Here is a 57,671-nt window from a genome sequence, read left to right on the forward strand (position 1 = left end):
GTGGACAGCCATACTTCCGAATTATGGCAGCAAATATTATCGATTATTCAAACCAAATTAAGCAAACCGAGCTTCGATACATGGTTTAAGGCGACGAAGGCATTAACTCTGAGCCAGCACGCCATTATCATCTCGGCACCTACAACATTTGCCGTAGAATGGCTGGAAAGTCGTTACACCAAATTGGTAGGAGCTACGGTTTATGAAGTTACCGGACAACAGGTTGACGTCAAATTTGTGATTGAGGAGAACAAGCCCGTAGAGCCTGTAATCCAGCAGATGACGCCTTCTCCCGCAGTATCGCGTGAAGAAGCGCAGACTCATTTGCTTAATCCCAAATACACTTTCGATACGTTCGTTATCGGCTCCGGCAACCGGTTTGCGCATGCAGCCTCTCTCGCTGTAGCGGAAGCGCCTGCCAAAGCGTATAATCCCTTGTTTTTGTACGGCGGGGTGGGTCTCGGGAAGACTCATCTAATGCATGCCATCGGACACTACGTCCTGGAACATAACCCTAACAATAAGGTTATCTACATCTCGTCCGAGAAATTCACGAATGAATTCATCAACTCCATCCGTGACAACCGCGGTGAAAGCTTCCGTAACAAATACCGCAACGTTGACATTCTGCTGATTGACGATATTCAATTCCTGGCCGGCAAAGAGTCAACGCAGGAGGAATTTTTCCATACGTTTAACGCTCTTCATGAAGAACGCAAGCAAATTATTATCTCCAGCGACCGTCCCCCAAAGGAAATTCCCACTCTGGAAGAACGGCTTCGTTCCCGTTTTGAATGGGGACTCATTACCGATATTCAACCGCCTGATCTGGAGACGCGGATTGCCATTTTGCGCAAGAAAGCCAAGGCGGAGAACCTGGATATCCCCAATGAGGCCATGATGTACATCGCCAACCAGATCGATACGAACATTCGCGAGCTTGAGGGCGCATTGATCCGTGTTGTTGCCTATTCATCGCTTACCAACCAGGACGTAACCACTCATCTGGCAGCCGAAGCACTGAAGGATATCATCCCTTCCAGCCGGCCGAAGATGATCACCATGAATGATATTCAGCAAAAGGTCGGCGAATATTACAATTTGCGCATGGAAGATTTCAAGGCGCGCAAACGCACCAAAGCCGTAGCTTTTCCACGTCAAATCGCTATGTATCTCTCCCGTGAATTAACGGATTATTCGCTTCCCAAAATCGGAGAAGCTTTCGGGGGACGTGACCATACAACAGTTATACATGCCCATGAGAAGATTACGCAGCAACTAAAGGTAGACCAGGAGTTGTACAAAGTGGTAAATAATCTTGCGGAGAAAATTAAAAATCCTTCCTAAGAGGAACAAAGAGCCTATGCACAATCTATACACATGTGGATAGGCTTAATTTTATGCTGTTTTCGGGGTTATCCACATAAACGGCGCCCCTACTACTAATACTATTAAATAACTATAATAATTCATCTTCTAAGAGCAGGTTTCGAAGAGGACTTACGTACACCTATTTCCCAATTTTTCAGCTAGGAGTGAAATCATGAAAATCAGCATTCTTAAAAATGAACTCAACGAATCAATCGGGCACGTATCCAAGGCAATCTCCAGCAGAACCACGATCCCCATTCTGACCGGCATTAAGCTGGAGGTAAGCCATCAAGGTGTTACCCTGACTGCAAGTGATACGGACATTTCCATCCAGTCCTTCATACCTGCAGAGAACGATAGCCATACCATCGTAAAAGTGGAACAGCCAGGCAGCGTTGTGCTTCCAGCCAAGTTTTTCGTCGAGATCATCAAGAAGCTTCCCTCCAAAGAAATTCACATGGAAGTCAAAGAGGGCTTTCAAACCTATATCTCTTCCGGCTCCACGGAAATTCAGATCGTCGGTCTTGACCCCGAGGAATTCCCAGTGCTGCCAAGCATCGAGGAGAACGAAACGATCTCAATTCCAGGTGATTTGCTGAAAAATATGATTAAACAAACCGCCTTCTCTATCTCCACCCAAGAGACAACACCGATTCTGACAGGGATTCTGTGGAATCTGAGTGAGAATGAATTTAAATTTACAGCTACCGACCGCCACCGTCTGGCCACAAGAGCTGCGCATCTGGAAGGGACCGAGAATGTCCAATTCGCCAACATCGTCATTGCCGGGAAAACGCTGAATGAGCTAAGCAAAATCATACCGGACCAGAATATGCTGGTGGATATTGTCGTGGCCGATAATCAGGTGCTCTTCAAAATCGACAAAGTGCTGTTCTATTCACGGATTCTGGATGGAATTTATCCGGATACTTCTAGAATTATTCCGACCAACTACAAAACAGAACTAACTTTAGATACAAAAAAACTCAGCGAATCGATTGACCGCGCTTATTTGCTGTCCCGTGAAGAAAAAACAAACATTGTGCGTATGCAGACACTGGAGAACGGCGACGTTGAGATCTCTTCCAGCTCGTCAGAGCTGGGGAAGGTTCGTGAAGAACTGGAAGTCCTTGATTTCAAAGGCGAACCGCTCAAAATCTCCTTCAACTCCAAATATATGCTCGATGTCCTCAAAGTTGTTGAAAGCGAGCAGCTCGTCATCGCCTTCACCGGTATGATGAGTCCGATTATTCTTAGACCGCTGGATGACAGCCGCAGTCTGTATGTCATTCTGCCGTACCGCACAACAAATTAAACGCCGCTGTTCACGGACCTGTGGATAAGTGGTGGAAAGGATAAAAAACATGAAAAAAATACTTATCCACAGTGGATATATTAAGCTGGACCAGTTCTTGAAGCTTTCGGATTGCGTATCCACAGGCGGCATGGCGAAGGCGCTGCTGCAGGAAGGCTACGTGAAGGTTAACGGGGAAAAAGAAGAACGACGTGGCAGAAAGCTTTATCCGGGTGATACAATAGAGGTTCAGGACAACGGCGCATTCGAGATTGAAGGCGGCGGAATAAAAGAGTAGTTCACCCAAGGAGGCAGAGGTTCGTGTTTGTTAAAAATATCGGTCTGCAGCATTACCGTAACTACGGGCTGCTGCGTCTGGAGAGCCTGGGCGATGTGAACCTGATTCTCGGTCAGAATGCCCAGGGCAAAACAAACCTCATGGAGGCTCTGTTCGTCCTGGCGATGACCAAGAGCCACCGTACTTCGAAGGACCGGGAACTCATTTCTTTCGATGCTCCCGGAGGATCCGCGCAAATTGTTGCCGAGGTGGAACGTAAATATGGCGATTTGAAGCTGGAGCTGACCTTGTCCGCCCAAGGCAAAAAAGCCAGAATCAACGGACTGGAACAGCGCAGGCTCAGTGAATTCGTCGGCTCGCTCAACGTGGTGATGTTCGCTCCGGAAGATCTGGAGATCGTCAAAGGGACACCTGGAATACGGCGCCGGTTTCTTGATATGGAGATTGGCCAGGTGCAGCCAAGTTATCTTTTCCATCTGCAGCAATACCAGAAGGTGCTTCTGCAAAGAGGCAATCTGCTGAAGCAGCTATGGGGCAAGGAAGCCGCGGGCAAGGAGCTGTTAGAAATATGGGATGCCCAACTTATAGAGCATGGTGTTAAAATCGTCAAAAAAAGGAAACAATTCATAAAGAAGCTGCAAATCTGGGCAGAGAGCATTCACCGGGGCATTACGAACGGCGGGGAAGAGCTGAAATTACTGTACGTCCCCTCTTTCGGCGAGCGGGACGAGGAAGATGAAGCTGTCTTATTAGACAAATTTATGTTAAAGTTATCACAAACAAGAGATCAGGAAATCAGGCGCGGCATGACGCTGACGGGTCCCCATCGGGATGACCTGTCCTTTTTTATCAACGGAAGAGAAGCTCAGGTCTACGGTTCTCAGGGGCAGCAGCGCACGGCAGCTTTATCGCTCAAGCTGGCGGAAATCGAGCTGATCCATGAAGAAATCGGGGAGTATCCTGTGCTGCTTCTTGATGATGTTTTGTCCGAGCTTGATCCTTACCGCCAGACTCAGCTTATAGAAACCTTTCAAAGCAAGGTACAAACCTTCATCACTGCCACCGGTGTGGAAAGTTTAAGTGCCGATAAATTAAAAGGCGCAAGCCTATACCATGTTCATGATGGAAAAGTGGAGTTATAAAGAGCGGAGGAAGAGAATGTATATTCATTTGGGCGGAGAAAAGATTATTCGATCCTCAGAGCTGATTGCTATATTTGATATATCAATTGAGAAGTCCTCGAAGGTGTCGAAGCAGTTCATTATTCATTCCCAGCAGGATAAAAAACTGGAACGAATCGGTGAAGAGGAAGCGAAGTCCATTGTCGTGACCAAAAATACTGTGTACTACTCCCCTATTTCCTCCTCCACTCTCAAAAAAAGAGCCAAAATCTTGTTGGAAATATAAGCTTTTCAGGTTACAAGAGATAATCAGAAAGAAGTAGGTGAAGGCATGTCAATGAATCAACCGACATATGATGAGAGCCAGATTCAGGTACTGGAAGGGCTGGAAGCTGTTCGGAAACGTCCCGGCATGTACATTGGCTCCACTAGCGCTAAAGGTCTGCATCATTTGGTTTGGGAGGTCGTCGATAATAGTATCGATGAGGCGCTGGCAGGTTTTTGCGACCGGATTCAAGTGATTATTCATGAGGATAACAGTGTGACCGTTATTGATAACGGACGGGGTATCCCCGTCGGTGAGAACGTGAAGCTGAAGAAATCGACGCTTGAGGTTGTAATGACTGTCCTGCATGCAGGTGGTAAATTCGGCGGTGGCGGATATAAGGTTTCGGGCGGTCTTCACGGTGTAGGGATATCGGTTGTGAACGCATTATCCGAGAAGGTAGTTGTAACCGTCAAACGTGACGGCCACGTCTACCAGCAGGAATACAGACGCGGTGCACCGCAATATGATATCAAGATTATCGGAGATTCCGACGAGACGGGTACCACTACAACCTTTCATCCAGACTCGGAGATTTTCACCGAAACGATAGTCTTCGAATACAACACGCTCCTTACCCGTATCCGCGAGCTGGCGTTCCTTAACAAGGGAATTGAGCTTTCACTGCTGGATGAGCGGACTGGCGTTTCCAATACCTTCAAATACGATGGCGGTATTGTGGAATATGTGAAATATTTGAACGAGAAAAAAGAGGCACTTCATGAGGATCCGATCTACGTGGAAGGCTCACGGGATATGATTGCGGTTGAAGTAGCTCTGCAATATAACGATTCGTACACAGAGAACATTTACTCTTTTGCCAACAATATCAATACGCATGAAGGCGGAACGCATGAATCTGGCTTTAAGAGTGCATTGACACGGATCATCAATGATTATGCCCGCAAGACCGGCGTGATCAAGGACAGCAGCAACAATCTGACCGGAGATGACGTTCGTGAAGGGTTGACGGCGATTATTTCCGTCAAAATTCCTGAGCCGCAATTCGAAGGGCAAACGAAGACCAAGCTCGGCAACAGTGAAGTCCGCGGGATTGTAGAATCCTTGTTCGGTGAGAAGCTGCAGGAATTCCTTGAAGAGAACCCTGCGGTTTCCCGGCGGGTGCTGGAGAAGTCACTGCAGGCTTCACGTGCCCGTGAGGCTGCCCGCAAAGCCCGTGAACTGACCCGCCGCAAGAGCGCTCTTGAAGTCAGTGCCTTGCCGGGTAAGCTGGCAGACTGCTCATCCAAGGATGCTTCGATCAGTGAGCTGTATATCGTCGAAGGTGACTCTGCCGGTGGATCAGCCAAGCAGGGCCGGGACCGTCACTTCCAGGCGATCCTGCCGCTGCGCGGTAAAATCCTGAACGTGGAGAAAGCTCGGCTTGACCGTATCCTATCCAATGCCGAAATCCGGGCGATTATTACTGCTCTGGGAACCGGGATCAGCGATGACTTCGATCTGTCCAAGGCGCGTTATCACAAGATTGTTATTATGACTGATGCGGACGTTGACGGTGCCCATATCCGGACTCTGCTGTTGACCTTCTTCTACCGCTACATGCGGAAGATTATCGAGGCTGGCTATATTTATATTGCCCAGCCGCCGCTGTTCAAAATTGAGCGCAACAAAGTCATCCGCTATGCTCAAAGTGAGAGAGAACGTGATGAGATCATTGCTACCTTTGGCGAGAATGTTAAGGTTAATGTTCAGCGCTACAAAGGTCTGGGAGAAATGAACGCCACCCAGCTTTGGGATACCACCATGGATCCTGAGAGTCGCATGATGCTGCAGGTAACGATTGATGATGCAATATTAGCTGACAGTATCTTTGATACACTTATGGGAGATAATGTACAGCCAAGATATGAATTCATTCAAGAGCATGCAAAATCGGTTCGGAACCTTGATATTTAATCATATGCGCACACCGATCCTCATACAGACCTGAAGCATATGTTCCTAGCAAAGAACCTCCAGTTTTCTATTCCGTGGCGAATAGAAGCCGGAGGTTCTTTCGGTTAGGGTAGTCTTTTGCTCAGGAGAGGGGCTAGCGGCGGGATACGGTTGTTTTTCTTCTCTTTAACCGTCCATACGCCACAGCATAACGATGAATTTTACGATAAACAGATTTGTCGTGAATTAATTTAAAGGCAATGATGGAGGGAAGGGTGTTCACTTCAAGCAGCCATACATCATGATGCTGATCCAGGGCGATATCAAGCCCGATCTCTTTAAGCCCAGGGTAGGCTGTTTCAAGCTGCATGGCGATTTTTACACCCAGGGATTTTAACGACTGAAGCGTGGATGCCATCTCTGCCGGGCCCATATGTTCTTTAAACAACGCATTGACGGTAAAGACACTTCCCCCGTTATGATAATTGGTCACAATCTTTTGCGGAGCGGCGACTCTGCCCAGCATTCCGGTTGTTTCCCACCCTCCATCCGGTCTTTTTTGCGTCAGTACCCGCAAATCAAACGGGCGGTCAGCATGCCGGAGCAAATCAATTCCCTGTTGGATTAAGTAGGAGCGTCCTTTAATCTTCGGCTTCAAAGCATTATGCAGCTCCTCCGTTGTGGAGAATGCTTCTGCCTCCAAACCATGGCGCAAGATATACATTATTTTTTGTTCAACCGCGGCTTCACTGCTTCCAGTACCGTAATCTCCGTTGACCGGCTGCTGTCCGCTGGGACTTAAATTCACCGTACGCTGCTCGGCTCGCATCACACCATTCCCGTAAGTCCCGCGGTCAGGTTTTATATATACCGTCCCGTAGGTTCCGAGCAATTCGTTAAGAGCGGCCAAACTGTACTTTCGTGTTTCAGGGATGAAGATTGCCAGTAGGCGGTTTTGCAGGATAACTTTAGTTTTTGCCCATTTGCTGGAGACCCGTTGAATCCTCATTATCTTCCTCCTTAAAAGTTTTGTGAGCGTAACAGCATTGAATTCTCCTCGTACAAAACTTGCTTCGAAAGCATAAACTTAAAGTTTTGTGGGTTGATCTGAATGATGAATCTGGAAAGCTGAAATTTTAGGACAAGCTAACTAAACAATGTTATAATATAAGGATATGGGGTTATGTCATTTTGGACAAAACCAGGGCCATATAACCAATCTTCTTGTCTTTACAGTCTATGTAACGAAGACATTGGCGGAAAGGGCATTTACCCCTGACTGTGCCAAAAGAAATGAATATAGAAGATATAAATCTATAGTGTTTAATTGTGCTGCTTTTGTGAAAGTAATATAATAAAGGGTAGCGGTTTTTAACTGAAGGAGGTCCAGCAACTCATGGCTGAACAAAATAACCCGCAAATCAAAGATCGGGACATTGGTGAGGAAATGCGCGAATCCTTTATGGATTACGCAATGAGCATCATTGTAAGCCGGGCTTTGCCAGATGTGCGGGACGGACTCAAGCCTGTTCACCGACGCATTTTGTTTGCGATGTCGGAACTTGGAATGTCTCCGGATAAACCTCACAAGAAGTCAGCGAGAATCGTCGGTGAGGTTATCGGTAAGTATCATCCTCACGGGGACTCCGCTGTTTATGAGACGATGGTACGGATGGCGCAGGATTTCTCCATGCGCTACATGCTCGTAGACGGTCATGGGAACTTTGGTTCCATTGACGGAGATATGGCGGCAGCGATGCGGTATACCGAGGCACGCCTGTCCAAAATCGCCGGAGAAATGCTTCGCGATCTCAACAAGGAAACAGTTGATTTCGCACCTAACTATGACGGTGAAGAGAATGAACCTGTAGTTTTGCCTGCGCGTTATCCTAACCTGCTCGTTAACGGGGTATCCGGGATCGCTGTAGGGATGGCTACCAACATTCCTCCGCATAATCTGGGTGAAGTCATTGATGGCGTACAGGCGATGATCAAGAATCCAGAGATCACACCTATGGAGCTTATGGAATATATTCAAGGGCCGGATTTCCCTACAGCGGGCTATATTTTGGGCCGTGAAGGTATTCGCCAAGCTTACCGTACAGGACGCGGATCGGTTACGATGCGTGCTAAAGCAACCATTGAGGAGAACAATGGTAAAGCGCGGATCATTGTGCATGAACTGCCTTATCAGGTCAACAAAGCGAGATTGGTTGAAAAGATTGCAGAATTGGTACGCGAGAAACGGATCGAGGGAATAACCGATCTTCGTGATGAGTCCGACCGTAACGGTATGCGCGTTGTAATTGAGATGCGGCGTGATGTCAATCCAAGCGTCGTACTCAATAACTTGTACAAACATACTGCCATGCAATCTACATTCGGTATCAATATGTTGGCTATTGTAGGCAACGAGCCGAAGATCCTGAATCTTCGCGACGTGCTGTATCACTACTTACAGCATCAAATCGAAGTTATCCGCCGGCGGACGATCTTTGATCTGAAGAAGGCTGAGGCACGGGCGCATATTCTGGAAGGTTTGCGTGTTGCACTGGATCATCTGGATGAGGTTATTGCGCTGATCAGGGCTTCCCGTACGGCGGATATCGCCCGTGAAGGCTTGATGGAAACATTCAGCCTCAGTATTGAGCAGGCTCAAGCAATTCTCGATATGCGGATGCAGCGCCTGACCGGATTAGAACGGGAGAAAATTGAGAACGAGTATAATGAATTGCTAGTCAAAATTGCCGAGTATAAAGAAATTTTGGCCAATGAGCATCTCGTGCTGGATATCATCAGCAACGAGCTTCAGGAAATCCGTGATAAATATTCGGATAACCGCCGTACCGAAATCACTGTCGGCGAAGAAAGCATTCTTGACGAGGATCTGATCCCGCGTGAAGAGGTTGTCATTACGATTACGCATACCGGTTATATCAAACGTCTGCCGGTCAGCACGTATCGCAGCCAGAAGCGTGGAGGCCGCGGTGTGATCGGGATGGATACCAAGGATGAGGACTTCGTGGAGCATCTCTTCGTGAGTAATTCCCATAATTACCTCATGTTCTTTACCGATAAGGGCAAAGTGTACCGGATCAAGGCGTATGAGATTCCTGAGCTCGGACGTACTGCACGGGGGACGCCGATTATCAACCTGATTCAAATTGAACAGGGTGAGAAGATCAGTGCAGTCATCCAGGTAGAGGAAGCGGATAGCGACAAATACCTGTTCTTTGCTACCCGCGAAGGGATCGTGAAGAAAACGCCGCTTGAAGATTATAACAACATCCGCAAAGGCGGATTGATCGCCATTAATCTTCGTGAGGAAGACTCCTTGATCGAAGTTAAGCTGACAGACGGAGAGCAGAATCTGATTATCGGTACTGCCCGCGGCATGTCGATTACCTTCTCAGAGAACGATGTACGTTCTATGGGCCGCAGTGCAACAGGGGTCAAAGGGATTAACTTGGACGACAATGACCATGTGATCGGAATGGACTGCGTGGACAAGGAGCTTGAGGTGTTGATCGTAACGACTAAGGGTTACGGCAAACGTACACCTGCCAGCGACTATCGTTCACAAACCCGTGGCGGTAAGGGAATCAAGACCATTAATCTTACGGATAAGAATGGACCGGTTGTTGGCTTGAAGGTTGTTAAGAAAGACGAAGACCTGATGATCATTACAACGAGCGGGACCTTGATTCGTACGAGTATGGATGGGATTTCTACCATGGGCCGTTATGCGCAGGGCGTTAAGCTGATTAATATCCGTGAGGATGATGCAGTAGCCACCCTTTGCAGAGCCGATAAGAATGAGGAAGACGAATTGTCCGAGCTCGAGGACGGCCAAGAGGGCCAGGTTACAGCAATAGATGAAACAGCTGAAACTACTGAAGCCGCTGAGCCTGAAATGGACGCCGGCAATGACGAGGATATTCTCGAATAGCACCCTATAAAGAGAGCACAGGTTTCTTATAAGAAGCCCGTGCTCTCTTTTTGCTTTTTAATATAATTTTTATGGATTGCCGATACACTATCTAGCCGCTTGCAACTATCCATACTATAATTAGGGAATCAAATACTCCGGTGCTGCCTAGCGGCACACCAGTTAGCCGGTAATGTTCAGTCTCTATATAGAGCAGCATTCCTGAGCGCAAGTGTCATGAAGTAGAGGGGCTGAGTGGATGCCAAATATATCCGTAGCAGAAGTTAAACCAGGTTCAAAAATTATTAAAGATGTAGTTACCCCTTTAGGAGGAGTATTATTTCCCAAGGGAAAAATAATACTGCCACGCGACGTTGAGATTCTGCAGGCTTTTTTAATTCAACAGGTGGAAATTGAAGGCAACCAGGGAGAGGCTGTACCTGCTGAAAATGTTAAAGCAGCCGCGAAGACGTTGCCAGTCAAGGCAGGAACACTCATTAATGAGTCAGTGCTGGCCAAAAGCAATTCCTCTTTACATGATGAATATGAGAAGATGCTGATTTTGATTAAGCAGAGCTACCGTTCTGTTGCTGCTGCCTCGATACCCATTTTTGAATTACGCAGTCAGTTGGAAGCATTGATCGGCAATTTAAAAGATTATCATGTCTTGAAGTTTGCTCCACGGATTCTGCATGATGAAGATTATAACTATCACAATGCAGTGCTGTCGGCATTAACCTGTTATAAAATCGCCCAGTGGTGCGGATATCCGCAGAAAGATTGGATGCAGGCTGCATTTGCCGGTTTGCTGCATGATATCGGTAACGTTAAAGTAGATGGGGCACTGCTGCACAAGCCGACCCCGCTGAATGGAGCGGAATTAGAAGAAGTCCGCAGGCATACCACTTATGGATACCAGCTGCTGAGAAATGTTACAGCTATTAACGAAGGGGTTAGACTTGCGGCACTTCAGCATCACGAAAAAATAGACGGTACTGGTTATCCGCTCCATCTGGAGGGCAGCCAGATTCATGTCTACGCCAAGATCGTTGCTGTGGCTGATATCTTTCACGCCATGACCCTGGAGAAGGCTTACAGAAAGGCTCAGTCGCCTTATCTGGTATTGGAGCAGCTACAGACCGAAAGCTTCGGTAAGCTGGATCCGGTTATCGTTCAAACCTTTATTCAGAAAACAACAGATCTCTACAATGGCACAAGAATACGATTAAGCGACGGGCGTCATGGAGAGATTATCTTTACAGACCGCAGCAACCCTACCCGCCCTATGGTGCAGGTGGAGGGAAAGATCGTCAACCTGATGATGGAACGTGAGCTATACATTCAGGAGATCATTGCCTAACCCAAGGATGAGTCCAACGAAAGCTTTGTTATCGCCCTTTATGCTGGTGCCTTTGCAGTAGGGGGCGGTACAAGCTGTTACTCTAGAAAGAATTTTATAAATAATACTTGCAATGTAGAACCATACATGATATATTCTATTTCTGGCCGCGAAACAACAACGCCGGGCTCGAAAAAGAAGTTGAAAAAAAGAGCTTGCATTGATCGGCTGGATGTGATATATTATAAGAGTTGCTGGTGACGAGATAATCGACACTGACAACGAGCTTGATCTTTGAAAACTGAACAACGAGTGAGTATGGAAATCACGCAAGTGAGATCCAAAACGGATGAGTTTCACAGCGTATTTATACGCTTTAGAAATTTCATCGTGAGAATGTAAATTCTCGTCAGATGTTTCAAATTGAGCAATCGCTCTTTTCAATATCTTTTTCGGATGGTTATTTTCTCGGAGTAATTCGGGTGAAGTAACCGCTCGAAAAAACCAATTTGGAGAGTTTGATCCTGGCTCAGGACGAACGCTGGCGGCGTGCCTAATACATGCAAGTCGAGCGGAGTTATGAAGGAGCTTGCTCCGGATTAACTTAGCGGCGGACGGGTGAGTAACACGTAGGCAACCTACCTCTTTGACTGGGATAACTACCGGAAACGGTAGCTAATACCGGATAATTCCTTTGTTCACATGGACGAAGGATGAAAGGCGGAGCAATCTGCTACAAGGAGATGGGCCTGCGGCGCATTAGCTAGTTGGTGGGGTAACGGCTCACCAAGGCGACGATGCGTAGCCGACCTGAGAGGGTGAACGGCCACACTGGGACTGAGACACGGCCCAGACTCCTACGGGAGGCAGCAGTAGGGAATCTTCCGCAATGGGCGAAAGCCTGACGGAGCAACGCCGCGTGAGTGATGAAGGTTTTCGGATCGTAAAGCTCTGTTGCCAGGGAAGAACGTCCGGTAGAGTAACTGCTACCGGAGTGACGGTACCTGAGAAGAAAGCCCCGGCTAACTACGTGCCAGCAGCCGCGGTAATACGTAGGGGGCAAGCGTTGTCCGGAATTATTGGGCGTAAAGCGCGCGCAGGCGGCTATTTAAGTCTGGTGTTTAAACCTTGGGCTCAACCTGAGGTCGCACTGGAAACTGGGTGGCTTGAGTACAGAAGAGGAAAGTGGAATTCCACGTGTAGCGGTGAAATGCGTAGATATGTGGAGGAACACCAGTGGCGAAGGCGACTTTCTGGGCTGTAACTGACGCTGAGGCGCGAAAGCGTGGGGAGCAAACAGGATTAGATACCCTGGTAGTCCACGCCGTAAACGATGAGTGCTAGGTGTTAGGGGTTTCGATACCCTTGGTGCCGAAGTTAACACAGTAAGCACTCCGCCTGGGGAGTACGGTCGCAAGACTGAAACTCAAAGGAATTGACGGGGACCCGCACAAGCAGTGGAGTATGTGGTTTAATTCGAAGCAACGCGAAGAACCTTACCAGGTCTTGACATCCCTCTGAATCCACTAGAGATAGTGGCGGCCTTCGGGACAGAGGAGACAGGTGGTGCATGGTTGTCGTCAGCTCGTGTCGTGAGATGTTGGGTTAAGTCCCGCAACGAGCGCAACCCTTGACTTTAGTTGCCAGCAGGTAAGGCTGGGCACTCTAGAGTGACTGCCGGTGACAAACCGGAGGAAGGTGGGGATGACGTCAAATCATCATGCCCCTTATGACCTGGGCTACACACGTACTACAATGGCCGGTACAACGGGAAGCGAAGCCGCGAGGTGGAGCCAATCCCAGCAAAGCCGGTCTCAGTTCGGATTGCAGGCTGCAACTCGCCTGCATGAAGTCGGAATTGCTAGTAATCGCGGATCAGCATGCCGCGGTGAATACGTTCCCGGGTCTTGTACACACCGCCCGTCACACCACGAGAGTTTACAACACCCGAAGTCGGTGGGGTAACCCGCAAGGGAGCCAGCCGCCGAAGGTGGGGTAGATGATTGGGGTGAAGTCGTAACAAGGTAGCCGTATCGGAAGGTGCGGCTGGATCACCTCCTTTCTATGGAGAATCGTCACCTGCAACGGTGACATTCAAATCGGAAGCATGTCTTCCAAAACTCAGGTTTAGGCCTGTTACTCACTCGTTGGTCAGTTTTGAGAGTTTAAGCTCTCAAGTAGTACCTTGATCCTTGAAAACTGGATACCGAAACGAATTTGCGTTTTAGAACATCTTTTAGCTGAAACTTGTGTGAACAAGTTTTAATTAATAGCGATGCTAGCGATTTTCCTTCTGGAAAAACGCATTGGTTAAGCTAATAAGAGCACACGGAGGATGCCTAGGCGCCAGGAGCCGACGAAGGACGTGGCGAACAACGAAACTGCCTCGGGGAGCTGTAAGCAAGCTTTGATCCGGGGGTGTCCGAATGGGGAAACCCAGCTGTGGTAATTCGCAGTTACTTCTCTCTGAATACATAGGGGAGATAGAGGCAGACCAGGGGAACTGAAACATCTAAGTACCCTGAGGAAGAGAAAACAATAGTGATTCCGTCAGTAGCGGCGAGCGAACGCGGAACAGCCTAAACCAAGGGGCTTGCCCCTTGGGGTTGTGGGACGTCTCACATGGAGTTACAAAGGAATATGGTAGGCGAAGAGGTCTGGAAAGGCCCGCGATAGAGGTAAAAGCCCTGTAGCCTAAACTGTGTTCTCTCCGAGACGGATCCCGAGTAGTGCGGGGCACGTGAAACCCCGTATGAATCCAGCAGGACCATCTGCTAAGGCTAAATACTACCTGGCGACCGATAGTGAAACAGTACCGTGAGGGAAAGGTGAAAAGCACCCCGGAAGGGGAGTGAAATAGAACCTGAAACCGTGTGCTTACAAAAAGTCAGAGCCCGATCTATGGGTGATGGCGTGCCTTTTGTAGAATGAACCGGCGAGTTACGTTTAACATGCAAGGTTAAGGTGAGAAGCCGGAGCCGCAGCGAAAGCGAGTCTGAATAGGGCGATTTAGTATGTGGACGTAGACCCGAAACCGTGTGATCTACCCCTGTCCAGGGTGAAGGTGCGGTAACACGCACTGGAGGCCCGAACCCACGTATGTTGAAAAATGCGGGGATGAGGTGGGGGTAGCGGAGAAATTCCAATCGAACTCGGAGATAGCTGGTTCTCCCCGAAATAGCTTTAGGGCTAGCCTCGGTGAATGGAGTGGTGGAGGTAGAGCACTGATTGGGTGCGGGGCCCGCAAGGGTTACCAAGCTCAGTCAAACTCCGAATGCCATTAACTTCTTGCCGGGAGTCAGACAGTGAGTGCTAAGATCCATTGTCAAAAGGGAAACAGCCCAGACCATCAGCTAAGGTCCCCAAGTGTGTGTTAAGTGGGAAAGGATGTGGAGTTGCACAGACAACCAGGATGTTGGCTTAGAAGCAGCCACCATTGAAAGAGTGCGTAATAGCTCACTGGTCGAGTGACTCTGCGCCGAAAATGTAACGGGGCTAAACACACCACCGAAGCTATGGCTAGATGCACTAGCATCTGGGGTAGGGGAGCGTTGTATGCAGGTTGAAGGTGTACCGTAAGGAGCGCTGGACAGCATACAAGTGAGAATGCCGGTATGAGTAACGAAAAGATCAGTGAGAATCTGATCCGCCGAAAGCCCAAGGTTTCCTGAGGAAGGCTCGTCCGCTCAGGGTAAGTCGGGACCTAAGGCGAGGCCGAAAGGCGTAGTCGAAGGACAACAGTTTGAAATTACTGTACCACCGTAATCCGCTATGAGCGATGGGGTGACGCAGGAGGGTAGTGACGCGGACTGATGGATGTCCGTCTAAGCAGTGAGGCTGGTGTGTAGGCAAATCCGCACACCATTAAGGCTGGGCTGTGATGGGGAGCGAAAATTAGAGTAGCGAAGGTCATGATCTCACACTGCCAAGAAAAGCCTCTAGCCAGGAGAAGGTGCCCGTACCGCAAACCGACACAGGTAGGCGAGAAGAGAATTCTAAGGCGCGCGGAAGAACTCTCGTTAAGGAACTCGGCAAAATGACCCCGTAACTTCGGGAGAAGGGGTGCCTCGGTAGGGTGAATAGCCCGAGGGGGCCGCAGTGAAAAGGCCCAAGCGACTGTTTAGCAAAAACACAGGTCTGTGCGAAGCCGCAAGGCGAAGTATACGGGCTGACGCCTGCCCGGTGCTGGAAGGTTAAGGGGAGCGGTTAGGAGCAATCCGAAGCTGTGAACCGAAGCCCCAGTAAACGGCGGCCGTAACTATAACGGTCCTAAGGTAGCGAAATTCCTTGTCAGGTAAATTCTGACCCGCACGAATGGCGTAACGACTTGGGCGCTGTCTCAACGAGAGATCCGGTGAAATTTTAATACCTGTGAAGATGCAGGTTACCCGCGACAAGACGGAAAGACCCCATGGAGCTTTACTGCAGCTTGATATTGAATTTGGGTACGATCTGTACAGGATAGGTGGGAGCCGTAGAGGCAGGAGCGCAAGCTTCTGCGGAGGCGCCGTTGGGATACCACCCTGATCGTATCTAGGTTCTAACCTGGTACCCTAATCGGGTACGGGGACCGTGTCAGGCGGGCAGTTTGACTGGGGCGGTCGCCTCCTAAAGAGTAACGGAGGCGTTCAAAGGTTCCCTCAGAATGGTTGGAAATCATTCGAAGAGTGCAAAGGCATAAGGGAGCTTGACTGCGAGACCAACAAGTCGAGCAGGGACGAAAGTCGGACTTAGTGATCCGGTGGTACCGCATGGAAGGGCCATCGCTCAACGGATAAAAGCTACCCTGGGGATAACAGGCTTATCTCCCCCAAGAGTCCACATCGACGGGGAGGTTTGGCACCTCGATGTCGGCTCATCGCATCCTGGGGCTGAAGTAGGTCCCAAGGGTTGGGCTGTTCGCCCATTAAAGCGGTACGCGAGCTGGGTTCAGAACGTCGTGAGACAGTTCGGTCCCTATCTGTCGTGGGCGCAGGAAATTTGAGAGGAGCTGTCCTTAGTACGAGAGGACCGGGATGGACGTACCGCTGGTGCATCAGTTGTTCCGCCAGGAGCATGGCTGAGTAGCTACGTACGGACGGGATAAGCGCTGAAAGCATCTAAGCGTGAAGCCCCCCTCAAGATGAGATTTCCCAATTAGTAAGACCCCTTGAAGACGACGAGGTAGATAGGTTGGAGGTGGAAGTGCAGCAATGCATGGAGCTGACCAATACTAATCGGTCGAGGGCTTATCCAACAATTTAAGACGCAGATTTGTTTCGGATTCAGTTTTCAGGAATCAAGGTTCCTGAAGCATTTACGCTGTAAATGCCCGTTTGGTGGCGATAGCGGAGGGGTTCCACGCGTACCCATCCCGAACACGACCGTTAAGCCCTCCAGCGCCGATGGTACTTGGACCGAAGGGTCCTGGGAGAGTAGGACGCCGCCAAGCACACAAAGCCATTGTTGAGTTTCTCAACAGTGGCTTTTTTGTTATTTAGAGTGTAAGAGATAGGTATAGAGGAGTATATATTTATAAAACGCTTACAATGGAGTGACATTTTTGTTACCGACGCCACAGCAGATCAAAGTATAATAGAAAAGTGCAAATATTAAGAAGAACCTTAATACGAATGAACTACTGATAAATTCTAAATTTGAATTTTCTTGCGTCTTTAGATGCATGGTAGAGGTAAGGAGGATTTAAGGTATGAAGCGAACCCGCCCCTTGTGGATATTATTTATTGTTTCTATAGTTTGTGTAATGCTGGTTGGTTGCGGTACGAAAGAGCCTGCCTGGGATGCCTTTGAGGGTGCACTTAACGAAAAAAGCTTTCCGGTACCTAAGGATGCCAGCTCTCCTGATCGGACCACTACCAATGTCGCTATGGATTATGTTCGTTATTCATTGCCCGGACTTAAAGAAAAGGATGGCGTAGCAGAACCTTATTTGGAAGCCATCAAGGCTTGGGGATGGGAAGAACAACAGGATGATGACTCCGGAAGCTCGCGAGTTTTTGAGAAGGATGGACTCACAGTTCACCTAACGATCCATGATGACTATTTCATTGTGATGATTCCGAAGGAGAAGAAAACATAGTTAAAGAGCTGGAGAGTAAATAAATAACCGCCGTCTATTAGGACGGCGGTTATTTGTTGTAGTGTGAGCATTTCATAGCTGTATGTATGTGGCTTATTGATTACTGAGAGTAATAAGAAACATCAGTGGATGTGAATTTAAGCATACCATTTTTCTCTTCACGATTTAGTCTCAGCAGCGTATAAAGACGGGGGAAGAGCACCCATAGATGACAGATGATCAAGGATACTGTAAATGCCGGCGGAGACCATACAATAAACAGCGCGGCGATGCACAGGCCGATCCAGAAGTTATGCATCTGCACTTTACGGAAGATGCCATAGCTGATGTATTGATCAGGCATATAACCAAGCCATGGCAGGCGATAGGATAATCTCCACCGCTTGGCGATGGGATGCCCGGTAATGACCAGAACTGACCGCGAGATTACATATTGAATCCATATCACAACAGGTGCGGCAATAATCATGAACAGGATACTCCACCAGGAAAGGAACACTGTTTCCAGCACTACGAAAAGGAGGGGGAGCGCAATATATATCCGCAGCTTAACAGGCGTGAGATTAATCTTTTTGATAAGCTTGTATTGATAGAATGTGGCTGCGCCTTTGGTGTTAGGTTCCATAAAGAAAGGTTTGACCTCCTCGCTTAGTTCTCATGTTACTAATATCGGCGAATGACAGCAATTTATTAAACTTCGGCATCAGGTTCACCTTTAGACAAATGACGGAATATATATATTATAAGCCTTGAAGGTTAGGAAAAAACTATGAAAAGGTTTAAAATGATAGAAGGTGTAACATACTGTTCTTAAAAGAGTCAAGGTGGGATGGTAATGGAACAGCAACCCGGACAGCCCTGCATCATTTGCGGACAAGTGAAAGAGGAAGGTATTGTGATTGTCTCGCATTTCATCTGTGAGGATTGTGAGAGTGAAATGGTGCATACAGAGGCGGAAGATGCCAAATACCGTTTTTTTATTGGACGGATGAAGAAGATCGGATTGCAGAAGAACGCTTGAGCAAAACATAGGTATGGAATGAAGATGGGGTAAAAAGAGCAGGCGGTGGTTATGTGTCGCGTTGGCTGCATATGAAGGCTTCAATATAACGGCTTCCCCGTCTTAAAGGGCGGGAGGAGCCGTTTTGTTGTTGTGAAGAGGCTTTTGTGCAGAATAATAGGCGTTTGCACATATTTGCGTTAAAATAGAAGGTAACCCCCAGGGAAGGAATAGATCATGAACAATTTACAGCCTGGCAGGGCACCTGTATACGAAATGTTGGAACAATATAGAGTAAAGGGTAATATATCTTATCATGTGCCGGGCCATAAGAATGGTGAGGCTTATAGCGGATTCGGGGGCGCAGGATATCTAAATGAGGTCATGAAATACGATGTCACAGAGATTTCCGGAACAGATGACCTTCATCATCCTGAAGGGGTGATTAAGGAAGCACAGGAGCTGGCAGCGGATTGTTTTGGGGCGGAAGAGAGTTTTTTTCTCGTTGGCGGCAGCACTGCCGGTAATCTTGCCCTCATTCTGACGGTATGCCCCCAGCCGGGAATGATCATGATTCTGCAGCGCAATGTGCATAAATCGGTCATTCATGGACTAATGCTGGCGGGTGTCCAGGCAGTTTTTCTGGAGCCGCTGCTGGATACGGACAGCGGCCTTGCGGTCGCTCCTGCGGCTGAGACGGTGCAGGCTGCCTTGGCAGCCTACCCGGAAGCCGCAGCTGTGCTGGTCACCATGCCGAATTACTACGGCATGGGCAGCGACCTGGCGCCCCTCGCGCAGATCTGTCACGACAGCGGTGTTCCGCTGCTGGTTGACGAGGCGCATGGGGCGCATTACGGACAGCACCCCGCGCTGCCGGCCGGGGCGCTAATGTGCGGCGCGGACGGCGTAGTGCAGTCCACGCACAAGATGCTGCCGGCGCTCACCATGGGCGCCATGCTGCATGTGCAGGGCCCGCGGCTTGACCGCACCCTGCTTAGGCAGCGGCTCGCGATGGTGCAGAGCTCCAGCCCATCCTACCCCGTGATGGCTTCGCTCGATCTGGCCCGGCGGCTGGTGCACAGCCAGCGCGCCGCTGCCTTCACGGCGGGGCTCGCCGCCGTAGACGTCCTGCGGCGCGGCCTGGCGCAGCTGCCGCGTTATGGGCTGCTGCAGCCAGCGGTGCCGCTGCAGCCTTCCGGCGGGGCAGGTGCAGCCGCCGGCACGGGAACGCCGCCGCATAGCGGGGCGGCGTACAGCATGCAGGACCCTTTTAAGGCCGTCATTTATGACGCCGCCGGGGTCCTGGGGGGCTTCGAGCTGCAGCGCAGGCTCGAGGAGAAGGGCATCGTTCCGGAGATGAGCGATGCCCGGCACGTAGTGCTGGCCTTCAGCCTCGGCTCGAAGGCTGAAGATGCCGCAGCGCTGCTGAGCGCGCTGCAGGAGATTGATGTGGACAGGCCATGCCCGGTGCCGCAGGCATCTGGGGCGGATGCTGGTCCGGCATCCGCGGTGTCCAAGGCTGCTGCGGAGCAAGCACCCGCAGCAGCCTTGGCTGACAGCCAGGCAGAGGGAAGGAAATCTCCTCACAGCAATAATTCCACGTGGAACAATTTCACCACGTCTCTGATTTCAGATCCGGTTCCGTTCTCTTTACGGCCGGTGCTTGAAAGTGAAACAGAAAGTATCCGCTTGGAATATAGTATAGGAAGAGTGGCGGCAGAGATGGTTATTCCTTATCCGCCGGGCATTCCACTGCTCTATCCGGGCGAAGCAATAACCGAAGCCATATGCAACCGGCTGAGTGGTCTCAGTAAAGGCGGAGCCAAATTTCAGGCCTGCGCTGATCCGGTCTTACAGCATATCAAGGTATACAACATTCAGAAGGGCGGAGAAGTATAAGTGGCACGAGAAGGTTTCTTCATTACTTTGGAGGGAGGCGATGGCTCGGGAAAAACAACGGTACTGGGCCGGGTGGCGGCATATTTGCAGAATCACTCCATGCCCTACAGGATTACGCGTGAACCCGGGGGGATTGAAATCGCCGAGAAGATCCGATCCATTATTCTGGATCCCGCCCATACTGCTATGGATGCCCGGACGGAAGCGCTGCTGTATGCAGCGGCAAGAAGCCAGCATTTGGCTGAAGTAGTTGAGCCTGCACTCAAGGACGGGATTACCGTACTCTGTGACCGGTTTGTAGACAGCAGTCTCGTGTATCAGGGTTATGCGAGAGGACTTGGCATTGAAGAGGTCTGGAGCATTAACCGCTTTGCCATTGGCAGCCGGATGCCGGATCTAACCTTCTATCTGGATGTGGACCCGGAGGTGGGGCTGTCACGGATTGCTGCCAATCAGGAACGGGAAGTGAACCGCCTTGATTTGGAAAACCTGGCTTTTCACCAAAAGGTTCGTGAAGGGTATCAGCTCGTTATTGCATCAGATCCTCAGCGGATTGTTGTCCTTGATGCCAATCGTCCGATTCATATGGTTGAACAGGATATCGTTCGTACGCTGAAGGAGCGCATTTTAAAGGATTTTTAACGCGCTTTGTCTAATATTACTTAGGTGTGAACTTTTCACATCACCTTTGGAGAGGTAACACTCCAATGTATCGCCTACAAAACTTTTGATGGGAAAATAACGCGGACAGACGAAGTGACTTTTACGGGTTCTTGTCCAAACGAATCGCTCCCTTGCGAGGTGACCGCTAAAAAAGGCAATAGGATGCCCGGGAGGCTTAAAAAGCTCCTTTTAAAAAGGGCTATAGGGAGGGCCCCGGCTTCTGAACGGTGTACCCGAGTCGTTGCAGTTGGCGGATTAAACGATCTTCGGAAGAAATCGCATTTCGCCCAAGTAAATAGTCGGTACCAAGCTCCCGGTAAGGATCATTCGTTCTCAAGATGTGATAGGCGATGACGAGTAATTTATGAGCGAGGGCAACAATGGCTTTGGGTTTACCCCGCCTGCGGGCGAGGGCCCAGAACTTTGCCCCTAAAAACGTTCGGGTTTTACTGGCGGCCCAAGCGGCTTCGACGAGTGCGCTGCGAAGTGCGGAGTTGCCTTTGAGGGTAGCCGAACTTTTTTTTTACCGGCGCTTTCGTTACTGCCTGGACTGAGTCCGGCCCAGGAAGCAAGATGGGCAGCGGACGGGAACACAGACATATCGATCCCGAGTTCTGCGACGAGAATCTTGGCGGTATGGGGACCGAGACCGGGAACGCTCTGAAGGAGCTGAAGCTTCGGGAGATGAGGAGCAAAGGCGATGTCCATCTCAGCCTCCAGTTCAGCAATAGAGGATTCCAGAAAGGCCAGATGCTTCAAGGAATGGGAAATCATTTGGCGGTGGTGCTTGGTAACGCGCCCGTTCAAGGCGGCGGTCAACTCCGGAAGTTTGGCGCGAAGCTTGCCTTTAGCCAAGTCGGCGATCACGTCAGGTTCGAGGACCTCGCCATTGACAATGGCTTGAAGCATAAGGCGACCCGAAACACCAAAGAGGTCGGAGACAAAACTGGAGAGTTTGATATTAGCATCCTCAAGTACCTTGTGAATGCGATTGCGTTCGGAAGCCTCGTGGCCTTTGAGTTTTTTGCGGTAACGGGTCAAATCACGGAGGTTGCGGATCTCTTGAGGCGGCACAAAGCTGCTGCGAATGAGATCGCAGCGATGAAGCTGGGCCAGCCACTCCGCATCCTTGACGTCGGTCTTGCGTCCCTTGATATTCTTGACATGAGCCGCATTGGCGACGGTCAAGGAACAGGAATCTTGAAGGACATTGAAGACGGGTTTCCAAAAGACCCCGGTACTTTCCATCGCGACGTCGGTGCAGCCTTCGTGCTCCAGCCAATCGGCGAGGGAGAGAAGACCGGAGAGGACGGTAGGGAATTCGCGAATCTGTTTGGTGGGTTTGGTGTCTAAAGGTCCTTTGAGAAGACAGGCGACAATCGTGGCTTGATGAACATCCAGGCCGGCACAGCATTGACGAATAGCATCCAAAACAAAACATCCTTTCTTGGCAGGGCTACGGGCCGTCCGATCCAGTGAAATTTGATGGAGGTGCTCGGGGCAACAATACATTGTACTCGAAGACGGCCGTATTTCAATTTAGGAGTCGAGGTCGTACACACAATAAGTTTACCGACTTCACCTGTCCTGCTTAGTATCTGGTATGTACAGGATGCTTGTCGGTTAAACCTCAAGCCTATTTTCATAACACATTGTGCCCGCAAGGGCATTAAAATTTAGGAGGGAACGAAGATGAACTTAATCATCGCAATTATCCAGGATAAAGACAGTAACCGGTTGTCCAGTGAGCTGGTCAAGGCAAACTTCCGTGCAACCAAGCTGGCCAGTACAGGCGGATTTCTGCGCGCAGGGAATACCACATTTATGATTGGTGTAGACGATACTCAGGTAGATGCTGTACTTAGTGTTATCCGCAATAGCTGCAAAGTGCGTGAGCAGCTTGTTACTCCGGTAACTCCTATGAGCGGTACGACGGATTCATATTTACCACTTCCTGTAGAGGTACAGGTAGGCGGAGCAACCGTATTCGTGCTTCCTGTTGATCGTTTTGAGCATTATTGAGCATAATACCGGTGCAATCCCATGATAAGGACGGTAGATACCTTTGAAAATCAATCCGGGCTACAGGCCCCTAAAAAGCGAGCTGCCGACTAACGAAGAAGGTAGAAGGCCCATTCAGCAAAAATCATTCACTGATGTATTCCATCAGCAGGGTGAACAGAAAACGATAGATGAGCTTAACCGCCAGATTAAAGATATCCAGCAGCAGGGCGATCGGCTATCCAAATCCATGACGGTCCGCGAGCTGGCGATTTACCGCAATATGATCAAAAAGTTTCTGGAAGAGACTGCGCGCCGCGGAGTCATTCTGAAGGATACGAAGGGCTGGGACCGTCGCGGCAGAAGTAAAAGGTATAAACTGCTGGAGGAGATCGATGCCGCGCTGCTGAACTTGGCGGATGACTTGCTGGAAAGTGAGCATGGCCGTATTGATCTGCTGGGACGGGTTGGAGAGATCCGCGGAATGCTGATTAATCTTGCTTTTTAAAAGAGTTGGAGGAATTTATGCCTTTTCATGATATATTAGGCCAGGAGGATGCCAAACGCCTGCTGCAAAATGCATTGCGTAAAGAAGCGGTCAGTCATGCCTATCTGTTCACCGGACCTTCCGGGAGCGGACAAATGAAGACAGCGCTGATGTTCGCACAAGCCATATTTTGCACCGCGCTCAAGGACGATGCCTGTGGGGAATGCCTGGAATGCCGCAAGGTTGAGCATGGCAACCATCCGGATTTAACCCTGCTGAAGCCCGAAGGGGCGAGCCTGAAGATCGATCAGATCCGTGAGCTGCAGCGTGTTTTTTCTTACCGCTCGGAAGGAATTAACCCGAAGGTTTATATTATAGAAGGAGCGGATAAAATGACGGTGCAAGCCGCCAACAGTCTGCTCAAATTTTTGGAGGAGCCACCTGCTCCGGCAGTAGGCATTTTAATCTCCGACAATAGCAGTTCCCTGCTTCCAACGATCCAGTCAAGGACTCAGCGTATTCCGTTTAGTCCGCTGCATCCCGATATTATGCTCCAGGCGTTATCCGGCGAGGGGGTTCCCGTGCCGCTAGCCCGGTGTGCAGTGTCGCTGACTTCAGGCCTTGATGGCTGCAGGGAACTTTTGGCACAGAATTGGTTTGCAGAAATGAGAAATCTAGTGTTACAATTAGCTAAGGAGTCTTTGGGCAAAGGCAGCACTGCGGTAGCAACCGTAGGGCAGAAGCTGTTCAAGGCCGGGCTCGGTGAACATTTGGATATTCTTTTCAGCATGTTCCACCTTTGGTTTAAAGATATGCTTTACTTCCTGTACCGAAGACACGAAAGCATCGTTTTCATAGATCAGTTAGACTTTATTTCCAGACATGCCCGTCAGCGGAGTACGGAACAATGGGTGGCTTATATGGAATTCGCGGCGGAGAGCAAGCGGAGGCTCCGGTCCAATGCCAATGCCCAACTGTGTCTGGAGCAGTTCTTAATCCGACTGGAAAGTTAAAGGGTTAGTTATGATATATCCTCTATATGTCGCTTCAGCCTGGAAGTATGGGTTTAACGGATAAGGAAGGACAAGCATGGATCACCAGAGAGCGGACTTGCTTAAGGGTTCCTTTACCGGCAAACAAGGGGGTTAATTTTTGTACAGCGTAGTAGGTGTCCGCTTCAAAAAAGCGGGTAAAATATATTATTTTGATCCGCTTGATTTCCCGATTGAACGCGATCAATGCGTTATTGTTGAGACGGCAAGAGGGGTCGAATACGGTAGAGTTGTCGTTGGCAAAAAAGAGGTGCAGGAAGCGGATGTTGTATTGCCTCTCAAGAAGGTCATGCGTATTGCCGGAGAAACCGACGCACGTGTGGTTGAAGAGAACAAAGGTGCAGCCAAGGACGCTTTTACCACCTGTTTAAATAAAATCCGCGATCATGGCCTCAAAATGAAGCTTGTGGATGTGGAATTCACGTTTGACCGCAATAAGATTATTTTTTATTTCACTGCCGAGGGCCGCGTCGATTTCCGCGAATTGGTCAAGGACCTGGCAAGTATTTTCCGTACCCGGATCGAGCTGCGGCAGATTGGTGTGCGTGATGAGGCTAAGATGCTGGGTGGTTTGGGGCCTTGCGGACGAGTATTGTGCTGTTCCTCCTGGCTTGGAGATTTCGAGCCGGTATCGATCAAGATGGCTAAGGATCAGAACCTTTCGCTTAATCCGACAAAGATCTCGGGTTTGTGCGGACGGCTGATGTGTTGCCTGAAGTTTGAGCATGATAATTACGAAAGCACGAAGGAAGAAATGCCGGCGGTAGGCAAGATTGTCGTAACCTCACTCGGTGACGGCAAGGTGGTAGGAATTAATGCCGGAACCCGCACGGTTCATGTACAGCTGTTTGAAGTGGGCAAAGTTAAGGAACTTCCAATGGATGATGTTGTCGTCAAGTAAACCATATAAGGTTACTTTCGGGGTGGAAACTTGGAGAAGATAAATATATTTGCACACATGCAGGAGATGGAAGCGCAGATGGAAAGCATGCGCGCAAGTCTCGGAGATTGGAAACAGACGGTTAAGGAACTGATGGAAACCAATCAAAGGCTTAGTCTGGAGAATGAACAGCTCCGCAAAATATTGAAGAGGGACGCACCTTTGGACCCTGCCGTTGATACTGCGGAGGCGGAAGCTCTTTTGGCCGCCAGAGAGGGAACAGAAGAGGTAGTTGGGGAAGGTTATGACAATCTGGCCCGGCTGTATCATGAAGGCTTTCACATCTGCAATGTCTATTTCGGCCATTTGCGCACAGAAGGTGATTGTCTGTTCTGTCTTTCTTTTCTTAATAAATGAGGATATCCAGCCGTAGGAGATTTACGCCTACGGTTTTTTTTGAATTTAAGGGCGCAGACTGATGAAAGCGGGCATAGGTTCGGGCAAAACTAAGCATATGCTTCCGAAGCATGTTTTGTTTCGCAGGATTTCATTGAAGTGTATGCTCAACAAAACTTTTAGGAGATTACAATGACGAATTTTTCTAACGAAATACCTGTTCCTTTACTGCCAACGGAGCGGGTGGATGATTTATTGACTCATGATCTGCGGATTATTCAGAGTGATGAAGTGTTCAGCTTCTCGATGGATGCCGTACTGCTGGCCCGGTTTGCAGGTATACCGCCACGCGGCAGAGTACTTGATCTTTGTACTGGCAATGGAGTTATTCCGATACTGCTCACTACACGAACCAAAGCTTCTATAGAAGGTATTGAAATTCAGCCCCGTTTGGCGGATATGGCCCGCCGTAGTGTAGCCTTAAACGGCCTGCAGGAGCGGATTAAGATACATGAAGGGGATTTGCGTGAACTGCATAATGAGGCTGGATACGGTGTATACGATGCGATTACCGTTAATCCGCCGTACATGCCGCTTAACGGAAGCGATCTCAAGCTGAATACACATCAAGCGATGGCCCGCCATGAGCTTGGCTGCACGCTGGAAGAGGTGATTCAGGCATGTGTAAGACTGGTCCGCACCGGAGGCAAGGTAAGTATGGTACACAAGCCACAGCGTCTGGTGGATATTATCAGCCTGATGAGACAAAACAGACTGGAGCCGAAGCTGATTCGTTTCGTGCATCCAAGAGCGCATTTGGAAGCCAATATGGTATTGATTGAAGCTGCACGCGATGGAAAGCCTGAGGTGCGTTTACAACCGCCGCTGATCGTATATAATGAGGACAATCAATACTGTCCGGAAATTATGGATATTTATTATGGAAACAAAGAGGGTAAATGATGACTATAACATGCCAAAGCAGCTTTCAAAATAACAATGATGGAATTAAACCGCCAGGATGCGGTTGTCTTTATCTGGTCGCTACGCCAATCGGCAATCTGGAGGATATAACTTACCGTGCGGTCCGCACTTTAAAAGAATGTGATATTATTGCCGCCGAGGATACAAGACAGACGCGTAAGTTACTGAGCCATTTTGAAATTACGCCTTCCATGCTGTTCAGCTATCATGAGCATAATAAGGCTGCCAGTGGACCGGAACTGATCCGCTATATAATAGAAGGTAAAAATTTGGCGCTTGTCAGCGACGCCGGTCTGCCGGCAATTTCCGACCCTGGAGCAGATCTTGTAGCACTGGCCGTCAGCCACCATATTCCGGTCATTCCGATCCCCGGAGCTAACGCGGCTTTGTCAGCTTTGATCGCCTCCGGCTTGCCGACCACAAATTTTACCTTTGTCGGGTTCCTGCCCAGGGAGCGTAAAGATATCCGTAGTGTATTATCCGCTGTTCGTTCTGTGCAGGGGACTTTGCTGTTCTATGAATCGCCGCACCGGGTAGCCAAAACCTTGGTTCATCTGCAGGAGGCATTCGGCAACCGCCGGGTAGTACTGGCCCGTGAACTGACAAAACGTTATGAGGAGTTTCTGCGCGGAACGATTGAGGAATGTTCTGCTTGGCTGGCCGAACATCCGCCGCTTGGCGAATATGTCATCGTGGTTGAAGGGGAAAGCAAAGAAGAGGCTGAGATTGCTGAATCCTCCTGGTGGCGTGAGCTCAGCATTGAGCTGCATGTCGCTCACTATGAAAACGCAGGAATGGCACGGAAGGAAGCTATGAAAAAAGCCGCCGCAGACCGTGGCTTGGCCAAACGCGATATTTACAATGCATTGTTGGACAGGGAGTAAAGGGCGTTTGCCTTCGTAAAGCGATTCCCGCAGGGAGAGCGGGCAAAAGCAGAAAAAGCTACTCACCAGCCAGCAACCAGTAACCGCTAAAGTCACTGGCCCCCACTACTGTAAAGCGATTCCCGTAGGGAGAGCGGGCAAAAGCAGAAAAAGCTACTCACCAGCCAGCAGCCAGCAAGCGCTAAAGTCACTGGCCCGTGTCACCGTAAAGCGATTCCCGCAGGGAGAGCGGGCAAAAGCAGAAAAAGCAGCTCATCAGCCAGCAGCCAGCAAGCGCTAAAGTCACTGGCCTGTGCCACCGTAAAGCGATTCCCGTAGGGAGAGCGGGCAAAAGCAGAAAAAGCTACTCATCAGCCAGCAACCAGTAACCGCTAAAGTCACTGGCCCGTGTCACCGTAAAGCGATTCCCGCAGGGAGAGCGGGCAAAAGCAGAAAAAGCAGCTCACCAGCCAGCAACCAGCAAGCGCTAAAGTCACTGGCCCGTGCCACCGTAAAGCGATTCCCGTAGGGAGAGCGGCTTTATCGCCCAAACGTTGCATGGGAGCGCCTTCGCGCAGCCGCCATAGGCGCACGGCCTATGGCGAAATCCCTCGCATGGCAAGGCCCTGAGGGCGTGCCCGAAAGAGGGCCGGTCCACCGTCACAGTTACTCCTTTACGCGCGGCCACAAATTAGACAAACTTCCGGGTGTCCAGAGGGCCGGGGCCCTTGGGGCCCTCCCTGTAGGGAGGGTTTGGGAGGGTAAAAAAGCATAAAAAATACCTCCCGCATCAACGGGAGGCCAAGGAGATATAAAAAGGTTAGAATTAACAATTTGATTAGTTCCTATTATAACCTATTTGTTCTAGTTTGTCACAGGGGTAGGGATAGCAGAAATGCATTCATGACAAACAATTTTTCCTTTGAAATAGGTTACATTCTCAGCATTGCCGCAGAAAATGCAAGCTGGCTCGTATTTTTTAAGCATGATCCGCTCACCGTCCACGTAAATTTCGAGCGCATCTTTTTCTCCAATGCCCAGTGTACGGCGCAATTCGATCGGAATAACAACCCGTCCAAGCTCATCTACTTTTCTTACAATTCCTGTTGATTTCATCATTACAATCGTTGCTCCTCTCAATGTTCAAAAGCGTCATTATTCGACATTGTTCACCGTTTTATGATATTTATAATACCAACCATTCCCAAAACAGTCAACCTTTTTTGAGGCTAATTTTAAGGAATTTTTAAATAAAACTTTTATATCGCCTACATTACACATAAATTCATACAAATGCAGATAAAATTAAATTGTCGATTTGTAAAACGTTAAAATGACACAATTCGACAAAGTGCGACATAATTCATTATTATACTACCTATTACCTCTTATTTCTAATTATATTATTCGAAGGAGTTGAACACATGAAGCAACCGCTGACAGAAGAGAAGGTTTTCAAAGATCCGGTTCATAACTATATTCACGTGCAGGACACAATTATCTGGCGATTAATCAACACTAAGGAATTTCAGCGTCTGCGGCGTATCCGTCAGCTTGGCACCTCCTATCTAACCTTTCATGGTGCAGAGCATAGCCGATTTTCACATTCCCTTGGTGTCTACGAAATTACACGCCGTATCATTTCGCAGTTTGAGCGAAGCGGGTATAAGGATTGGATACCGGAGGAGAGCCTGCTCACTCTATGTGCAGCGCTGCTGCATGATTTGGGGCATGGCCCGTTCTCCCATTCTATAGAAGAAGCCTTTGAAATGAACCATGAAGACTGGACCTGCCGTATCATTCTGGAGGACACGGAGATCACCGCGATTCTGCGGGATGTGGCAGAGGATTTTCCCGGCAAGGTAGCTTCGGTAATCTCCAAAACTTATGAGCATGAAATTGTAGTCAACTTGGTTTCCGGCCCTCTGGATGCTGACCGCATGGATTATCTGCTCCGCGATGCATACTACACGGGAGTAAACTATGGGACGATCGATATTGACAGGATCCTAAGAATGCTGCGCCCATACCATGGAAGGGTAGTGGTTAAGGAGTCAGGGATGCACGCCATCGAGGATTACTTAATGTCGCGCTATCAAATGTACTGGCAGGTATATTTTCACCCGGTCACACGCAGTTCCGAAATCATTTTGCGGCAAATTTTCCGCAGAGCCAAAGAGCTGTACCAGAGCGGTTATGAATTCCGGTTCATGATTGATCCTTTAGGTGATTTGTTCCGCGGAGAGGTTACGGTGGAACAATATCTGCTGCTGGACGAAGCTATGATCCAGACCGCCTTTATGCAATGGACTTTGGAGAAGGATGAATTGTTAAGCGACTTGTGCAGCCGGTTTATTCATCGTAAACTGTATAAATATGTAGAGATGGAGAACCTTGATTCCGAGACGATTGACGAAATACGCCGCAGCTTTGCCGTGGCAGGGCTAGATGCCGATTATGATCTGGAAATTGATTTTCCGACAGATTTACCCTATGATGTGTTTCGTCCGGGACAAGGCTTTGACAGCAAGCAAATTCTGCTGCTTGACCGCCATGACAAACTGAGGGAGATCTCTGAAGTTTCAGATATCGTACGCTCCATCAGCGGAATTCACCGCGGCCGTTATCACCTGTATTTTCCACAGGATAAGCTGCAGAAAGCCCTTCCATTGCTGCCTTCTTCAATCGCAGAAATCTTTGCAAAGTAATCCAAAAATACTTGGAATTCATCATAGAAATTATGACAGAAAAGGGGATGTAACATGCAATTGTTCGACACGCACACCCATCTGGATGCTCCGCAATTCGACGAGGACCGCGAAAAGGTAATCGCCAATGCGCTCGAGGCAGGAGTTACCAAAATGATTAATATTGGCTTTAACAGGGAAACAATCCCAACAACCATGAAGCTTGCTGAAACCTATGATTATATCTATGCAGCCGTCGGATGGCATCCGCAGGATGCCATAGACATGAGGGACGGGGATCTCGAGTGGATTGCCTCACTGTGCAGTCATAAAAAAGTAGTCGCCATCGGAGAAATTGGGTTGGATTACTACTGGGATACCTCTCCCAAAGAGGTACAGCATGAAGTGTTCCGCAAACAAATCGGACTGGCCCGTGAACTGAAAATGCCGATTTGCATTCATAACCGTGATGCTCATGAAGATGTGGTGCGGATTCTCCGTGAAGAGAAGGCTGATGAAATAGGCGGAGTGATGCACTCCTTCTCCGGCAGCTGGGAAATAGCCAAAATGTGCCTGGATTTAGGCTTTCACCTGTCCTTCGGGGGCCCGATTACATTCAAGAACGCCAGAGTGCCAAAAGAGGTGCTGGCCCAGACTCCGCTGGACCGATTGCTGATCGAAACGGACTCGCCTTATTTGACACCGCACCCTTTCCGGGGCAAGCGAAATGAGAGCGCACATGTGAGATTAGTAGCAGAGGCTGCCGCGGAAATAAAAGGGATTGATTTACAGGAATTGGCGGAAATTACGTATGCGAACGCACTGGAACGATTTGGGATTGTCTGAAATCGGGAGTAAAAGCGGTGAAAAATGAAGTATAGCCGATATATTAAACTTTTTTAATTTAAAAACGGCTGAATATTACAATATTTTAATCATTTTTTTGCGTAAACGTGGTTGAATCGTCCTTTACAACATGCATCAAAACAGGATATCATCTTTTCAGTGCAGTGAGCTGTTGTTACTGTGACAGTCACTGAATCATGGATCGTCTCGCTGAGTCTCCGTATGGAGAACGGGGGAACCAATAATGCCTGCCGCATGTCCGTACATAGAGTACAACACAGAAATGCCGCAGAATTTATTTGATTTCTTCACGTGGTCTTTGGGGTGAATTTGAGGGCAACCGCCGTGAGCGGGTGACCTAAGATAGGGCGTCTCTCTTATGCCCGAACCCGACAGCTAACCCCGTAAGCGCAAGTAAGAGAGGAAACCTCGTGCATAAACATTCCCGCGTATTCTGACATCCGGAGAAGCCACGAAAGAGTCCTCTGTGAACTCTTTTTTGGGCTTTTTTTGTTTTGAATAATGCGAATGTTTCCAGCATACTGTTATATAACAGGTATCTGGAGTAATTATGCCGGGCAGGCGATCCATGAGCAGGAAACGCTGAAGCAATGCGGGCGTATCCTGTTGCAATCTCAAACCTAGTTTCGTCAGCAATCATACAGTCACCTTGATATACTACTTGACGACGGGGCTATGTAAGGAGGATGGAGAGAGTGGGCGTATTCCAACCAGAAGTATCCCATGATTCGCAATCATCCAGCAGGTCTTTCGCATTACGGTGGAAGCAAGTGAATCCTCGCTTACTTTCGCTTGCAGGTGCGGTATCAATCGTTATCGCGCTGCTCATTCTGCTGTACGTACACGGTCAGAGCAAGAAAGAGATATTTTTAGTAATAGACGGGAAAGCACAGACGCTGGAAACGCGCGAAGCGCTGCTCAGTGATGTGCTGGCTAAGGAACAAATTTCGCTGCAGCCGCATGATGAATTATCTATTGGCCTTAGTGATGAGATACAGGACGGCGACCGTGTCGTGATCAATCGTGCGCAGAAGTTTAGTCTCACTGCGGATGGAGCAACAAAAACGCTATACACCACCGAAGACACTATCGGTGACGCCATTAGCAAACTGGGTTTAAGCCTGGAGAGCAGTGACAAGATATACCCTTCGCTTGACACCACAGTATCGGCCGGCATGGAAATTAAAATTGTCCGCATCAACAAGCAGATTGTGGAGCGGAAGCAAAATTTGCCATTCCAGGTCATTAAGACCTCAGATCCTTCCCTGACCAAGGGGAACGTAAAAGTGGCACAGTTAGGCGCACCAGGCGTCATGGTCCAGCATATCGAGAAGGTCTACCAAGATGGAGAACTGGTTTCTATGCGCATGATTGGCAAGGAAGTACAGACGGTTACCAAGCATAAAATTGTTTATGTTGGTACGAAGCCCCTGCCAAAGCCCGTTGTAGCTGCTGTGACAACTTCCAAAAAAAGTACGGCATCCAAAACAACCAAAGTTTCCGCAAAAAGCAGTAACGTCGTGCACAAGGCAGGCGTAGATTTCCAATACAAAAAGATGATCAAAAATGTGTCGATGACAGCCTATTCTTCAGAAGAACCAGGCATTGGGACCCGCACGGCTTCTGGCACACGCGTAACAGAAGGCCGGACTATAGCTGTGGACCCGAATGTAATTCCTATCGGCTGGTGGGTGTACATTGAGGGATTAGGGTTTCGCCGAGCAGAGGATACCGGCGGTGCCATCAAAGGCAACAAGTTAGATGTTTATTACGATTCACTGAGCCATGCCCGTAATTTCGGCCGCAAGTCCCGGACTATTTATGTGATCGGTCCAGTGAAGCCAGAGCTGAATTAACGTGGTCCGCTTTTGCAAATTAACGGTTTATAAGCTATAGTGAGGGTAGCACTGACAGAACGGGCTGCCGCTCATCACTTATACATTCTTTAGCCAAAAAGAAGGGGAGCGAATCCTCTTCTTTTTGTGTTTTACAGGAAGGAGCAACGTGTATGATTAAGGAATTAATTGTGGTGGAAGGCAAGAGTGATACGGTTGCCGTCAAGCGGGCGGTGGAGGCCGATACGATAGAGACTGGCGGTTCAGCGGTAGACCGCAAGGTTATCGCCAAGATAGCGCTGGCAATGGAACGCAGAGGCGTGATCATCCTTACGGATCCCGATCATGCCGGCGAACGCATCCGCAAGATTGTTTCCTCCAAGGTGCCAGGCTGCAAGCATGCATTCATCCCGGAGAAGGATGCTACACGCAAAGGGGATATCGGTGTTGAGAATGCATCACCGGAAGCGATCCGTCATGCGCTGCAGCATGTACATACCTCCTTTGAAGGGGCCCCTGCCCTAATTGGGCTGGAGGATCTTATGGCGGCGGGCATGCTGGTGCATTCGCGAGCGGCTGAGCGCAGGATGGCGCTGGGCAACGTGCTTGGCATCGGGTATTGCAACGGCAAACAGCTATACAAGCGGCTGGCTATGTTTGGCATCACGCGGGAAGAATTCTCCGGAGCTCTCGCACAAATTGATCAGGGAGGCATTACTTCATGAGTGGCAATAACAAGATCTCATCGCCGGTACGGACCAAAGAAATTATTCAGCGCTACGGTTTTTCGTTCAAAAAAAGTCTGGGACAGAACTTTCTGATCGATCAGAATATCCTTGATAAAATAGTGGACGCAGCAGAATTAACCGACTCTGCGGGCGCCCTGGAGATTGGTCCGGGTATCGGAGCGCTTACTGAACGGCTGGCCATGGCTGCGGGTGCGGTGACTGCTGTAGAGATCGACCGCAGACTGATTCCGATTCTGAGGGATGTATTGTCTCCGTACCCGCATGTCAAAATCCGCAATGATGATGTGCTGAAGGTAAACCTGCAGGAATTGTTCACCGAGGATTTTGCAACCGTCGACAAAGTAAGTGTGGTTGCCAACCTGCCGTATTATGTGACAACCCCCATACTGATGAAACTGCTGGAGGAGAAACTTCCGCTGGATAATATCGTGGTAATGATCCAGAAGGAGGTTGCTGAGCGTATGGCGGCTTCTCCGGGCGGCAAAGAATATGGAAGCCTCAGCATAGCCGTGCAGTACTACAGTGAGCCTGAGCTGGTCTGTATTGTGCCGCGTACGGTCTTCATCCCGCAGCCGAATGTGGAATCTGCTGTAATCCGGCTGAAGGTCAGAGAACGTCCTCCGGTTGATGTGGCTGATGAGAAGCATTTCTTTGAAGTGGTTCAGGCTTCCTTCACCCAGCGGCGCAAGACAATAGCGAACAATCTCAAGGCCCGCTTCTTCCCGGGAGAAGGCCGTGAGCGCCTGGAGGCGCTGCTGGCTGAGGCTGGCATAGAGCCAACCCGCCGCGGGGAGACGCTGAGTATTGCGGAGTACGCCCGGCTTAGTGCTGTGCTGCTGGCGGCAGGAATCGCCTAGAGTATGCAGTGTGAAACATCGCGCTTTATCTTTTGAAAATGCGGCTGTTTAAGAACCAACCATGACCTTTGCCCATACGATGGGGGTAGAGGTGGTGTTGTCATGAATTTAGGAGACTTGGTCGTTCGCAAATCTTATGGTGGAGATGTAACTTTCCGGGTGGAGAACATCGTGCAGAGTGGAGCCGTAATCAAAGGCACAGAATTCCGCCTGTTGGCGGATGCTCCCCTGGACGACTTGGTTCAAGTGCCGCCTACCCGTATTACAGAACGGGGACAGCAGGCACAGATCAAAGCGAAGGAATCATTGACAAGGTTGCGTAAGGACCGTCAGGAACAGAGCCAGCGCAGCGGAGAGACTGTTGCCGGAAGCTGGCCGCAATCTCCCAAGGAGGCAGCTTATTTCGAGGTGCCGGGCAAAGTGCTGCATTTGGACGGTGATGCGCTTTATTTGAACAAAAGTCTTAGCTTGTATGAACAGCTGCGGATTCCCGCAGAAGGACATCATGTTCACGAGTCCAAAATGGCGGAGACGTTATACCGGCTTCTGCCCCGTGTGCGTCCGGATATCGTAGTTATTACTGGCCACGACGGGGTGCTGAAACAGCCGCATACTTATGATCTCTACAGTCTCAGCAGCTACAAAAATTCGCAGAACTTTGTGGCAGCTATTGGGGTTGCAAGGGAATATGAACGGAATTTTGATGCCCTGACCATTGTGGCGGGAGCCTGCCAGTCGCATTTTGAGGCACTGCTGGGGGCGGGGGCCAATTTTGCCAGTTCCCCGGGGAGAATCCTGATTCATGCGCTGGATCCCGTCTATATAGCGGCCAAAGCCTCTTTTACCTCGATCCGTGACACTGTGAGTCTAGGTGATGTACTGAATCATACCATCAGCGGCAACCAGGGAATGGGCGGGATTGAGACACGCGGCAGCTTCCGGATCGGAATGCCTCGCCTGCAGAATCTTTCCGCGCTGAAAGTTACCCCGTCGGCGATATAGTATCGTGGCCCTGGAAAGGCCATACGCAATAATTTCCAGAATGGCAGGAACAAAAAAAGGAAAGGATAAGCATAACGCTTTTCTTTTCCTTTTTTTGTTGTGAAAGCCGGACAAGCGGTGATAGCCTCCGGTATATTATTACCGATAACAAGGCGCCTCGGTCGGCACTCTTTCGTTCCGAAAAAATTCCGTTGACAACTATTTTGGCATCATCTATAATTATTTATTTGCTTTGACAATGTTTGTGAAAAGTTGTATAATGGACAAGGAAAGAGGTGGTCGTCAGGTAATGGCTAATAACGCGCTGTTAGAAATTAAACGCAGTCTCGAAGCTCACGTCGGTCATAAGATCACGTTGCGTGCAAACGGTGGACGTCGTAAGACCGTTGAACGCACCGGTGTCCTGGAAGAAACGTACCCTTCTGTATTTATTGTCAAACTGGATCAGGAGCAGCAAACCTTCAAGCGTGTCTCCTATAGCTATGCCGATATTCTTACGGAGTCTGTGGAGATCACAGTTTGCGAAGACGATGGGCAAATGCGGATTATGTATATTAAGGCTTAAGTGTTACGGACAGTCTCCTATGGGGGCTGTTTTTTGTTTTTTGAATATAACAACGGTGTGGACGGTTTCTTCGCGGGTTGAATGATCATTGCCCCGGTACAGCATACTAAAGGAGCAATAAGCTTATCATCTACTACCCTAAGGAGGAATTCCGCTAATGAGCCGCAGAAAACGAGGCATGATGTCGGAGGAACTGAAGACGGAATTGGCCAAGGAGCTTGGATTCTACGAGACGGTGGAGCGGGACGGCTGGGGTGGAATCCGGGCCCAGGATGCAGGGAATATGGTGAAGAGGGCCATTCAGCTTGCCGAGCAGGCTGCCCGGAAGTCTTAACCGCTTTTGTGCGGAAAAACGGTCATACAAAAGGGGAGCCGTCCTTGCGGCGGTCTCCTTTTCGGCCTGTCCAAACTTTTGATAATGGACTTCGTTACAAGTTTCTCATATAATATGTTAAGTTGTTTTTACGGGAAAAGCTGAAGGTGGGTGAACGCCTTGAAAATGTATGAGAAAGCGCCGGCCAAGATCAATTTGATGCTGGATGTGCTTCACAAGCGGCCTGACGGATTTCACGAAGTGGAAATGATTATGACCATGGTGGATCTGGCGGACCGTTTGGAGCTATCAGAGATGAAGAGAGACTCGATTATTATATCAAGCCAGGCGGGATATATTCCGCTCGACGAGAAGAACCTTGCCTTTCAGGCGGCGAGGCTTATTAAAGACCGTTATAACGTGAAGAGCGGTGTACATATCCATCTGGACAAAAGAATTCCGGTCGCTGCCGGCCTTGCCGGCGGCAGCAGCGATGCCGCAGCTACGCTGCGCGGCCTGAACAGGCTCTGGCGCCTTGGTATCCCGGCGCAGGAGCTGCAGGAACTGGGCGCCGAGCTGGGCTCGGACGTGCCGTTCTGCGTCACAGGAGGCACTGCCCTGGCTACGGGCAGAGGCGAGCGGCTGACTCCGATTGAGAATCCGCCGCAGTGCTGGGTCGTCCTGGCGAAGCCGCCGATTAATGTGTCGACGGCTGAGGTGTATGGACGCGTACGAGCGAATGACATTGCGGTGCATCCGTCGGCAACGCGGATGCAGGAGGCCATTGCAGCGGGCGACTTCCACGCAGTCTGTGCGGGGCTAGGCAACGTGCTGGAGGATGTGACGCTGAAGCTCCATCCTGAGGTACAGCAGCTGAAGGAAGCCATGATGAAGCTGGGTGCAGATGGAGTGCTGATGTCCGGCAGCGGACCGACCGTCTTCGGTCTGGTATCCAAGCAGTCGAAGGTAGCCAGAATTTACAATGGACTGCGCGGATTCTGTAAGGAAGTTTACGCGGTACGTTCGCTGAGCTGAAGAGCTTCCAGAGAAACGGCTAGCCCTGTCAAAGGCAGAACAGCCGTTTCTTCTTGTGTAAATCCGTACAAAAGTGATATTATTTTATAATAATATTCGGTTTTGGCGAGGAGCATTCCGTGAAAAAACTTAAAAGAAGCCAACGTTTGGTAGACATGACCCAATTTTTGCTTGAGAAACCGCATGACCTGCTGTCGCTGTCAACATTTGCAGACCGGTATGGCGCGGCAAAGTCATCCATCAGCGAAGATTTGGCTATTATAAAAGAAGTATTTGAAGGCGAAGGCATGGGTGAGCTGCAGACACTGGCCGGTGCGGCAGGCGGGGTGCGTTATATTCCTAGAATGCCAACAGAGATGGCGCTGGCCTTCGTTAACCGTTTGTGCGGACAGCTGGAGCAGAGCGACCGGATTCTGCCCGGCGGTTATTTATATATGTCTGACCTGCTGGGGCTGCCTTCTCTGATGGAACAGGCCGGAAAGATCATTGCAACGGCTTTCTACGGGGTAGAGATTGATGTAGTGATGACCGTGGAAACCAAAGGCATTCCGCTGGCTTATGCCACAGCTGCACAGCTTGGGCTGCCGGTGGTGCTGGTGCGCCGTGACCATCAGGTGACTGAGGGCTCTGCGGTTAGCATCAACTATGTATCGGGCTCGCACAAGAGCATACATACGATGTCGCTGTCGAGAAGGGCGCTGCGTGAGAAGTCGCGGGTGCTGATCGTGGATGATTTCATGAAGGCTGGCGGTACTGTACGCGGTATGGTCGATCTGCTTGGCGAGTTCAATGCCGAAGTGGCTGGTGTAGGTGTACTCGTGGAATCAGGTGCGGTGGAGACGGAAGAGCGTCTGCTGCATGACTATGTATCTCTGGTGAAGCTGAATGAGGTAGATTCCAAGGTGCGGCGGATTTCAGCGTATCCGGGTAATTATTTCTCCTCCTGAGCTGGACAGTCACTTTGCGCTAAAGAACAGTAAAATGTCGAAAGCGTAAGGGATTATTAGAAAACCCCGCGAATGGTGTCGAAATCAATGGTTGCGCAAAAATAATCTTCATTATCAGGCATTTTTTGGAATCAAAAAGAAGGAATTCGCTTTGCTGTGTGGAATTATACACCAAGTCTCTGATGGAAAAAGGTGGTGAACACACACATGCAAATTACGGATGTCAGACTCCGCCGCGTCAACTCTGAGGGGAGAATGAAAGCAATCGCATCCATTACAATCGACAACGAGTTTGTTGTTCATGACATTCGAGTCATCGACGGTAATAACGGGATGTTCGTTGCTATGCCCAGCAAGCGTACACCGGACGGCGAATTCCGCGATATCGCACACCCGATTTCTTCGGGAACACGCGAGAAGATTCAATCTGCGGTTCTGGCCGAGTACGATCGCGCCGCTACGGAAGAAGAAGAGGTCATCGAAGAGGGAGCTTAAGTCTTAAGCTGACTCTGATGTCCAGCTGCCCTCCCAGGGCGGCGTAAGGTCAAGCCGTTTTTTAATTGGGGTTCGAAGAAAAGGGAACCATGCTACATGGTTCTCTTTTCTTTTTTCCCGATATGAGATATATTCAGTAGTGAGCTCAAGAAGTGGGAGGTTGGCATTCTTGAAAAGAATGGCTGTTGTACTTGCCGCAGGTCAAGGCAAGCGCATGAAATCTAAATTATATAAAGTGCTGCACCCCGTCTGTGGCAAACCGATGGTAGGGCACGTACTTAATACAGTTAAAGCGACCGGAAGCCAGCGTACCGTCGTTATTGTCGGACATGGCGCAGAGCAAGTAAAAGCCCATATAGGCCAGGATGCGGAATATGTGCTGCAGGAAACCCAACTGGGTACCGGCCATGCCGTCAAACAGGCTAAGGATCTTATCGGCGGCGAGGAAGGCACAACCATCGTGATTTGCGGCGATACACCGCTGGTCATGGCGGAAACGCTGGAAGGGCTTATGGCACTGCACGAAGGGCAGCATGCGGCAGCAACTGTACTGACTGCTGTGATGGATCAGCCTGCAGGCTATGGACGGGTTATCCGCGGGGAAGACGGCGCTGTACTGAAGATTGTGGAGCAGAAGGATTGCACCGCTGAGGAAGCAGCTGTAGGCGAAATTAATACAGGTACCTACTGCTTTGATAATGCCAAGCTGTTCGCGGCGCTGGAGAAGGTCACCAACAGCAATAACCAGCAGGAATATTATTTAACCGATGTAATCGGCATACTCCGGGCACAGGGTGATATCGTTATGGGATATCAGGCTCATGACGCTGCGGAGTCTATCGGCGTTAACGACCGTTTGGCTTTATCCGAAGCGGAAGGTTATATGCGCCAGCGCATCAACCGCCAGCATATGCTGAACGGTGTAACCATCATTGATCCGGCTTCCACCTATATAGGAGCCGATGTCATCATTGGATCAGATACCGTGCTATATCCGGGTACCCAGCTGAAAGGCAAAACCGTCATTGGTGAAGATTGCGTGATCGGGCCTTCCAGTGAAATCGAAGACTGCGTGATTATGGACGGCGCTGAGGTGAAGCATTCCGTACTGAATCAGGCACAAGTCGGCGCACGGACTACCGTTGGGCCTTTTGCCTATTTGCGTCCGGGCACTGTACTCGGTGAGGAAGTCAAAATTGGCGATTTCGTGGAAATTAAGAATGCAGTGATCGGCGACGGCTCCAAAGTATCGCATTTGAGCTATGTCGGGGATGCCTCTGTAGGTAAGAATGTAAATGTTGGCTGTGGTGCAATTACTGCCAATTATGACGGATTTAATAAATCCAAGACGATAATTGAAGATGATGCCTTCATCGGCAGCAATGTGAATCTGATTGCACCAGTCACCGTAGGCAAAGGCGCTTTTGTTGTTGCAGGGTCGACAATCACAAGATCTGTTTCGGAGAATGATTTGGCCATTGCCAGAGTAAGACAGGAGAACAAGCCGGGGTATGCCGAGAAGATCCGCTCCCGGGCCAAAGCAAAGAAAGACCAGTCGAGTCAATCGTAAGGGCCACTGCCAAAGCGCCGGATAGAACTGAGATCTCTTTACCGGCGCTGCTTGGAAGCTAAATTCCGTCACGGAGGGTTTATATTTTATGACTTATTGCGATTCCAAATTAAAGATTTTCACCTGCAACTCCAATCCTAAGCTGGCTAGTCAAATTGCCGATTATATCGGAATTCCGATGGGTGAATCACATACCACAAGCTTCAGCGACGGGGAGATTCAGGTCAAGCTGTCTGAGAGTGTCCGGGGCTGCCATGTCTATATCGTACAGTCGACTTGTGGTCCGGTTAACGACAATTTGATGGAGCTTCTGGTTATGGTAGATGCGCTCAAACGCGCTTCCGCGAAAAGCATCAATGTGGTTATTCCTTATTACGGATACGCTCGTCAAGACCGCAAGGCGCGTTCCCGTGATCCAATTACGGCCAAGCTGGTAGCGAACCTGATCGAAAAAGCAGGAGCTCACCGTGTTATCACGATGGACCTTCATGCGATGCAAATTCAAGGCTTTTTTGATATTCCGGTCGATCATCTGCTGGGTGTTCCGATTCTTGCCCAGTATTTCCGTTCGAAGCAGATCCAGAACCCGGTTGTGGTCTCCCCGGACCATGGCGGTGTTGTGCGGGCTAGAAAGCTTGCCGATTTCCTTAACGCACCTCTGGCGATCATCGACAAACGCCGTCCGGAACCGAATGTCAGCGAAGTGATGAATATTATCGGTAACATCGAAGGTAAAACAGCGATCCTGATCGATGATATTATCGACACGGCCGGAACGATTGTACTGGGAGCCAATGCCTTGATGGAAGGCGGCGTGAAGGAAGTTTATGCTTGCTGTACCCACCCGGTATTGTCCGGACCTGCGCATGAACGTCTGGAAAATTCACCAATCAAAGAAATTATCGTGACGGATACCATTCCAATCCGCAGCAGCAATCCGACCTCGAAGCTCAAAGTGTTGTCCGTGGCTCCACTTATGGGTGAGGCGATTATTCGTGTTCATGAGGAGCTGTCCATCAGCAAATTGTTCGAAATCGAATAGTATTCGGGTAGTGCTCTTGTAGAGATATGACTGCCGTTCCCGCCTGTATTCAAAAAGGGTTACACCTCCGTAACGGAAGATGTAACCCTTGTCGGCGTGATGACCTCCAGCTTTGCTGCGGCATCAATACCCTGGCCGGGAGATAAAGGTGAACAGGCTGCGGTTGTAAAGAGTACCCTGCAGCTCAACAAAGCCTTCATCCGCTGCTGTAACTACACCGATGGCTACGTGTACCTTGTCTCTGTAAATTTCGACAGGCACAGCATATTGGATATGGTACTGGAAATGGCGCTGAAGCGTTAAGATGTCGCCCTGATGTGGCATTGTTCATCACCTGTCTTTGGAGTAAAGTGGCCGTCGGCTGCTCTAGAAGTAAGCCTAATAAAATTCATTGTACCAAAAACGGAACTCTTCTGCTTAAGAGAACCGGATGGAAAGGATAGGCCATCATGAAATGGATTGTTGGACTCGGTAATCCGGGACCGCAGTACGCCAAAACCAGGCATAACGTCGGTTTTATGGCGCTTGACGAGCTAGCGGCCAGAAACGGAATCACCTTTAACCAGAATAAGTGCAAGTCCGTAATCGGTGAGGGCGTCATCGGGGGAGTCAAGACAGTTCTGATCAAACCCATGACCTTTATGAACCTGTCCGGAGAAGCGGTTCGTGCATATATGGAATATTATAAAGTGAATTTAGAGGATATGATCGTTGTCTATGATGATCTTGATACGGAAATCGGCAAAATCCGGCTGCGTTATCAGGGAAGTGCCGGAGGCCATAACGGAATCAAGTCGATCATACAGCATACAGGCACGCAAAGCTTCAACCGTGTGCGGATGGGAATCTCCCGTCCTGAACCGGGCTTTGCTATTGTAGATTATGTGCTTTCTGCCTTTCCCAAGAAAGACGGAGACAGGCTGAAGACCATGATCCTAGATACCTGTGATGCCCTGGAGTTCAGCCTGCAGCATACCTTTGAACAGACTATGGCCAAATTCAATGGCTAACGTTCCGCTCCCGCCTGCATCTTAAGGCTAAATACGGCCGGAGCGGGGCATACTGAAGGGTATATACTACCTTCAGGAGGCATATAGATGGCAATACACTACGTATGCAGGCACTGCCGGACATTTCTGGGAAGCATCAATAGAAGTAATATCACAGAAGCGCAGCTTGGTCTGCATTCTTTGACCCCTGCGGAGCGCAGAGATATCATAGCGTATGATTCAGAAGGTGAGATCACGGTAAAGGTTACTTGCGATTACTGCAAGCAGGCCTTGGAGAACAACCCTGAGCTCAGCCTGCTGGCCAGTCCGCTTCAGTAAGGTGGAAGCGCCTGTCTCTATCGTCATCCGCAAGCCTTGGCCTTATCGCTGAGGCTTGTTTTCGATTCTAATCATAATAGGTGCGGCGGCCTTAGGCTGCCGTCAGCCTGTTCAGTAAGAGAGGTGTCCTTTGTTGTTACAAGGTCTTATAGAAGCTTTTTCCAAAGATCCTGATTTTCAGTCTGTCACCCGCGGTGTTGCCGCAGGGATGAAGGAGCAGCTAATATCAGGTTTGTCCGGTTCGGCCAGACAAATTATGCTGGCGGCGCTGCATGAAGAAACCGAACGGCCGCTGCTTATAGTCACCCATAATATGTTCTCGGCCCAGAAGATGGCTGAGGATTTGCAGGAAGCGCTTTCTCCGGATCGCGTGCTGCTTTACCCTGCCAATGAGCTGGTTGCCGCTGAAGCGGCTGTCTCCAGCCCTGAGACGCTTGCTCAGCGGATAGATGTCCTGACCAAATGTGCCCAGGGCTTCCGTGGCGTTGTGGTTGTGCCTTATTCTGGCGTCCGGCGTCTGCTTCCGTCGCCCCATGTGATGGCAGAGGCACAATTAACCGTTTCACAGGATGGAACCCTCTCTCTGGATGATTTTCTGATGTCTATGATTATGATGGGTTATGAACGGGTTGAACGGGTAGAGAACCGTGGTGAGCTTAGTGTGCGGGGGGGCATTGTCGATTTCTATCCAATGACCTCTTCGCTGGCTTACCGGGTAGAGCTGTTTGATGATGAGATTGATTCGATTCGAACCTTTGATCCTGCAGACCAGCGATCCATCGACAAGGTGCGCAGTGTGAAGATCACACCGGCTAAGGAGATCATCGCAGACCAGTCCCGCCAGGATTCGGCAGCCTCTGAAGCGGCTGCGATGCTGGAACGCCAGCTGGAGAAAATGACCGACCGGCAGGCAAAGCTGCGTTTGCGTGAGGAAATGGGCCGGGAGCTGGAGATGCTGCGGCAGGGAACCTATTTCCCTGAAGTCTATAAATATATCAGTCTCTTGTATCCTGAACGCTGCCATTTATATGATTATATGGCACAGGACACCCTCCTTATTATGGATGAGCCAGCCAGACTGCTGGAAACGGCGAAACAGCTGGAGCGGGACGAGTCGGAATGGAACCTGCATTTGCTGCAGAACGGCAAAAACCTGCCTGATCTTCATCTTTCCGTAGACAATGAAGCTATCATGTACCGCCGCCCATTCCAGAGCCTGTTCATGTCGATTTTCCTGCGCCAGGTTCCACATATCCAGCCGCAGAACATCCTTGGATTTATCAGCCGCGGCATGCAGGATTTCCACGGCCAGATGAATGTGCTGAAATCAGAGATGGAGCGCTGGCATAAGTCGGGTGTGCAGGTTGTGATGCTGGCGAGCAGCGAGGAGCGGATGGAGCGGGTCCGCCGGGTGCTGTACGATTATGGCATTGAAGAGCCTACTATTGTCCACGGGAATCTGGGCTCCGGCTTTGAGCTGCCTTCCATTCATCTTGCTGTGATCACTGAAGGAGAGATGTTCTCCCAGAAGCAGCGTAAGGCGCGTAAGGTTTCCAAAGGAATTGACAATGCAGAACGGATCAAGAGCTATACTGAGCTCAAAATCGGCGATTACGTGGTACACCAGAATCACGGTATCGGCAAATATATGGGGATTGGCACGCTTGAGGTCAGCGGAATTCACCGGGATTATATGCATATTCTATATGCCGGTGGCGATAAGCTGTCCGTACCGATTGAACAGATAGATCTGATTCAGAAATATGTCGGATCGGAAGATAAAGAACCGAAGGTATATAAGCTTGGCGGAAACGAGTGGACGCGGGTCACCAATAAAGTGCGTTCTTCTGTTCAGGATATCGCGGATGATCTGATTAAGCTGTACGCCGAGCGCCAAAGTGCTCTGGGTTATGGTTTTGAGAAGGATACGCAGGAGCAGCGCGAATTCGAGGAAATGTTCCCGTATGACGAAACCCGCGATCAGCTGCGCGCTATCGAAGAGATTAAGAAGGATATGGAGCAGAACCGTCCGATGGACCGGCTGCTATGCGGAGACGTAGGCTATGGCAAGACGGAAGTGGCGATCCGGGCAGCTTTCAAATCAGCGATCGAAGGCAAGCAGGTTGCCGTGCTGGTGCCGACCACAATCCTCGCACAGCAGCATTATGAAACCTTCCGTGAGCGGTTTGCCAATTATCCGCTGAACATTCAGGTACTGAGCCGCTTCCGCAGCCGTAAAGAGCAGAATGAGACCATTAAGGGTGTCCGGCAGGGAACGGTAGATGTAGTAATCGGCACACACAGACTGTTGTCACAGGATATGGTCTTTAAGGATCTCGGTCTTTTAATTGTTGATGAAGAGCAGCGCTTTGGTGTAACCCATAAAGAAAAACTCAAGAAGCTCAAGACCAATGTCGATGTGCTCACCTTGACTGCAACGCCTATTCCACGGACCTTGCATATGTCAATGCTTGGCGTACGGGATTTGTCAGTCATTGAGACACCACCGGAGAACCGCTTTCCCGTGCAGACGTATGTGGTTGAACATAGTCAGACGCTTACCCGGGAAGCGGTGGAACGTGAGCTGGCCCGTGGAGGACAGGTCTATTATCTCTACAACCGCGTTCAAGGCATTCAGGAAATGGCCGCACAAATCTCCATGCTTGTTCCGGAAGCAAGGGTCGGCATTGGCCACGGTCAAATGTCGGAGTCGGAGCTGGAGAAGACCATACTCGACTTCCTTGACGGAGAATACGATGTGCTGGTGAGCACAAGTATCATTGAGACTGGAGTGGATATTCCGAACGTCAATACGCTTATTGTCCATGATGCCGACAAAATGGGGCTATCACAGCTCTATCAGCTGCGTGGACGTGTAGGACGCTCCAACCGGATTGCCTATGCCTATTTCACGTACCAGCGGGACAAGGTGCTGACTGAGGTCGCGGAGAAGCGCCTGCAATCTATCAAGGAATTTACGGAGCTTGGCTCCGGCTTCAAAATTGCCATGCGCGACCTTTCCATTCGCGGAGCGGGCAATCTGCTTGGTGCGGAGCAGCACGGGTTTATCGCTTCCGTTGGTTTCGATCTGTATTCGCAAATGCTGGCGGAAGAAATCCGCAAGCGTAAGGTTACTGTACTGGGAGAAGAGGATACTTCGCTGAAGCAGGGTAATACGGTCATTGATTTGTCCATTGATGCGTATCTTCCATCCGAGTATATTTACGACAGCATCCAGAAGATCGAAATTTACAAGAAGGTTGCGGCGGTTTCCACTTTTGAGGACGCTGGGGAACTGGAGGATGAGCTGCTTGACCGCTTCGGAGAATTGCCGGAGGCCGTAGTCAATCTGCTGTCCGTAGCCCGGCTCAAGGTATATGGGAAGCTCTATGGATTGGAATCGATGATCCGTCGTGGCGACGATGTTTCGTTGAACTTCCATGAAGGCAGCACCGGGGCCTTTGATACGGCCAAGCTTGCCAAAGTTGGAAATAGCTTCGAAAGACGTGTACAATTTGATAGGGATGCTAAAGCCAGTATCCGCATCAAGTCGAAGGATCTTGACGATAAGGCGTTGCTTGATCTGTTGGAGCAGTTTCTGGCTGCGGCTAAACAGTCTCTAAAATTGAAGGGAGAATTACATGATGTCGTTAAATAAAACAAAATCCTGGAAAGTGCTGCTGGTCTCACTGGCAGCGGCTCTTTCCTTCTCTATGCTTTCTGCTTGCAGTAGCAACAACAATAATAAAAATAATAATGCAGCTGATGATAGCAGCACAGCGTACGCTACCTACAAAGGGGGAACCATTACTGAGAAGGAATTCGATTTAGACACCCGTGTCATGAAATTCCTCTCTCCGCAGCAGGCCCAGTACCTGGAGATTGATACCTTCAAGGAATCCATTCTGAACCAGGAAGTGGCCTTTGAGCATCTGGCCGGCAAGGCAACAGATGAGGCTAAGAAGCAGGCCGAGAAGGAAGCCGATGTGCAATTAGCTGATCTTAAGAGCCGTTTGGGTGACACCTATGATAGCTTACTGAAGGAGCAGAGTCTGAAGGAAGGCGATGTGCGGACTTATATGGTGCGTGTGCTTACGGTTTATCAGGATATGCTGCTCAAAGTAACCGATGACCAAGTAAAGAAGGAATTTGAACTAATCAAAGGCGATTTCACTGTAGCTACTCTGCGTCAGGTGTTGATCGGACTGACCGACGCCAACAAAAAGGAGCGTACCGAGGAAGACGCACTTAAGCTCGCTAAGGAGGTAAAGGCTAAGCTTGACGGAGGAGCGGACTTTGCGGAAATCGCCAAACAATACACCGACGATACCGCGTCCAAGGAAGCTGGCGGTCAGCTGAAGGAAGTATTGCTGGGCAATTATTCGGAAGAGTTCAAGGCAGCAGCCCAGACACTGCCGCTGAATACAATCAGTGATCCAGTGCTAACAAAATTGGGTTATTATATCTTTAAGGTGGAGAGCCGCACAGAAGCAACCTTTGACAAGCTGACCGATGAACAGAAGGAAGCAATCAAAAGCTCGCTGGCTTCGCAGAGCCTGGAATCCTTCCTCGAAAATAATCTGAAAGATCTGGAAGTCAAAATCAATCTGCCGAAAAGCTCCGCTGCTGCCGCTGAGTCCGGAACAAACAGCGGAACTAAAGCTACAGAAGCTCCAAGTGCCTCACCAGCGGCTACACAAGAAGCCAAATAAACCATTTGCACGGACAAGCCATCCTGACGCTTCAAAGCGAGGGATGGCTTTATTTTGTAAATTATAATGAATAATTATGTTATAAATAGCACATAACGGGGAGGGGTGCGCCGGAAGTCTGCGGATTAAGGATATTTAATGTTATACCTTCCAGAGGATGTATAAGGAACTGGGAAGAGATGAATACTATGGTCAGATATTACGATAAATCACTGGGATTATCCATTCCCATAATGGACAGTAGTTGGACCATACTTCTTAAGAAAGCGGGGCAACATGTGAAATGAAAGCTACTGGAATTGTACGCCGTATTGATGACCTCGGTCGAGTTGTTATCCCTAAAGAGATCAGACGCACACTACGTATTCGTGAAGGGGATCCGTTGGAAATTTTCGTCGATCGCGACGGTGAAGTCATACTGAAGAAGTATTCCCCGATTGGTGAACTGGGTGATTTCGCCAAGGAATATGCAGAGTCGCTTTATGAAGGCACAGGGCATATTACAATGATTACTGACAGGGACACTTTTATCGCCCTTGCCGGAGGTTCCAAAAAGGATTATCTCGAGAAACAGGTGGGTGTGCTCCTGGAGAAGGTAATGGACAGCCGCAAGACCGTGCTCGAAACGAATGCAGGCAGCTATGACATCGGTAAAGATCATGCAGAATTAATATCGAGCTATGTAGCCGCTCCCATCATCTCCGGCGGGGACCCCATCGGTTGTGTAGTGCTTCTGAACAAGGATGATTCGGTAAAAATGGCGCAAATGGAAATCAAAATGGCCGAGACGGCAGCCGCTTTTTTGGGCAAGCAGATGGAGCAGTAAGAGCTTTGATACTATGGACCCCGCTTTCCTTTTGGTATGATACAAAGGGAGGGCGGGGTTTTAGCGTTCCATTTTGGAAAAGATAAGAAGATGCGGATTGCAGAAAAATGCGGTTGTCCGTGTAAATGCAAGCAAAACCGTTTCTACTTACGAGCCTCCATGCGTTATAATATAGAAATTCATCCCATTATGGCAGTTATCGCTGTAGAAGCAGGTACTTTTATGAAATCTGGTACACAAGGCTCTAAATTACTACAAGGCGCATTTATTCTCAGCGCAGCAGCCATTCTCTCCAAACTGATTGGTACGCTGCAGAAAATTCCGCTGCAAAATCTGGGTGGAGACGCCGTGTTTGGCATATACAACACGGTTAATCCCCTGTACACGATGCTTATAACAATAGCGATGCTGGGTCTGCCGTCTGCAATCGCCAGATTCGTGGCCGAGTCCTCGGCCGACAGAGATGAAAGCGAAGGCCGGAGGGTTCTGCTGCTGTCAGCGGCCATTACAGTCATCAGCGGGCTTGTGATTGGGGCCCTTGCCTATCTTGGGGCTCCGGTTATCGCCGGGTGGGTCGGCAACTCCCATGTGATTCCCGCGCTGCGCTGCAGCGCATTAGGGCTTGCTGTTGTTCCGCTTATGGCCGCATTGCGCGGTTATTTTCAGGGACTGCATAATATGGTCCCTACCGCGGTGTCGCAGGTTGTCGAGCAGTCGGTGCGGGTAGCTGTCATGATCGCACTGCTGCTGTATCTGACCGGGAAGGGAGCAGACGCGGCCACCATCGCGGCGGGTGCACTGATTGGTTCGGCTGGCGGCGGAGCGGCCGGTCTGATTGTCATGCTGCTGTATTGGCAGAATTACCGCCGCCGTGTGAGCGTAGCGCAGCAGTCGGCTGAGCTGGCGATATCAGCTGCCTCCGAAACCGCCTGGACCCGGAGTTCTGCTGCGGACACTGTCCGGGAGCAGACAGGAGCCAAGGCCCGCAAGCTGCTGGGCTATGGCATTCCAGTCATGCTCGGAACGCTGGCTATACCGCTTATCGGGCTGGTCGATGTATTTACCGTCCCCCGGTTGCTGTCGTCAACTGTCAGCGAAGCGGCGGCGATGGCGCAGTTCGGCATCTACAATCGCGGCTTGCCGCTTGTTCAGATGGTAACGATGCTGGCTACTTCGTTATCCGTGGTCTTCATCCCGGCACTCGCGGAGGCGAAGCACCGCGGAGATCTCGGTCTGATCCAGACCCGCTGCAGCCTGTCGCTGCGCTGGTTCTGGCTGCTGGGCCTGGCCGCTTCGGTTGGCCTGGCCGTCCTTGCAGAGCCGGTCAATGTGGCTCTGTACGGTGATGCTGCCGGCAGCGGCACGATGACCTGGCTGGCCTTTACCGCCGCTGGCGGTACGGTCAGCATCATCTCCGCCGCGCTGCTGCAGGGCCTGGGCGCCGTGCGCGCGCCGGCGATACATCTCTTGGCCGCCGCGGTGCTCAAAGCGGCCCTTAACCTGCTGCTGATTCCGCAGCAGGGCATTACCGGCGCAGCCATCGCCAGCGTGGCCGCGCATCTCTTCGCAGCAGCGCTGAATGTGCTGCTGCTGCACCGTATGGGCCATCTGCGGCTACGCTTCGCAGATGCCCTGGTGAAGCCCGCGCTGCTGCTCGCGGGCCTTGGCCTGGCCGCCGCAGCTGTAAGCCTCGGCGTAGGCAGTGCGGCCGCAGCCGCCGGCTTCGGCGGCGGGCGAACCACAGCCCTGGCGCAGAGCCTGCTCGGCGTGCTGGCAGGCTGCGCCGTCTTCGCCGCCGGTGCTGTTGCCCTGCGGCTGCTCAGCGAAAGCGAGCTGCGCCAGCTTCCGGGCTTTGGCCCGCGGCTTGCGGACAAGCTGAAGAAGCTGCGCCTGTTCCCTTAAGGCGCAGCTAGCTGTTCCAACCGTTATCTCTTAAGCATGAGATTACTATATTGCAGTACATACAAAGCTGCCTTAGCCACAGCGGCAAGGCAGTGCAGAAGGAGTGGAGACAGGTATGAGCGCAACATTAACCGTGGTTGGCCTCGGTTCCGGCAATCCCGACCGGCTGACCCTGGGCATTATCAAGAAGCTGCAATCCGCATCCGCCGTTTATGTCCGGACCGCAGAGCATCCGGTGATGGCGGCTTTAACAGAGCTTGAAATAGCTTCCCAGTCCTTTGACGGGCTGTATGAATCGCTGTCCTCGTTTCCTGAGGTGTATGAAGCCATTACGGCGAAATTAATCGAGGAGGCGCGTTCCGCACCGCAGGGTACGGAAATTGTCTATGCCGTCCCGGGGCATCCCATGGTTGCAGAATCGGCGGTATCCCTGCTGCGGGAGCGCTGCCCGGGTGCGGGAGTAGAACTGCACATTCTCGGCGGGGAGAGCTTTCTCGATGAGGCATTCGTACGGCTTGGCTTCGACCCGATTGAAGGGTTTCAGCTTCTGGATGCTTCCGGTATCCGCAGTTCCCAGCTTCAGCCGGAGCTGCATACACTGATCGGCCAGGTCTACGACAGCTTCACGGCTTCCGAAACCAAGCTCTGTCTGATGGATTGTTATCCGCCGGAGTATGAGGTAATCGTAGGGCATGCTCTTGGAGTGGATAAGGAAGAACGTATTCTCCGGGTACCGCTGTATGAGCTGGACCGTCTGGAAGGGTACGGCAATCTCTCGCTGATTTATGTTCCGGCAAACCGCGCGGAAAGTGCACGAAAACGCACATTTGCCCGCTTGCATGAAATTGTCGATACGTTGCGCAGTCCGGAAGGGTGTCCATGGGACCGGGAGCAGACGCATGAATCACTGCGCAAAAATCTGATTGAGGAAACCTATGAGGTTCTGGAAACGATCGATGAGGATGATCCGGACCATATGAAGGAAGAGCTGGGCGACCTGCTGCTGCAGATCATGCTTCATTCCCAGATGGAGGAGGAGCAGGGCACCTTTAATGTCTATGATGTCATTGAAGGATTAAATGACAAGCTGATCTTCCGCCATCCGCATGTCTTCGGCGATAAGAATGCTGCAGATGCCGAGGAAGCGCTCCAGAACTGGGAGGGCATGAAGGCTGAGGAAAAACGGCTTAAGGGTGTAAAACCGGAAGCAGAATCCGTGCTGAGCGGTGTTCCCCGTGATCTGCCTGCGCTGATGAAGGCCTACAAACTACAGAAAAAGGCCTCCAAAGTAGGATTCGATTGGGACAACGTTGGCGATGTGCTGGCTAAAATCCGCGAAGAGATTGATGAGCTTCAGGAGGCTATCGAATCCGGCGCACCGGCGGAGGAGCAAATGCTGGAGCTGGGGGATCTGCTGTTCGCTGCGACCAATGCCGCACGCTTCATCGGAGCGGATCCGGAAGAGGCGTTGACCCGCACCAACCGCAAGTTTGTATCTAGATTTCAATATATTGAGCAGCAGCTGCTAAGCCGGAATACGCATCTATTGGACAGCAGTCTGGAAGAGATGGAAGCGTTGTGGCAGGAGGCTAAGATCAAGGAGCGAAAACAATAGATTCCGAGCATCCTCTAATATAGGAGAGGCGCTTTCTCCGCCTTTTGCAGTATAGGGGCTGTAAGAAGAGGCAATGATGTGAATGGGGCTTAACTCTCTGGTTTGGAATGCGGTGAGAGGTTTATAATGTAATAGTGCCTGAGTCTGGACTGCTCTCTTAATTTTTTTAAAATCGAGTGTTTGCGGCAGGAATTTCGGGCGGCATCCAGAATATCTTAAAGACGAAATGACGATTCGCGGCATATCTTAGCAGCTTATCGCGTTTCATTTATTTTTTTGTATCCTAGGAGGAACTTCAAATTATGAACAAGACAGATTTGGTAAACAACATTTCCGAAAAAAGCGGATTGGCAAAGAAAGATGTAGAAACTGTATTGAACGGCGTGCTGGGCGAAATTACAGATGCTCTGTCCAAAGGCGATAAGGTCCAATTGATCGGCTTCGGTACTTTCGAAACCCGCAAACGTTCCGGCCGCACCGGCCGCAACCCGCAATCGGGCACACCTATTGAAATTCCTGAATCCACTGTACCGGCCTTCAAGGCTGGCAACAAGCTTAAAGAAGCCGTCAACTAATGCGCCTGGACAAATTCCTGAAGGTATCCCGTTTGATTAAGCGCCGCACTGTGGCTAAAGATGTGTCCGAACAGGGCCGGGTGCTGATTAACGGGAAGGAATCGAAACCGAGCAGTACGGTAAAGATCGGCGACGAGATTACAGTGCAATTCGGTCAAAAGCTAGTAACGGTCAAAGTGGAGAAACTGGTGGAAACGACCCGCAAGGACGAGGCCGCCGGTATGTATACGCTGCTCCGTGAAGAGCCTGTTGCCAAAAGCAGCGGTCTCGACTGGTAAAAGCGCTGTAAAGATAAGCAGATCATAAGCAAGAGGGTGTTCCTGAAGCCAGAAATGGCCGGAACACCCTCTTTGTTTTTAATAATAATAGAACTCCGTTGGCTTCTTGCATGAGCTCTATCGGTCTTTTGAAATTCTAAAAGCCTCTGTTCTATAACCTCTCCTTCCACCATAGATTAGAAACAAGAAGGAGGGGTACATGCTATGATCGAGCCAGTCAAAGTCAATAAACAGCACGATCTGCACATGCGCAGTCGCAAGCAATTGGAGCTAACAGGTGTGCAGAATGTGGAGAGCTTCGACAGCGAGGAGTTTCTGCTACGCACGGAACTTGGCCATCTCACCATTCGCGGAAATCATTTACATATCAAGAATCTAAGTCTGGAGAATGGACTTTTGTCTCTGGAGGGCAATGTCCATTCCCTGATTTACCTTGATCCCGGAGCGCAGAGTAAAAACAAAGGCATCCTCGGCAAACTGTTTAAATGAATCCCGCGATTCAGTGGATCACCCTGCTTTACATGATGCTGGCCGGCACAGCCATGGGACTGGCCTATGACAGCTACCGGGTGCTGTCGCTGAAATTAAGCTTTCCCAAATGGCTGAATGCGCTGCTGGATCTGCTGTATTGGATGTGGGCGGCACTCCTCGTCTTCCGGATGCTTTATGCCGGAAATCAGGGACAATTGAGGTTTTATGTCTTTCTTGGCCTATTTCTAGGCGTATGGATTTATTTTTTACTCTTCAGTGTTACGGTGCGGCATTTTGTGGTAATGTTAATTCAGTCGATTCAGTATACGTGCAGGCTGCTATGGAGAGCTGTAGAAATCGTAATAGGCATGCCGCTTCGCTGGCTTTGGCGCCTCCTGAGGGGGACGCTGCTGCTCTTGGGCCGGATCCTGTTATTTATCCTGAAGCTGCTGCTGCGTCTAACGAAGCCAATTTGGGTACTTCCAGTAAGATGGATCTCTCCGCCATTGTCCCGGCTCTATCACAGTGCCTGGATGGTGAGATTGTCTGAGTGGTTGACTGCATGGTGGAAACGCTGAGATTGAACTGGGGGTAGGCTGCATGAACAGATTTGCTGCAGAAGAGAAGAGTAGCAATAACAAAGGCTTGGCTGCAGGCATGAAGAGAAGAAGATTCATATGGGCGGTCATGGTTACAGTTTTTTTGGGCTGGGCCGGTTATATTTTCTTTGCCCAGAGTGCGGCAATTGCGAACAAGAGTGAACTGCTGGCCAAGAAGCAGGCGACCAGCGAGGGAGTTACGGCTTCCCTCAATCAACTGAAATACGAAGTGTCGCGACTTAACGATGACGAGTATATCGGCCAATTGGCGCGTAAATGGTACAATATGTATCCGTTAGGGGAACAGCCTATTCGTCCCGAGCAATCTGGGCAATAAAGCAGGCCAAAAGAGGCTTTCGCTGTGTTGCCTTGCTTTGCTCTTTACTGTATAATCAAATCACCGCAGACTGGATGGACTTTATATTCGTCTGTATATTTTTAAGGGAGGATCATTTTATTCTATGGCAATTGAAGTGGGCACCAAGTTAGAAGGCAAGGTGACAGGCATCACGCATTTCGGAGCATTTGTGGATCTGTCAGGAGGTGTCACAGGTCTCGTTCACATTTCGGAAATCGCCGATAACTACGTCAAGGATGTTAACGATCATTTAAAGATTGGTGATGTAGTAACTGTCAAGGTGATCAACGTTGACAAGGACGGCAAGATCGGGCTTTCCATCAAGCAGGCTGTAGATAAGCCGGCATCGGAAGTACGTCCCCCTAGAGCTCCAAGACCAGAACGTCCAAGCGGTGGAGACCGTTTCGGCGGCGGTGGCGGCAGTGGTGGTGGAGGCGGCGGCGGTGGTGGTGGTTTCAATCGTGAACGGGGAGGGCGTCCATTCAAGCCTGCAGCCGGTAAACCTTCATTCGAGGATAAAATGTCACGCTTCCTGAAAGACAGCGAAGAACGGATATCTTCGATCAAGAAGAACACAGAAGGAAAGCGCGGAGGCCGTGGAGCCAAACGCGTATAATCTACTTGCACATCATAAATAACCGCAGGGGCTTTCGCCCTTGCGGTTTTTTTGTCGGTGCCCGGCAAATTGCCGACAGCATCTATCTCATTCTCACATAACACCAGAGCAATCGCTGACGAAAATCTGCCGCTGGCCTCTGCACAGTCTTGCGGCAATCCGATGGTCGAGTCTATCAATCCAATGCCCCGCATGGGATCGAGAGGCTTCGCGGGTGCTTTGTCGGGACAGGCTTTTTTGTCGGAAATTTTTTACAGTTTGCTCTCTGTTTCTGACAAACTTTCTTAAGACCCCCGCTATATAATGAGAACCATAAATTCTTAAACGGGTGGTGCAGAGAATGAATAAAAGCAATGTGGTCAATTTGCCGGAGTGGACAAAAGCGGGAAGCAAAGACAAGGAGCAGAAGGAAGCCTGGGGTATGCGTCTAAAGAGCTGGGGTATGAATCAACCGCTGCTTCAGTTTCTAACAGTGAAGAAATGGATGCTGTTGTTGAGTTTAATGGGCTTTATGCTGGGCCGGGCCATGATTTTGGACGAGCTGTCACCCTTTGCTGTTGCTTACTTTGCTGTCATTGTGTTTATGCGTAAAGACTCTATACTTCCGGTGGCTGCAGCCACGATCCTCGGCAGTCTGTTCACCCCGTTCCCCGGAGCAGTAGTGATTGCCGCAGAGCTAATTATCTTCTACCTGCTGTACAAAGGTTTTGAGAGCTTCCAGCGGATTGATCTATCCTATGCGCCGCTGATGGTATTCGTATCCTCATTTATGGTCGGACTGTTCCGGATTATCATGGGCCCCTCCCTTACCTGGTACCCGCTGATGATGGCGACACTCGATGCGTTGCTTGGCTTTGTGCTTACACTGGTATTTTTGCAGGCGCTTCCTTTGTTTACTTACAAGCAAAGGAGCCGGGTGCTGCGGAATGAAGAAGTTCTCTGCTTGATTATTCTGCTGGCTTCCGTCATGACCGGCCTTGTGGGCTGGACCATAAACGGCTTGTCGCTGGAACATATTCTGTCACGCTTTCTTATTCTGTTGTTTGCTCTCGCCGGGGGAGCTCCGCTCGGTGCTGCCGTCGGGGTAGTCACCGGACTGATCCTCAGCCTGGCTGATATCGGAGCCATCTATCAGATGAGTCTCCTGGCTTTCTCTGGAATGCTGGCCGGGATGATGCAGTCCGGGCGCAAAGGGGCAGTCTCGATCGGGATGCTGCTGGGCTCGACTATACTTTCGGTCTACTTCCTGGGCCCGGGTGATGTGATGGCCTCAACTTGGGAGACTTGCGCTGCAGTGCTGTTGTTTCTTCTAACACCAAAGGGGATTATTTCTGCCATTGCCAAATATGTGCCAGGCACACCGGATCACAGCCGGTCACAGCATGAATATGCCCGAAGAGTGAGAGATATTACAGCAGACCGGGTAACCCAGTTCTCGCAGGTATTCCAGCAGCTGTCGAGCAGCTTCGGGCAGATTCCCCGGGCTGGAGAAGCCGGTAAAAGTGAACGTGAAATGGAAGACTTCATGAGTACCGTAACTGAGGGTGCCTGCGCCGGCTGTATCCGGCGTTCGCATTGCTGGGACACGAAGTTTTATCAGACGTACAGGTATATGACAGATATGATGACGACCGTAGAAGAATGCCCGGATATCACCGCAGCCCAGCTTCCGCCCGAGTGGAGCCGGATTTGCGGCAAGACAGGGGAGGTACTGGAAGTGATGAAGGGCCAGTATGAGCTATACCAGCATGATATGCGCTGGAAAAGACAAATATACGACAGCCGCCAATTTGTTGCCGAGCAGCTTTCGGGTGTATCTCAGGTGATGGAGGACCTGGCGAAGGAGATCAAACGTGAAGGCCAGGCAATGTACCGGCAGGAGGCCCAGATCCGCGAGGCGCTGGAGAAGCTGGGGTTGTCCATTCATTCGATTGAGATTTTAAGCCTCGATCCCGGCCGGGTAGAAATAGAAGTGGTTCATGCTTATACCCGCGGTTTTGATGAGTGCCGCAAGATGGTTGCACCGCTGTTGTCCGATATTCTGGAGGAGAATATTGCAGTCGTAAGTGAAACCGCGGTGCATCCCCGCGAGGGACTGTCGATGGTCACCTTTGGATCTGCCAAAGCCTATGAGGTGAATACCGGAGTGGCAGGGGCGGCCAAGGGAGGCGATATGTTCTCCGGCGACAGCTTCAGTACCGTAGAGCTTGGAAATGGCACATTTGCTGTGTCCATCAGCGACGGGATGGGTAACGGAGAGCGGGCCAGGATGGAGAGCAGTGCCGCATTGTCCATGCTGGAGAAGCTGCTGCAGTCCGGTATGGACGAGAAGCTGGCGGTAAAGTCCGTCAATTCCATTCTGCTGCTGCGTTCTCCGGATGAGTTCTATGCGACGGTGGATATGGCGCTGATCGACCAGTATTCGGCGCATACCACTTTTATGAAAATCGCGTCTGCACCTTCCTTTATCCGCCGGGGCAGCGAAGTCATCCCGATTACTTCAAGCAATCTTCCGATCGGAATCATAAAAGACATTGAGGTGGATCTGATC

General features: G+C 50.1%; 51 protein-coding genes, 3 rRNA genes and 1 riboswitch (1 of these 55 running past the window's edge). Of the genes, 49 read left to right on the forward strand and 5 right to left on the reverse strand.

The genetic code is table 11. The features are described from left to right. The 6 genes from dnaA (at position 1) to gyrB (ending at position 6,326) form a co-directional block, all read left to right on the forward strand. Complete coding sequence (gene dnaA / locus NSS79_RS00005) at positions 1-1,347, forward strand: chromosomal replication initiator protein DnaA (RefSeq protein ID WP_038584283.1); 1,347 nt, start codon at positions 1-3, stop codon at positions 1,345-1,347. Positions 1,348-1,543: 196 nt separating this feature from the next. After that, positions 1,544-2,686: a DNA polymerase III subunit beta gene (gene dnaN, locus NSS79_RS00010; RefSeq protein WP_038584286.1), complete on the forward strand. Its 1,143-nt coding sequence runs from the start codon at positions 1,544-1,546 to the stop codon at positions 2,684-2,686. Positions 2,687-2,735: 49 nt separating this feature from the next. Further along, the gene (gene yaaA, locus NSS79_RS00015; RefSeq protein WP_038584289.1) at positions 2,736-2,963 is read left to right on the forward strand and encodes a S4 domain-containing protein YaaA; all 228 of its coding nucleotides are present in this window, start codon (positions 2,736-2,738) and stop codon (positions 2,961-2,963) included. 23 nt (positions 2,964-2,986) lie between these two features. Further along, entirely contained in the window at positions 2,987-4,105 is a 1,119-nt protein-coding gene (gene recF / locus NSS79_RS00020; RefSeq protein ID WP_038584292.1) for a DNA replication/repair protein RecF, read from the forward strand. Positions 4,106-4,121: 16 nt separating this feature from the next. Continuing rightward, the gene (locus NSS79_RS00025) at positions 4,122-4,370 is read left to right on the forward strand and encodes an extracellular matrix/biofilm biosynthesis regulator RemA family protein (protein WP_342437840.1); all 249 of its coding nucleotides are present in this window, start codon (positions 4,122-4,124) and stop codon (positions 4,368-4,370) included. Between the two features lie 45 nt (positions 4,371-4,415). Next, entirely contained in the window at positions 4,416-6,326 is a 1,911-nt protein-coding gene (gene gyrB, locus NSS79_RS00030) for a DNA topoisomerase (ATP-hydrolyzing) subunit B (RefSeq protein WP_342437841.1), read from the forward strand. Between the two features lie 133 nt (positions 6,327-6,459). Here gyrB and NSS79_RS00035 read toward each other — a convergent pair whose 3' ends face one another. Further along, positions 6,460-7,314, reverse strand: a complete 855-nt coding sequence (locus NSS79_RS00035) for a YheC/YheD family protein (RefSeq protein ID WP_342437842.1) — start codon at positions 7,312-7,314, stop codon at positions 6,460-6,462. 387 nt (positions 7,315-7,701) lie between these two features. Between NSS79_RS00035 and gyrA the strand changes: the two genes are divergently transcribed. From gyrA to NSS79_RS00065, 6 genes are all read left to right on the forward strand, one after another. Further along, positions 7,702-10,254, forward strand: coding sequence for a DNA gyrase subunit A (gene gyrA, locus NSS79_RS00040; RefSeq protein WP_342437843.1), 2,553 nt, complete (start codon positions 7,702-7,704; stop codon positions 10,252-10,254). A 238-nt stretch (positions 10,255-10,492) separates the two neighbouring features. Beyond that, positions 10,493-11,593: an HD-GYP domain-containing protein gene (locus NSS79_RS00045; protein WP_342437844.1), complete on the forward strand. Its 1,101-nt coding sequence runs from the start codon at positions 10,493-10,495 to the stop codon at positions 11,591-11,593. Between the two features lie 485 nt (positions 11,594-12,078). Continuing rightward, a 16S ribosomal RNA gene (locus NSS79_RS00050) occupies positions 12,079-13,634 on the forward strand. Between the two features lie 246 nt (positions 13,635-13,880). Continuing rightward, positions 13,881-16,808 (forward strand): 23S ribosomal RNA (locus NSS79_RS00055). Positions 16,809-16,886: 78 nt separating this feature from the next. Then, positions 16,887-17,003, forward strand: a 5S ribosomal RNA gene (gene rrf / locus NSS79_RS00060). Together the 16S, 23S and 5S rRNA genes form the textbook arrangement of a ribosomal RNA operon. 258 nt (positions 17,004-17,261) lie before the next feature. Next, entirely contained in the window at positions 17,262-17,651 is a 390-nt protein-coding gene (locus NSS79_RS00065) for a hypothetical protein (RefSeq protein ID WP_076113616.1), read from the forward strand. Between the two features lie 100 nt (positions 17,652-17,751). On the opposite strand, the gene NSS79_RS00070 is transcribed toward NSS79_RS00065, so the two are convergent. Beyond that, positions 17,752-18,276 carry a hypothetical protein gene (locus NSS79_RS00070; protein ID WP_342437845.1) on the reverse strand — a complete coding sequence of 175 codons (525 nt, stop codon included), beginning with the start codon at positions 18,274-18,276 and terminating at the stop codon, positions 17,752-17,754. 210 nt (positions 18,277-18,486) lie between these two features. Here NSS79_RS00070 and NSS79_RS00075 point away from each other — a divergent pair, with 210 nt between their 5' ends. The 3 genes from NSS79_RS00075 (at position 18,487) to tmk (ending at position 21,192) form a co-directional block, all read left to right on the forward strand. Continuing rightward, positions 18,487-18,672, forward strand: coding sequence for a sigma factor G inhibitor Gin (locus tag NSS79_RS00075; RefSeq protein ID WP_038584317.1), 186 nt, complete (start codon positions 18,487-18,489; stop codon positions 18,670-18,672). A gap of 216 nt (positions 18,673-18,888) precedes the next feature. Then, a complete protein-coding gene (locus tag NSS79_RS00080) occupies positions 18,889-20,550 on the forward strand; it encodes an aminotransferase class I/II-fold pyridoxal phosphate-dependent enzyme (RefSeq protein WP_342437846.1) in 1,662 nt (553 codons plus the stop codon). Continuing rightward, a complete protein-coding gene (gene tmk, locus NSS79_RS00085; protein ID WP_038584324.1) occupies positions 20,551-21,192 on the forward strand; it encodes a dTMP kinase in 642 nt (213 codons plus the stop codon). 450 nt (positions 21,193-21,642) lie between these two features. On the opposite strand, the gene NSS79_RS00090 is transcribed toward tmk, so the two are convergent. Beyond that, positions 21,643-22,644, reverse strand: coding sequence for an IS110 family transposase (locus NSS79_RS00090; protein ID WP_340899475.1), 1,002 nt, complete (start codon positions 22,642-22,644; stop codon positions 21,643-21,645). Between the two features lie 261 nt (positions 22,645-22,905). Between NSS79_RS00090 and NSS79_RS00095 the strand changes: the two genes are divergently transcribed. The 7 genes from NSS79_RS00095 (at position 22,906) to rsmI (ending at position 27,897) form a co-directional block, all read left to right on the forward strand. Beyond that, positions 22,906-23,235, forward strand: a complete 330-nt coding sequence (locus NSS79_RS00095) for a cyclic-di-AMP receptor (RefSeq protein ID WP_038584327.1) — start codon at positions 22,906-22,908, stop codon at positions 23,233-23,235. Positions 23,236-23,278: 43 nt separating this feature from the next. Further along, positions 23,279-23,722: a YaaR family protein gene (locus NSS79_RS00100; protein WP_038584331.1), complete on the forward strand. Its 444-nt coding sequence runs from the start codon at positions 23,279-23,281 to the stop codon at positions 23,720-23,722. A gap of 17 nt (positions 23,723-23,739) precedes the next feature. Then, positions 23,740-24,714, forward strand: coding sequence for a DNA polymerase III subunit delta' (gene holB, locus NSS79_RS00105; RefSeq protein ID WP_038584334.1), 975 nt, complete (start codon positions 23,740-23,742; stop codon positions 24,712-24,714). Between the two features lie 139 nt (positions 24,715-24,853). Continuing rightward, positions 24,854-25,654: a stage 0 sporulation family protein gene (locus tag NSS79_RS00110; protein WP_038584336.1), complete on the forward strand. Its 801-nt coding sequence runs from the start codon at positions 24,854-24,856 to the stop codon at positions 25,652-25,654. Positions 25,655-25,684: 30 nt separating this feature from the next. Further along, entirely contained in the window at positions 25,685-26,050 is a 366-nt protein-coding gene (locus NSS79_RS00115; protein ID WP_038584339.1) for a DNA replication initiation control protein YabA, read from the forward strand. Positions 26,051-26,221: 171 nt separating this feature from the next. Continuing rightward, on the forward strand, positions 26,222-26,992 hold the full coding sequence (locus tag NSS79_RS00120) for a tRNA1(Val) (adenine(37)-N6)-methyltransferase (RefSeq protein WP_340895711.1): 771 nt from the start codon (positions 26,222-26,224) through the stop codon (positions 26,990-26,992). Then, positions 26,992-27,897, forward strand: coding sequence for a 16S rRNA (cytidine(1402)-2'-O)-methyltransferase (gene rsmI / locus NSS79_RS00125; protein WP_340895709.1), 906 nt, complete (start codon positions 26,992-26,994; stop codon positions 27,895-27,897). The genes NSS79_RS00120 and rsmI overlap by 1 nt, the downstream gene beginning before the upstream one ends. 843 nt (positions 27,898-28,740) lie before the next feature. Here the strand turns inward: rsmI and NSS79_RS00130 are convergent. Continuing rightward, positions 28,741-28,995, reverse strand: coding sequence for an AbrB/MazE/SpoVT family DNA-binding domain-containing protein (locus tag NSS79_RS00130; RefSeq protein WP_019914502.1), 255 nt, complete (start codon positions 28,993-28,995; stop codon positions 28,741-28,743). A 305-nt stretch (positions 28,996-29,300) separates the two neighbouring features. Between NSS79_RS00130 and NSS79_RS00135 the strand changes: the two genes are divergently transcribed. From NSS79_RS00135 to NSS79_RS00195, 13 genes are all read left to right on the forward strand, one after another. Further along, entirely contained in the window at positions 29,301-30,584 is a 1,284-nt protein-coding gene (locus NSS79_RS00135) for an HD domain-containing protein (protein WP_342437847.1), read from the forward strand. Between the two features lie 54 nt (positions 30,585-30,638). Beyond that, positions 30,639-31,409, forward strand: a complete 771-nt coding sequence (locus NSS79_RS00140) for a TatD family hydrolase (protein ID WP_038584350.1) — start codon at positions 30,639-30,641, stop codon at positions 31,407-31,409. Between the two features lie 198 nt (positions 31,410-31,607). After that, a riboswitch (cyclic di-AMP (ydaO/yuaA leader) is annotated at positions 31,608-31,835 on the forward strand. A 290-nt stretch (positions 31,836-32,125) separates the two neighbouring features. Beyond that, positions 32,126-33,286 (forward strand): ubiquitin-like domain-containing protein, encoded by a 1,161-nt coding sequence (locus NSS79_RS00145; RefSeq protein WP_342437848.1) that lies wholly within the window; start codon positions 32,126-32,128, stop codon positions 33,284-33,286. 152 nt (positions 33,287-33,438) lie between these two features. Further along, the gene (gene rnmV / locus NSS79_RS00150; protein ID WP_342437849.1) at positions 33,439-33,990 is read left to right on the forward strand and encodes a ribonuclease M5; all 552 of its coding nucleotides are present in this window, start codon (positions 33,439-33,441) and stop codon (positions 33,988-33,990) included. Continuing rightward, positions 33,987-34,871: a 16S rRNA (adenine(1518)-N(6)/adenine(1519)-N(6))-dimethyltransferase RsmA gene (gene rsmA / locus NSS79_RS00155; protein WP_038584358.1), complete on the forward strand. Its 885-nt coding sequence runs from the start codon at positions 33,987-33,989 to the stop codon at positions 34,869-34,871. Before rnmV ends, rsmA begins: the two co-directional genes overlap by 4 nt. A 102-nt stretch (positions 34,872-34,973) precedes the next feature. After that, a complete protein-coding gene (yabG, locus tag NSS79_RS00160) occupies positions 34,974-35,873 on the forward strand; it encodes a sporulation peptidase YabG (protein ID WP_341119291.1) in 900 nt (299 codons plus the stop codon). Between the two features lie 289 nt (positions 35,874-36,162). Then, positions 36,163-36,438, forward strand: a complete 276-nt coding sequence (locus tag NSS79_RS00165; RefSeq protein ID WP_019914493.1) for a Veg family protein — start codon at positions 36,163-36,165, stop codon at positions 36,436-36,438. A 157-nt stretch (positions 36,439-36,595) separates the two neighbouring features. Continuing rightward, entirely contained in the window at positions 36,596-36,772 is a 177-nt protein-coding gene (locus tag NSS79_RS00170; protein ID WP_019914492.1) for a small, acid-soluble spore protein, alpha/beta type, read from the forward strand. Between the two features lie 159 nt (positions 36,773-36,931). Then, positions 36,932-37,786: a 4-(cytidine 5'-diphospho)-2-C-methyl-D-erythritol kinase gene (gene ispE / locus NSS79_RS00175; RefSeq protein ID WP_342437850.1), complete on the forward strand. Its 855-nt coding sequence runs from the start codon at positions 36,932-36,934 to the stop codon at positions 37,784-37,786. A 119-nt stretch (positions 37,787-37,905) separates the two neighbouring features. Further along, positions 37,906-38,733 carry a pur operon repressor gene (gene purR, locus NSS79_RS00180; RefSeq protein ID WP_038584367.1) on the forward strand — a complete coding sequence of 276 codons (828 nt, stop codon included), beginning with the start codon at positions 37,906-37,908 and terminating at the stop codon, positions 38,731-38,733. A gap of 207 nt (positions 38,734-38,940) precedes the next feature. Continuing rightward, on the forward strand, positions 38,941-39,228 hold the full coding sequence (gene spoVG, locus NSS79_RS00185) for a septation regulator SpoVG (protein ID WP_020425826.1): 288 nt from the start codon (positions 38,941-38,943) through the stop codon (positions 39,226-39,228). Positions 39,229-39,397: 169 nt separating this feature from the next. Beyond that, entirely contained in the window at positions 39,398-40,798 is a 1,401-nt protein-coding gene (gene glmU / locus NSS79_RS00190) for a bifunctional UDP-N-acetylglucosamine diphosphorylase/glucosamine-1-phosphate N-acetyltransferase GlmU (RefSeq protein WP_342437851.1), read from the forward strand. Between the two features lie 88 nt (positions 40,799-40,886). Further along, positions 40,887-41,840 carry a ribose-phosphate diphosphokinase gene (locus NSS79_RS00195; protein ID WP_019914487.1) on the forward strand — a complete coding sequence of 318 codons (954 nt, stop codon included), beginning with the start codon at positions 40,887-40,889 and terminating at the stop codon, positions 41,838-41,840. A 123-nt stretch (positions 41,841-41,963) separates the two neighbouring features. Here NSS79_RS00195 and NSS79_RS00200 read toward each other — a convergent pair whose 3' ends face one another. Then, positions 41,964-42,164 (reverse strand): hypothetical protein, encoded by a 201-nt coding sequence (locus NSS79_RS00200; protein WP_342437852.1) that lies wholly within the window; start codon positions 42,162-42,164, stop codon positions 41,964-41,966. Between the two features lie 125 nt (positions 42,165-42,289). On the opposite strand from NSS79_RS00200, the gene pth reads away from it, so the two are divergent. The 14 genes from pth to spoIIE all read left to right on the forward strand — a co-directional run. Continuing rightward, positions 42,290-42,850: an aminoacyl-tRNA hydrolase gene (gene pth / locus NSS79_RS00205; RefSeq protein ID WP_076113632.1), complete on the forward strand. Its 561-nt coding sequence runs from the start codon at positions 42,290-42,292 to the stop codon at positions 42,848-42,850. Between the two features lie 87 nt (positions 42,851-42,937). After that, positions 42,938-43,168: an anti-sigma-F factor Fin family protein gene (locus NSS79_RS00210; RefSeq protein WP_038584380.1), complete on the forward strand. Its 231-nt coding sequence runs from the start codon at positions 42,938-42,940 to the stop codon at positions 43,166-43,168. Between the two features lie 133 nt (positions 43,169-43,301). Next, positions 43,302-46,826 (forward strand): transcription-repair coupling factor, encoded by a 3,525-nt coding sequence (gene mfd / locus NSS79_RS00215; RefSeq protein WP_038598275.1) that lies wholly within the window; start codon positions 43,302-43,304, stop codon positions 46,824-46,826. Further along, the gene (locus tag NSS79_RS00220) at positions 46,810-47,880 is read left to right on the forward strand and encodes a peptidylprolyl isomerase (RefSeq protein WP_342437853.1); all 1,071 of its coding nucleotides are present in this window, start codon (positions 46,810-46,812) and stop codon (positions 47,878-47,880) included. Before mfd ends, NSS79_RS00220 begins: the two co-directional genes overlap by 17 nt. Before the next feature lie 283 nt (positions 47,881-48,163). Next, on the forward strand, positions 48,164-48,706 hold the full coding sequence (gene spoVT, locus NSS79_RS00225) for a stage V sporulation protein T (protein WP_038584386.1): 543 nt from the start codon (positions 48,164-48,166) through the stop codon (positions 48,704-48,706). Positions 48,707-48,928: 222 nt separating this feature from the next. Beyond that, positions 48,929-50,608, forward strand: coding sequence for a polysaccharide biosynthesis protein (locus tag NSS79_RS00230; RefSeq protein ID WP_342437854.1), 1,680 nt, complete (start codon positions 48,929-48,931; stop codon positions 50,606-50,608). A gap of 115 nt (positions 50,609-50,723) precedes the next feature. Continuing rightward, positions 50,724-52,223, forward strand: coding sequence for a nucleoside triphosphate pyrophosphohydrolase (gene mazG, locus NSS79_RS00235; RefSeq protein ID WP_342437855.1), 1,500 nt, complete (start codon positions 50,724-50,726; stop codon positions 52,221-52,223). 302 nt (positions 52,224-52,525) lie between these two features. Then, positions 52,526-52,798: an HU family DNA-binding protein gene (locus NSS79_RS00240; protein WP_038584392.1), complete on the forward strand. Its 273-nt coding sequence runs from the start codon at positions 52,526-52,528 to the stop codon at positions 52,796-52,798. Further along, positions 52,798-53,076: an RNA-binding S4 domain-containing protein gene (locus NSS79_RS00245; RefSeq protein WP_038584395.1), complete on the forward strand. Its 279-nt coding sequence runs from the start codon at positions 52,798-52,800 to the stop codon at positions 53,074-53,076. The genes NSS79_RS00240 and NSS79_RS00245 overlap by 1 nt, the downstream gene beginning before the upstream one ends. A gap of 204 nt (positions 53,077-53,280) precedes the next feature. After that, complete coding sequence (gene yabP / locus NSS79_RS00250) at positions 53,281-53,565, forward strand: sporulation protein YabP (RefSeq protein ID WP_076113635.1); 285 nt, start codon at positions 53,281-53,283, stop codon at positions 53,563-53,565. Further along, a complete protein-coding gene (gene yabQ, locus NSS79_RS00255; protein ID WP_038584400.1) occupies positions 53,562-54,125 on the forward strand; it encodes a spore cortex biosynthesis protein YabQ in 564 nt (187 codons plus the stop codon). The genes yabP and yabQ overlap by 4 nt, the downstream gene beginning before the upstream one ends. Positions 54,126-54,147: 22 nt before the next feature. Continuing rightward, positions 54,148-54,483: a septum formation initiator family protein gene (locus NSS79_RS00260; RefSeq protein ID WP_342437856.1), complete on the forward strand. Its 336-nt coding sequence runs from the start codon at positions 54,148-54,150 to the stop codon at positions 54,481-54,483. A gap of 124 nt (positions 54,484-54,607) precedes the next feature. Further along, positions 54,608-55,120 carry a S1 domain-containing RNA-binding protein gene (locus NSS79_RS00265; protein WP_038584404.1) on the forward strand — a complete coding sequence of 171 codons (513 nt, stop codon included), beginning with the start codon at positions 54,608-54,610 and terminating at the stop codon, positions 55,118-55,120. Positions 55,121-55,460: 340 nt separating this feature from the next. Next, positions 55,461-57,671 carry the 5' portion of a stage II sporulation protein E gene (gene spoIIE, locus NSS79_RS00270; protein WP_342437857.1) on the forward strand. Its footprint extends 297 nt past the window's final position, so 2,211 of the gene's 2,508 nt are visible here — the first part of the coding sequence; it begins with the start codon at positions 55,461-55,463; the stop codon falls past the right edge of the window.

Origin of the sequence: Paenibacillus sp. FSL L8-0436 (assembly GCF_038593025.1) — a bacterium.
In the GTDB taxonomy this organism is placed as follows: domain Bacteria; phylum Bacillota; class Bacilli; order Paenibacillales; family Paenibacillaceae; genus Paenibacillus_AQ.

Excerpts from the sequence above, each read along its gene's own strand:
- dnaN (WP_038584286.1), top strand. The coding sequence starts at position 1,544 with ATGAAAATCAGCATTCTTAAAAATGAACTCAACGAATCAATCGGGCAC.
- yaaA (WP_038584289.1), top strand. The coding sequence starts at position 2,736 with ATGAAAAAAATACTTATCCACAGTGGATATATTAAGCTGGACCAGTTC.
- NSS79_RS00025 (WP_342437840.1), top strand. The coding sequence starts at position 4,122 with ATGTATATTCATTTGGGCGGAGAAAAGATTATTCGATCCTCAGAGCTG.
- gyrB (WP_342437841.1), top strand. The coding sequence starts at position 4,416 with ATGTCAATGAATCAACCGACATATGATGAGAGCCAGATTCAGGTACTG.
- NSS79_RS00035 (WP_342437842.1), bottom strand. The coding sequence starts at position 7,314 with ATGAGGATTCAACGGGTCTCCAGCAAATGGGCAAAAACTAAAGTTATC.
- gyrA (WP_342437843.1), top strand. The coding sequence starts at position 7,702 with ATGGCTGAACAAAATAACCCGCAAATCAAAGATCGGGACATTGGTGAG.
- NSS79_RS00045 (WP_342437844.1), top strand. The coding sequence starts at position 10,493 with ATGCCAAATATATCCGTAGCAGAAGTTAAACCAGGTTCAAAAATTATT.
- NSS79_RS00065 (WP_076113616.1), top strand. The coding sequence starts at position 17,262 with ATGAAGCGAACCCGCCCCTTGTGGATATTATTTATTGTTTCTATAGTT.
- NSS79_RS00070 (WP_342437845.1), bottom strand. The coding sequence starts at position 18,276 with ATGGAACCTAACACCAAAGGCGCAGCCACATTCTATCAATACAAGCTT.
- NSS79_RS00075 (WP_038584317.1), top strand. The coding sequence starts at position 18,487 with ATGGAACAGCAACCCGGACAGCCCTGCATCATTTGCGGACAAGTGAAA.
- NSS79_RS00080 (WP_342437846.1), top strand. The coding sequence starts at position 18,889 with ATGAACAATTTACAGCCTGGCAGGGCACCTGTATACGAAATGTTGGAA.
- NSS79_RS00095 (WP_038584327.1), top strand. The coding sequence starts at position 22,906 with ATGAACTTAATCATCGCAATTATCCAGGATAAAGACAGTAACCGGTTG.
- holB (WP_038584334.1), top strand. The coding sequence starts at position 23,740 with ATGCCTTTTCATGATATATTAGGCCAGGAGGATGCCAAACGCCTGCTG.
- NSS79_RS00120 (WP_340895711.1), top strand. The coding sequence starts at position 26,222 with ATGACGAATTTTTCTAACGAAATACCTGTTCCTTTACTGCCAACGGAG.
- rsmI (WP_340895709.1), top strand. The coding sequence starts at position 26,992 with ATGACTATAACATGCCAAAGCAGCTTTCAAAATAACAATGATGGAATT.
- NSS79_RS00130 (WP_019914502.1), bottom strand. The coding sequence starts at position 28,995 with ATGATGAAATCAACAGGAATTGTAAGAAAAGTAGATGAGCTTGGACGG.
- NSS79_RS00135 (WP_342437847.1), top strand. The coding sequence starts at position 29,301 with ATGAAGCAACCGCTGACAGAAGAGAAGGTTTTCAAAGATCCGGTTCAT.
- NSS79_RS00140 (WP_038584350.1), top strand. The coding sequence starts at position 30,639 with ATGCAATTGTTCGACACGCACACCCATCTGGATGCTCCGCAATTCGAC.
- rnmV (WP_342437849.1), top strand. The coding sequence starts at position 33,439 with ATGATTAAGGAATTAATTGTGGTGGAAGGCAAGAGTGATACGGTTGCC.
- rsmA (WP_038584358.1), top strand. The coding sequence starts at position 33,987 with ATGAGTGGCAATAACAAGATCTCATCGCCGGTACGGACCAAAGAAATT.
- yabG (WP_341119291.1), top strand. The coding sequence starts at position 34,974 with ATGAATTTAGGAGACTTGGTCGTTCGCAAATCTTATGGTGGAGATGTA.
- NSS79_RS00165 (WP_019914493.1), top strand. The coding sequence starts at position 36,163 with ATGGCTAATAACGCGCTGTTAGAAATTAAACGCAGTCTCGAAGCTCAC.
- NSS79_RS00170 (WP_019914492.1), top strand. The coding sequence starts at position 36,596 with ATGAGCCGCAGAAAACGAGGCATGATGTCGGAGGAACTGAAGACGGAA.
- spoVG (WP_020425826.1), top strand. The coding sequence starts at position 38,941 with ATGCAAATTACGGATGTCAGACTCCGCCGCGTCAACTCTGAGGGGAGA.
- NSS79_RS00195 (WP_019914487.1), top strand. The coding sequence starts at position 40,887 with ATGACTTATTGCGATTCCAAATTAAAGATTTTCACCTGCAACTCCAAT.
- NSS79_RS00200 (WP_342437852.1), bottom strand. The coding sequence starts at position 42,164 with ATGCCACATCAGGGCGACATCTTAACGCTTCAGCGCCATTTCCAGTAC.
- pth (WP_076113632.1), top strand. The coding sequence starts at position 42,290 with ATGAAATGGATTGTTGGACTCGGTAATCCGGGACCGCAGTACGCCAAA.
- NSS79_RS00210 (WP_038584380.1), top strand. The coding sequence starts at position 42,938 with ATGGCAATACACTACGTATGCAGGCACTGCCGGACATTTCTGGGAAGC.
- NSS79_RS00220 (WP_342437853.1), top strand. The coding sequence starts at position 46,810 with ATGATGTCGTTAAATAAAACAAAATCCTGGAAAGTGCTGCTGGTCTCA.
- spoVT (WP_038584386.1), top strand. The coding sequence starts at position 48,164 with ATGAAAGCTACTGGAATTGTACGCCGTATTGATGACCTCGGTCGAGTT.
- NSS79_RS00230 (WP_342437854.1), top strand. The coding sequence starts at position 48,929 with ATGAAATCTGGTACACAAGGCTCTAAATTACTACAAGGCGCATTTATT.
- mazG (WP_342437855.1), top strand. The coding sequence starts at position 50,724 with ATGAGCGCAACATTAACCGTGGTTGGCCTCGGTTCCGGCAATCCCGAC.
- NSS79_RS00240 (WP_038584392.1), top strand. The coding sequence starts at position 52,526 with ATGAACAAGACAGATTTGGTAAACAACATTTCCGAAAAAAGCGGATTG.
- NSS79_RS00245 (WP_038584395.1), top strand. The coding sequence starts at position 52,798 with ATGCGCCTGGACAAATTCCTGAAGGTATCCCGTTTGATTAAGCGCCGC.
- yabP (WP_076113635.1), top strand. The coding sequence starts at position 53,281 with ATGATCGAGCCAGTCAAAGTCAATAAACAGCACGATCTGCACATGCGC.
- yabQ (WP_038584400.1), top strand. The coding sequence starts at position 53,562 with ATGAATCCCGCGATTCAGTGGATCACCCTGCTTTACATGATGCTGGCC.
- NSS79_RS00260 (WP_342437856.1), top strand. The coding sequence starts at position 54,148 with ATGAACAGATTTGCTGCAGAAGAGAAGAGTAGCAATAACAAAGGCTTG.
- NSS79_RS00265 (WP_038584404.1), top strand. The coding sequence starts at position 54,608 with ATGGCAATTGAAGTGGGCACCAAGTTAGAAGGCAAGGTGACAGGCATC.